At 46.6% G+C, this 57,671-nt stretch carries 47 protein-coding genes, 4 tRNA genes and 1 pseudogene (2 of these 52 cut by a window edge); 34 read left to right on the forward strand and 18 right to left on the reverse strand.

Features of this window, described 5'->3' with window-relative positions; all coding sequences use genetic code 11:
• The 3 genes from FTU69_RS03195 to FTU69_RS03205 form a co-directional block, all read right to left on the reverse strand.
• Positions 1-319: the 5' portion of an RsiV family protein gene (locus FTU69_RS03195; protein WP_045795893.1), read on the reverse strand. Its footprint begins 656 nt before the window's first position; 319 of the gene's 975 nt are visible here — the first part of the coding sequence; its start codon is at positions 317-319; the stop codon falls past the left edge of the window.
• A gap of 56 nt (positions 320-375) precedes the next feature.
• On the reverse strand, positions 376-1,200 hold the full coding sequence (locus FTU69_RS03200) for a hypothetical protein (RefSeq protein WP_180103479.1): 825 nt from the start codon (positions 1,198-1,200) through the stop codon (positions 376-378).
• Positions 1,201-1,279: 79 nt separating this feature from the next.
• Positions 1,280-2,869 carry a peptide chain release factor 3 gene (locus FTU69_RS03205; RefSeq protein WP_005180132.1) on the reverse strand — a complete coding sequence of 530 codons (1,590 nt, stop codon included), beginning with the start codon at positions 2,867-2,869 and terminating at the stop codon, positions 1,280-1,282.
• 453 nt (positions 2,870-3,322) lie between these two features.
• Between FTU69_RS03205 and FTU69_RS03210 the strand changes: the two are divergent.
• Positions 3,323-5,126 (forward strand): annotated as a pseudogene (locus FTU69_RS03210) (TonB-dependent receptor).
• Positions 5,127-5,253: 127 nt separating this feature from the next.
• Here FTU69_RS03210 and FTU69_RS03215 read toward each other — a convergent pair.
• Both FTU69_RS03215 and FTU69_RS03220 read right to left on the reverse strand, forming a co-directional pair.
• Positions 5,254-7,314 carry a bifunctional diguanylate cyclase/phosphodiesterase gene (locus FTU69_RS03215; protein WP_180103480.1) on the reverse strand — a complete coding sequence of 687 codons (2,061 nt, stop codon included), beginning with the start codon at positions 7,312-7,314 and terminating at the stop codon, positions 5,254-5,256.
• 279 nt (positions 7,315-7,593) lie between these two features.
• Entirely contained in the window at positions 7,594-9,786 is a 2,193-nt protein-coding gene (locus FTU69_RS03220) for a carboxy terminal-processing peptidase (RefSeq protein ID WP_180048546.1), read from the reverse strand.
• Between the two features lie 195 nt (positions 9,787-9,981).
• On the opposite strand from FTU69_RS03220, the gene nagZ reads away from it, so the two are divergent.
• Positions 9,982-11,004, forward strand: a complete 1,023-nt coding sequence (gene nagZ, locus FTU69_RS03225) for a beta-N-acetylhexosaminidase (RefSeq protein WP_180103481.1) — start codon at positions 9,982-9,984, stop codon at positions 11,002-11,004.
• Positions 11,005-11,101: 97 nt separating this feature from the next.
• On the forward strand, positions 11,102-11,956 hold the full coding sequence (locus tag FTU69_RS03230; protein WP_087662421.1) for a class I SAM-dependent methyltransferase: 855 nt from the start codon (positions 11,102-11,104) through the stop codon (positions 11,954-11,956).
• A 68-nt stretch (positions 11,957-12,024) separates the two neighbouring features.
• On the opposite strand, the gene FTU69_RS03235 is transcribed toward FTU69_RS03230, so the two are convergent.
• On the reverse strand, positions 12,025-13,347 hold the full coding sequence (locus FTU69_RS03235) for an alpha/beta fold hydrolase (protein ID WP_180103482.1): 1,323 nt from the start codon (positions 13,345-13,347) through the stop codon (positions 12,025-12,027).
• Between the two features lie 307 nt (positions 13,348-13,654).
• Here FTU69_RS03235 and FTU69_RS03240 point away from each other — a divergent pair, with 307 nt between their 5' ends.
• The 6 genes from FTU69_RS03240 to FTU69_RS03265 all read left to right on the forward strand — a co-directional run bounded on the left by FTU69_RS03240 (position 13,655) and on the right by FTU69_RS03265 (position 21,915).
• Positions 13,655-14,920, forward strand: coding sequence for a glutamate-5-semialdehyde dehydrogenase (locus FTU69_RS03240; protein ID WP_180103483.1), 1,266 nt, complete (start codon positions 13,655-13,657; stop codon positions 14,918-14,920).
• A 115-nt stretch (positions 14,921-15,035) separates the two neighbouring features.
• A complete protein-coding gene (locus FTU69_RS03245; RefSeq protein ID WP_005180148.1) occupies positions 15,036-15,440 on the forward strand; it encodes a hypothetical protein in 405 nt (134 codons plus the stop codon).
• A 314-nt stretch (positions 15,441-15,754) separates the two neighbouring features.
• The gene (locus tag FTU69_RS03250) at positions 15,755-16,975 is read left to right on the forward strand and encodes an acetate/propionate family kinase (protein WP_075167436.1); all 1,221 of its coding nucleotides are present in this window, start codon (positions 15,755-15,757) and stop codon (positions 16,973-16,975) included.
• Positions 16,976-17,025: 50 nt separating this feature from the next.
• Entirely contained in the window at positions 17,026-19,164 is a 2,139-nt protein-coding gene (gene pta / locus FTU69_RS03255) for a phosphate acetyltransferase (RefSeq protein WP_180103484.1), read from the forward strand.
• 118 nt (positions 19,165-19,282) lie between these two features.
• Complete coding sequence (locus FTU69_RS03260; RefSeq protein WP_005180155.1) at positions 19,283-19,864, forward strand: hypothetical protein; 582 nt, start codon at positions 19,283-19,285, stop codon at positions 19,862-19,864.
• A gap of 524 nt (positions 19,865-20,388) precedes the next feature.
• Complete coding sequence (locus FTU69_RS03265; RefSeq protein WP_005180157.1) at positions 20,389-21,915, forward strand: fumarate hydratase; 1,527 nt, start codon at positions 20,389-20,391, stop codon at positions 21,913-21,915.
• A gap of 71 nt (positions 21,916-21,986) precedes the next feature.
• Here the strand turns inward: FTU69_RS03265 and FTU69_RS03270 are convergent, their stop codons facing one another.
• The 4 genes from FTU69_RS03270 to tig form a co-directional block, all read right to left on the reverse strand.
• On the reverse strand, positions 21,987-22,700 hold the full coding sequence (locus FTU69_RS03270; protein ID WP_005180158.1) for a DUF2846 domain-containing protein: 714 nt from the start codon (positions 22,698-22,700) through the stop codon (positions 21,987-21,989).
• Between the two features lie 168 nt (positions 22,701-22,868).
• Positions 22,869-24,179, reverse strand: a complete 1,311-nt coding sequence (gene clpX, locus FTU69_RS03275; protein ID WP_180103485.1) for an ATP-dependent protease ATP-binding subunit ClpX — start codon at positions 24,177-24,179, stop codon at positions 22,869-22,871.
• 27 nt (positions 24,180-24,206) lie between these two features.
• A complete protein-coding gene (clpP, locus tag FTU69_RS03280) occupies positions 24,207-24,812 on the reverse strand; it encodes an ATP-dependent Clp endopeptidase proteolytic subunit ClpP (protein ID WP_005180162.1) in 606 nt (201 codons plus the stop codon).
• Between the two features lie 191 nt (positions 24,813-25,003).
• Positions 25,004-26,335, reverse strand: coding sequence for a trigger factor (gene tig, locus FTU69_RS03285; RefSeq protein WP_075167430.1), 1,332 nt, complete (start codon positions 26,333-26,335; stop codon positions 25,004-25,006).
• Between the two features lie 245 nt (positions 26,336-26,580).
• Between tig and FTU69_RS03290 the strand changes: the two genes are divergently transcribed.
• From FTU69_RS03290 to rdgB, 9 genes are all read left to right on the forward strand, one after another.
• Complete coding sequence (locus FTU69_RS03290) at positions 26,581-28,860, forward strand: TonB-dependent receptor domain-containing protein (protein ID WP_180103486.1); 2,280 nt, start codon at positions 26,581-26,583, stop codon at positions 28,858-28,860.
• A gap of 321 nt (positions 28,861-29,181) precedes the next feature.
• A complete protein-coding gene (locus tag FTU69_RS03295) occupies positions 29,182-31,434 on the forward strand; it encodes a catecholate siderophore receptor Fiu (protein ID WP_180103487.1) in 2,253 nt (750 codons plus the stop codon).
• A gap of 107 nt (positions 31,435-31,541) precedes the next feature.
• On the forward strand, positions 31,542-32,225 hold the full coding sequence (locus FTU69_RS03300; RefSeq protein ID WP_180103488.1) for a Fe2+-dependent dioxygenase: 684 nt from the start codon (positions 31,542-31,544) through the stop codon (positions 32,223-32,225).
• A complete protein-coding gene (locus FTU69_RS03305; protein ID WP_180103489.1) occupies positions 32,222-33,334 on the forward strand; it encodes an alpha-hydroxy acid oxidase in 1,113 nt (370 codons plus the stop codon). Before FTU69_RS03300 ends, FTU69_RS03305 begins: the two co-directional genes overlap by 4 nt.
• A 255-nt stretch (positions 33,335-33,589) precedes the next feature.
• Entirely contained in the window at positions 33,590-35,287 is a 1,698-nt protein-coding gene (gene leuA, locus FTU69_RS03310; protein WP_005180175.1) for a 2-isopropylmalate synthase, read from the forward strand.
• Positions 35,288-35,371: 84 nt separating this feature from the next.
• Positions 35,372-36,532 (forward strand): homoserine O-acetyltransferase, encoded by a 1,161-nt coding sequence (locus tag FTU69_RS03315; protein WP_005180176.1) that lies wholly within the window; start codon positions 35,372-35,374, stop codon positions 36,530-36,532.
• Entirely contained in the window at positions 36,532-37,125 is a 594-nt protein-coding gene (gene metW / locus FTU69_RS03320) for a methionine biosynthesis protein MetW (RefSeq protein WP_005180178.1), read from the forward strand. Before FTU69_RS03315 ends, metW begins: the two co-directional genes overlap by 1 nt.
• Positions 37,122-37,712 carry a tetratricopeptide repeat protein gene (locus tag FTU69_RS03325; protein ID WP_005180179.1) on the forward strand — a complete coding sequence of 197 codons (591 nt, stop codon included), beginning with the start codon at positions 37,122-37,124 and terminating at the stop codon, positions 37,710-37,712. Before metW ends, FTU69_RS03325 begins: the two co-directional genes overlap by 4 nt.
• 105 nt (positions 37,713-37,817) lie before the next feature.
• Positions 37,818-38,444 (forward strand): RdgB/HAM1 family non-canonical purine NTP pyrophosphatase, encoded by a 627-nt coding sequence (gene rdgB, locus FTU69_RS03330; protein ID WP_180103490.1) that lies wholly within the window; start codon positions 37,818-37,820, stop codon positions 38,442-38,444.
• A 233-nt stretch (positions 38,445-38,677) separates the two neighbouring features.
• On the opposite strand, the gene FTU69_RS03335 is transcribed toward rdgB, so the two are convergent.
• Positions 38,678-39,559 carry a permease gene (locus tag FTU69_RS03335; protein WP_180103491.1) on the reverse strand — a complete coding sequence of 294 codons (882 nt, stop codon included), beginning with the start codon at positions 39,557-39,559 and terminating at the stop codon, positions 38,678-38,680.
• Positions 39,560-39,720: 161 nt separating this feature from the next.
• Here FTU69_RS03335 and tatA point away from each other — a divergent pair, with 161 nt between their 5' ends.
• From tatA to FTU69_RS03355, 4 genes are all read left to right on the forward strand, one after another.
• The gene (tatA, locus tag FTU69_RS03340) at positions 39,721-39,945 is read left to right on the forward strand and encodes a Sec-independent protein translocase subunit TatA (protein WP_005180185.1); all 225 of its coding nucleotides are present in this window, start codon (positions 39,721-39,723) and stop codon (positions 39,943-39,945) included.
• 19 nt (positions 39,946-39,964) lie between these two features.
• Positions 39,965-40,411 carry a Sec-independent protein translocase protein TatB gene (tatB, locus tag FTU69_RS03345; protein WP_180103492.1) on the forward strand — a complete coding sequence of 149 codons (447 nt, stop codon included), beginning with the start codon at positions 39,965-39,967 and terminating at the stop codon, positions 40,409-40,411.
• A complete protein-coding gene (gene tatC / locus FTU69_RS03350) occupies positions 40,408-41,190 on the forward strand; it encodes a twin-arginine translocase subunit TatC (RefSeq protein ID WP_005180188.1) in 783 nt (260 codons plus the stop codon). Before tatB ends, tatC begins: the two co-directional genes overlap by 4 nt.
• A 179-nt stretch (positions 41,191-41,369) precedes the next feature.
• Positions 41,370-43,616 carry a PhoX family phosphatase gene (locus FTU69_RS03355; protein ID WP_180103493.1) on the forward strand — a complete coding sequence of 749 codons (2,247 nt, stop codon included), beginning with the start codon at positions 41,370-41,372 and terminating at the stop codon, positions 43,614-43,616.
• Positions 43,617-43,673: 57 nt separating this feature from the next.
• On the opposite strand, the gene FTU69_RS03360 is transcribed toward FTU69_RS03355, so the two are convergent.
• Positions 43,674-44,456, reverse strand: coding sequence for an NRDE family protein (locus FTU69_RS03360; protein ID WP_180103528.1), 783 nt, complete (start codon positions 44,454-44,456; stop codon positions 43,674-43,676).
• Between the two features lie 94 nt (positions 44,457-44,550).
• Between FTU69_RS03360 and lgt the strand changes: the two genes are divergently transcribed.
• The 9 genes from lgt (at position 44,551) to msrA (ending at position 50,753) form a co-directional block, all read left to right on the forward strand.
• Positions 44,551-45,360, forward strand: coding sequence for a prolipoprotein diacylglyceryl transferase (gene lgt / locus FTU69_RS03365; RefSeq protein WP_016658551.1), 810 nt, complete (start codon positions 44,551-44,553; stop codon positions 45,358-45,360).
• 83 nt (positions 45,361-45,443) lie between these two features.
• Positions 45,444-45,821: a hypothetical protein gene (locus FTU69_RS03370; RefSeq protein ID WP_180103494.1), complete on the forward strand. Its 378-nt coding sequence runs from the start codon at positions 45,444-45,446 to the stop codon at positions 45,819-45,821.
• Positions 45,822-46,196 (forward strand): hypothetical protein, encoded by a 375-nt coding sequence (locus FTU69_RS03375; RefSeq protein ID WP_180103495.1) that lies wholly within the window; start codon positions 45,822-45,824, stop codon positions 46,194-46,196. It begins immediately after the preceding gene.
• 184 nt (positions 46,197-46,380) lie between these two features.
• Positions 46,381-46,872: a lipocalin family protein gene (locus FTU69_RS03380; protein ID WP_075167417.1), complete on the forward strand. Its 492-nt coding sequence runs from the start codon at positions 46,381-46,383 to the stop codon at positions 46,870-46,872.
• Positions 46,873-47,073: 201 nt separating this feature from the next.
• Positions 47,074-47,916 (forward strand): thymidylate synthase, encoded by an 843-nt coding sequence (gene thyA, locus FTU69_RS03385; protein WP_005180203.1) that lies wholly within the window; start codon positions 47,074-47,076, stop codon positions 47,914-47,916.
• A gap of 100 nt (positions 47,917-48,016) precedes the next feature.
• Positions 48,017-48,529 (forward strand): dihydrofolate reductase, encoded by a 513-nt coding sequence (locus tag FTU69_RS03390; protein ID WP_016658548.1) that lies wholly within the window; start codon positions 48,017-48,019, stop codon positions 48,527-48,529.
• Positions 48,530-48,558: 29 nt separating this feature from the next.
• The gene (locus FTU69_RS03395; protein WP_180103496.1) at positions 48,559-49,629 is read left to right on the forward strand and encodes a DUF4105 domain-containing protein; all 1,071 of its coding nucleotides are present in this window, start codon (positions 48,559-48,561) and stop codon (positions 49,627-49,629) included.
• A gap of 75 nt (positions 49,630-49,704) precedes the next feature.
• A complete protein-coding gene (locus tag FTU69_RS03400; RefSeq protein WP_005180208.1) occupies positions 49,705-50,166 on the forward strand; it encodes an META domain-containing protein in 462 nt (153 codons plus the stop codon).
• 65 nt (positions 50,167-50,231) lie between these two features.
• Positions 50,232-50,753, forward strand: a complete 522-nt coding sequence (msrA, locus tag FTU69_RS03405; RefSeq protein WP_180103497.1) for a peptide-methionine (S)-S-oxide reductase MsrA — start codon at positions 50,232-50,234, stop codon at positions 50,751-50,753.
• A gap of 69 nt (positions 50,754-50,822) precedes the next feature.
• On the opposite strand, the gene FTU69_RS03410 is transcribed toward msrA, so the two are convergent.
• Together FTU69_RS03410 and FTU69_RS03415 are read right to left on the reverse strand one after the other, a co-directional pair.
• Positions 50,823-51,464: a fumarylacetoacetate hydrolase family protein gene (locus tag FTU69_RS03410; RefSeq protein ID WP_180103498.1), complete on the reverse strand. Its 642-nt coding sequence runs from the start codon at positions 51,462-51,464 to the stop codon at positions 50,823-50,825.
• 36 nt (positions 51,465-51,500) lie between these two features.
• Positions 51,501-51,998 carry a YcxB family protein gene (locus FTU69_RS03415; RefSeq protein WP_005180217.1) on the reverse strand — a complete coding sequence of 166 codons (498 nt, stop codon included), beginning with the start codon at positions 51,996-51,998 and terminating at the stop codon, positions 51,501-51,503.
• Between the two features lie 172 nt (positions 51,999-52,170).
• Between FTU69_RS03415 and FTU69_RS03420 the strand changes: the two genes are divergently transcribed.
• Positions 52,171-53,469, forward strand: coding sequence for an SRPBCC family protein (locus FTU69_RS03420; protein WP_180103499.1), 1,299 nt, complete (start codon positions 52,171-52,173; stop codon positions 53,467-53,469).
• Positions 53,470-53,546: 77 nt separating this feature from the next.
• Here FTU69_RS03420 and FTU69_RS03425 read toward each other — a convergent pair.
• The 4 genes from FTU69_RS03425 to FTU69_RS03440 all read right to left on the reverse strand — a co-directional run bounded on the left by FTU69_RS03425 (position 53,547) and on the right by FTU69_RS03440 (position 54,160).
• Positions 53,547-53,623, reverse strand: a tRNA-Arg gene (locus tag FTU69_RS03425).
• A 231-nt stretch (positions 53,624-53,854) separates the two neighbouring features.
• Positions 53,855-53,931 (reverse strand) — tRNA-Arg (locus FTU69_RS03430).
• 49 nt (positions 53,932-53,980) lie between these two features.
• Positions 53,981-54,057: transfer RNA gene (locus tag FTU69_RS03435), tRNA-Arg, on the reverse strand.
• Between the two features lie 13 nt (positions 54,058-54,070).
• Positions 54,071-54,160: transfer RNA gene (locus FTU69_RS03440), tRNA-Ser, on the reverse strand.
• A 265-nt stretch (positions 54,161-54,425) separates the two neighbouring features.
• On the opposite strand from FTU69_RS03440, the gene rnr reads away from it, so the two are divergent.
• Positions 54,426-56,858: a ribonuclease R gene (rnr, locus tag FTU69_RS03445; protein WP_104483961.1), complete on the forward strand. Its 2,433-nt coding sequence runs from the start codon at positions 54,426-54,428 to the stop codon at positions 56,856-56,858.
• A gap of 135 nt (positions 56,859-56,993) precedes the next feature.
• Positions 56,994-57,671, forward strand: partial view of a M3 family metallopeptidase gene (locus FTU69_RS03450; protein ID WP_180103529.1) — the start only. The gene runs 1,362 nt beyond the window's last position; only the first 678 of its 2,040 coding nucleotides appear in the window; the start codon lies at positions 56,994-56,996; the stop codon falls past the right edge of the window.

Consider the following 57,671-nt stretch of genomic DNA (forward strand, 5'->3'; position numbering starts at 1 on the left):
TCAGAGGTTTATCTGCCGGGGCAATTTCCAGGGTCTGGTTCAGTTCTTTAAGAATGTACTGATCAATCTGCTCATCGACAAAAGGCTGGTTACTCTGCAAGCGCTCAACAGAAAGCTCGGGGCAGTTCTTGCCTTCACATTCCGGCAAGTTCAGCTGCAGCTTTTCCGGCTCGCCAATCAGTTTTAGCGCCTGCTGTTCAACTTCTGCGGCCTGCGCCTGCTGTTCCTGTTTCGGTTCATTATTTTTGGGCTGACATGCGGTCAATGCCATGGACACGGCCAAGACACTCATCACCCATGCTGTTTTTTGCTTTAACATTGAATAACCTTTATTGCCTTTTGTGCATCCCAGATTCAAAGCGGATGTTCTAATTATTAAAACATGCGCGAATAAATTTCAGCTTTTACAACTTGTTGAGTTTGTGCTTTCGTTAAGTAAATATCAAGCTGTGTTCCATCTTTCACAATTTCATGGGTGCGATAATGCAGCCCCATGCCTTCATGATCAAAGAACCAGTCGGCCTGTCCCCAATATAAGGTTTTCGGTGCCGTGTTTTGCACCTCTGCACTTTGTTCTTTCAGCCATTGCCGATAGGCCTGCTGCACGATTGCATGCATCGCAGTTTGCTGCTCGGGCTGAATAATATCCAGTGCGGTTAAAGCCTGCTGCTGTTGACGATCAGCCACGAAAAAATAATAACGCTCTTTGACTTTTACTGTTTCCTGATGGCTATCCACCCCTATCTGCAATAACACATACTGGTTGCGCTGATAGGCTAGCCGGGTATACAGCGCCAGTTCATAGGCCGGATTTTTGGCAAACTCGGCCTGCCAGGCATCAGATTTTTTCACATAGGCATTCACCGCCTGCTGCAGGCTCATGTCCTGTTTCAGCCCGATCTGATCCTGAATCACCTTGGCCTGACTTTTGGCAATCCACTGGTTCAGCCATGAATCCTGTGTCTGAATGGTTTGAATATCCAGATCAATACAGTTTTTCTTTTCACAAAATGGCAAAGCAATCTCTGCCGGCTGCTGCTTAATCTGCAGGAATGGCAGCACCTCAGCCTTTTCCTGCTGGAAGATATTTTTTTCAGGACGTGCATCTTCAGCCGATTCATTGTTCTGGGAAGATGAGTCGCAGCCACCCAAAGACAGTGCCAGCACGGCACAAGCGATAAAACTGATTTTTGTTTGCATTGTTGATCTCTCTTCCTGAAATTTTCCCCATCCTAGAAAAACAGCTTCACGAAGAAGCTGTTTTAACGGCGATAACCCTTTAGTGTTCGCGGGTGTTACGGAACACGATGTCCGGATAACGCTCCTGCATCAACTGCAAATTAACCCGGCTTGGCGCCAGATAGGTCAGGTGACCGCCACCATCCACCGATAACTGGTCATGGGCTTTTTTCTTGAACTCGTTGAATTTCTTCTCATCTTCACAAGACACCCAACGTACCGTGTTGATGCTGACCGGCTCGTAAATACAATCGACCTTGTATTCTTCTTTCAGACGATAGGCCACCACTTCAAACTGCAGCACACCGACCGCACCCACGATCAGGTCATTGCTGTTTTGCGGCATAAATACCTGGGTCGCACCTTCTTCCGACAGCTCTTTTAAGCCTTTTTGCAGCTGCTTCGATTTTAGCGGATCTTTTAAACGTACACGGCGGAACATTTCCGGTGCGAAGTGCGGAATACCGGTAAACTGCAGGTTTTCACCTGAGGTGAAGGTATCACCAATCTGGATGGTACCGTGGTTGTGCAGACCAATAATATCGCCCGGCCATGCTTCTTCCAGATGCTGACGGTCACCGGCCAGGAAGGTTAAAGCATCTGAAATACGCACGTCTTTACCAATACGCACATGCTTCATCTTCAGGCCTTTTTCATATTTGCCTGAGCAGATCCGCATAAAGGCAATCCGGTCACGGTGTTTCGGGTCCATATTGGCTTGGATTTTAAAGACAAAGCCCGTGAAACCTTCTTCAGTCGCTTCGACCACACGGTCCTGAGTTGGATGCGCTTTTGGTGGTGGTGCATAGTCGCTAAAAGCATTCAGGACATGGTCAACACCAAAGTTACCCAGTGCAGTTCCGAACAGTACCGGCGTTTGACGACCCGCCAGGAATTCTGCACGATCTAACGGTTCATTGGCCATTTGCACCAGTTCTAAAGATTCTTCAAATGCCGCCCAGGCCAGTTCACCGACTTTTTCACGCAGGTCAGCATGGTCATAGCCATCACGCACTTCAATCTCGGGAATGGTCGAACCAAAACCGGCTTTATACACGTAAAATTTTTCTTCCAGCAGGTTAAACACGCCGGCAAAATCACGCCCGGTGCCCAGCGGCCAGGTAATCGGTACACATTTAATTTTCAGGACGTTTTCAATTTCATCCAGCAGCTCTAAAGGCTCACGGATTTCACGGTCCATTTTGTTGACGAAAGAGATAATTGGCGTGTCACGCATACGACACACCTCCATCAGTTTGATGGTCCGGTCTTCGACACCTTTGGCCCCGTCAATTACCATGAGTGCCGAGTCTACCGCGGTTAAGGTTCGGTAGGTATCTTCCGAGAAGTCTTCGTGCCCCGGGGTATCGAGCAGGTTGATCATCTTGTCTTTATACGGGAACTGCATGACCGAGGTGGTAATCGAAATCCCACGCTCTTTCTCCATTTCCATCCAGTCCGAGGTCGCCGCCCGATCCGATTTACGGCTTTTCACCATTCCCGCCACCTGAATCGCCTGCCCCCATAACAGCAGTTTTTCTGTCATGGTGGTTTTACCGGCATCGGGGTGGGAAATAATCGCAAAGGTCCTGCGCGCCGCGACTTCTTTCGCGAGTTGATCTTTAAACATAAGGGAAATCTTCAATATATACACAGTTTGCGACACACATTTTCATGTGAATCCAAGCCGTGAAGGGATAACTTAAAATTGGCGCAATTGTAGCAGATTTCAGCCAACAATCATTAGAGCACTTGGGCCGGAATCGGTTTAAATTTTAAGTGGAAAATAAAAGTATCTGGAGATCGCGACTTTGCGATAAAAGTTTTCAAAATCACCATCTATTTAGTTTTAAAAGACTTAGGCTTTTCACCGCAGAACAGAACTCCCCATATTTCTTTATCATTTGGAAAAATCAGGGAAAATCAGCATCCTCTCTGCGGATATTTTTGATTTAAATATCTCATTAAAGCCAATTAAATAATAATTATTATCAATAGAGAGTGATATTCAATATCATTTACAGCAGGCTATTTATTCCCCACACTGCATGCACTTTTTTTCGGGGTCCATCCAGAGCGTGTTATGAAATCTTCTCTTTTTTTGCTGTCTTCAATCGGCTTGATGACAGCGCAAGCCTATGCCAACGAAACAGCCAGTACTGTGACTTTACCTACACTCAACTCTTCGGCACAGGCAAGCCTTAGCCTGAAAACGCAAGTAGAGCAAGCCTCCACCGCCAGCAAAGGTATGGCACAACTGAAAGATATTCCTCAAATTGTGAATGTGGTTCCGCAACAAGTCTTAAAAGAACAGAATGCGACCTCCCTGCAAGGCGCATTGCAGAATGTGACCGGTTTAAGTTTTAGTGTCGGAGATGGCCAGCGTGATCAGGTCATGATTCGCGGCTTTTCGGCTATTTCCGATCAGTATGTCGATGGAGTACGCGATGATGCGCTGTATTATCGTGATCTGTCGAATGTAGAACGGGTGGAAGTGCTAAAAGGGCCGGGTTCGGTGTTATATAGCCGGGGTTCAGCAGGTGGCCTGATCAACCGGATCAATAAGAAACCCCTGGATGAAGCACTGCATGAAATCAGCCTGATCGGCAGCAGCTTGGGGCAAAAACGTGCCGAACTTGATTTTGCCGATGCTCTCAATGACCAGCTCAAAGTCCGTCTGACCGGTGCGCTTGAACACTCAGATGGCTATCGCAATCAGAGTTTCGTGAACCGGGAAACTGTAGCACCGTCTGTGCAATGGGATATTTCAGATCGAACCACTCTGCTCTTGCAAGCCGATCATTTGCACGATGACCGTTTGGCCGATCAGGGCTTTCCCATGGACCCGCTGACCGGTAAACCGGTACGTACCAATCCAAAAACATTCTATGGCGCATCCAACGCAAAAGATGTAGGCAATGTCGATACTGAAGTGTCCAGCCAGACGGTTACGCTAGAACATCAGTTCAATGATCAGCTGAAATATCGCGGTGTCGCCCGGCATTATAATTATGCCTTGGACCGGGAATACAGCAACGCCAGTCCAGCAGCAGATCAGGTCACGCTCAGCCAGATTAAACGCATGCGCGATGAAGATGGCATCTTCTTGCAGAATGAATTATCTGGCGTCTTTCATACTGGTCAAATCAAACACGACACCTTAATCGGCACGGAATACAGCCAGCAGCACAAAGATGAAATATTCTGGTTAGGGTCAAAAGCCACGACCGATTTGTATGATCCGGTCTTGCCGCACTGGTCACCGGTCGATACCTCTGCCACTCCAAGAGTCAATACCGCCAGCAAATTTGAAAATTATGCTGTCTATGTACAAGACCTGATCATCCTGAATGAACAGCTCAAGGTTTTGGCCGGGTACGTTCTTTCCCAGTACAGGCATGATAAGAAAAATACCAGCAGTATTGAGCGCGATGACCAGACCCTCTCCCCTCGCCTGGGCGTGGTCTATCAACCGACCAAAAATTTATCTTTATATGCCGCCTATAATCAGTCCTTCCAGCCGCTTGCAGATTCATTCGTGTTTTATAGCAACAGTGCCGACCTGAAACCGACCAAAACCAGAAACCTGGAAGTCGGGACCAAGTATGACATCAATGATCGGCTGAATATAACCCTGGCCGTATTTGAAATGACCCAGAGCAATATCCAAAATAAAATTACGGACAGTAATCCACAAAAATGTCTTGCCGGGCTATGCGGTTTTCAATGCCGCGCTGGGTTATCAGACCGCGCAGTATGATGTAGCGCTGAATCTGAACAGCCTGTTTGACCGTGATTATTTTATCTCAGGACATGGTGAAGGAAACGATTCCAATATGATGGGCGACCCACTGAATGCACAGCTCGCGCTTCGTTATCGTTTTTAATATGTGGGGTAAATGGATGTCATCTGGCATCCATTTTCAAACCATTTTTTCTTGCAACATCGACCGTGATTTTTGAAACATCTGGCTATCTAAAAACAGTACCTTAATCAGACCCGATAATTTCATTTTATACTTGCGGCAAGTCTTCCAAATGCTTGACCTCAACCGGCATCGACAGCAAATAACCTTGTAATTGCTGACAACCCAAACGCGCCAGAATTTCGGCCTGTAATGGCGTTTCCACCCCTTCTGCGGTAACCGTCAATCCCAGTTTGGTCGCCAGCTGGATAATACTTTCCAGAATCATTTCTTCTTTGGAATCGCGATACAGGTCTTTAATAAACGCACGGTCAATTTTTAGCTCATCCACCGGCAGATCTTTTAAATACAGGAAACTGGAATGGCCCGTGCCAAAATCATCAATCGCCAGTTTTACGCCCATTTCTCTTAAGCGTCTAAAACTACGAATACTCGATTCCACATGATGCATGGCAGTGGTTTCGGTAATTTCAATCATGAGATGACTCGGGTCAATCGCATAACGGCGGAATAAGTTTTCTAAGGTGCTAAACAGATGTTTATGTTCGAACTGTACCGCCGACAGATTGACTGCTAATGGAAACAGTTTCAGTCCCTGCTGTTCCCATTGCTGAATCTGTTTGCAGGCCTGCTCGAGGGCCCAATAGCCCATCTGGATAATCAGGCCGGACTTCTCCGCACCTTTAATAAACATATTCGGGGTCAACAGACCATGCACCGGATGCATCCAGCGAATTAATGCTTCGACGCCACAAATCCGCCGGGTGCTGGTGGTAAATTTGGGCTGGTAAAATAGAATAAACTGCTGTTCATCGACAGCTTTATATAAATCATTTAGCAGCTTGGTCTGGCTTTTGGTTTCCTGCTGGTCAATGCTGTAATTAAACACCGAATAAGTGTTACGGCCCTGATATTTTGAAGTCAGCATGGCGGCATCGGCATTCATCAGTACATCTTGCAGGTTGTTGCCGTGCTCCGGGTACATGGCAATACCAATACTGGCCGAAATATTAATACTCTTGCCGGCAATCAGGAAACTCTCCTGTACACTGTGCAGCACATTTTCTGCCGCCTGAATCGCATCCTCAACCGTGGCCTGCTCCAACACCAGCAAGAACTCATCACCGCCAATTCTTAATAATTTTTCCTGCGATTTCAGCTGCTGATGCAGTCGTGTGGTCAGCTGAATCAGCAACTGATCACCAACATGATGGCCAAATACATCATTCACCGCCTTAAAACGGTCCAGATCAATATATAAAAACGCGACATTCTGCTGATTGATGCGCTGGGCGCTAAACAGCAAATGCGCATATTCAGCCAGATATAAACGGTTGGGTAATTTGGTCAGATTGTCCTGCACCGCCTGATTGGCCAGCTCGCGGTTGACCAGCGACAACTGGCGGTTACGCTCTTCCAGACGCTGCTCCAGCACGGCCACACTAAAGGCGGCAACGATCACCAGACTGGTCACAAAAATCACGGTAAACAGCAAGATGCCATTGCCGGTTTTATAGATCGCACCCAGACGTTCCGTATCAATCGGATAGTAAGACACCGAGGCCATGCCGGTATAATGCATCCCGACAATAGCCAGCGACATCATAATGGCAATCATCACCTTATAGTGACGATGGTAAAGCAAGGCATTTTTAAAGCGAAACGCCAGCCAGAAGGTCAGGCCGGAACCACTAATGGCAATGAGCACCGAAAACACCACCAGTAGCGGATCATAGTAGGTCCGGTGATTCTCTACGACCATGCCTAGCATACCAGTATAGTGCATGCCGGAAATTCCGAGCCCCATTAACACTGCCCCAATCACCAGACGGGCAAAAGGCAGGGTGGGTTTGGTGGTCAGCCAGATGGCAAAGGTGGAAGCAATAAAGGCAATAACGCCAGAAAAAATGCTTAGCGGCAGATTAAACGCGTAATTGGCTGGTAACTGGCAAGCCAGCATCCCGACAAAATGCATGCCCCAAATAGCAACGCCAAAGCATAGGCCACTGAGCAAGAGCATGGCTTTTTCAGATTTCTGGCGGATTCCCCCGAGCAGGAACTGCTGGGTTGAGATAGCCAGATAACTGGCCAGAATTGCAACCGCAATTGAACCTACCACCAGGCTAAAGTCATAGTGAATATGAACCATAAAAAGCTTCCGTATAGGTTATTTTTTTGTTGTTACTATACTCAACGCTAAATACTCATGAATTTGCCGCTTTAAAAGATAAAAATAAAACAAGGAATTAAAACTCAAACTAGAATCTTATACTATCGCATTGAGGTCAAGCCTAAATGCGGTTTTTCCGCCCCGAAAGCCATCATTTTTCACGTTGATTTACCAGCTCATCTGCCTTTTGAGTCATTCAACTCAAAAGCATCAAAAAAGGCCAGTACATCTACCGGCCTTTTTCTCACATCCAAGGTCTTATTTGGCTGTACCTGATTGTAACTGACTATAATCCAGTAACACGTTGGCCGCCTCGCTCACAAAGACTTCTTCTTCCGGCAGCGGTGGACGCTGGTTGGCTTTCATTTTGGCCCGTGACTCGGCTTGCGCTTCCAGTGAGGCCTGATAGCTTTCCCAGTTTGGATACGGCGCCAAACCGGTCGCCTGACGACGTACGTTTTCAGCGGCTAAGGTTTTACGCTCCAGCTCAATCAGCTCGGCACGGCGCTGATCTAAATCCAGCACCGCCGTTTTGCCCTCTTCTGCCTGTTTGGCAATATTTTTACGCTCAGTCAGATACTTGAACTGCGGATCAATACTGACCCGGGTCTGCGAAGATTTGGCCAGTTGCGGCACATAAGACTGCACCACACCCTCACGTTTAAATGGTGCGGTGGCAATGGTGTCCCACTTCAGCGCATTCTTGGCCTTACGCTCACCAAATTCTTCATTGTAGATATCTACCAGTTTAATGTCCGGAATCACCCCTTTGTTCTGGGTACTGCCGCCGGTAATCCGGTAGAACTTACGCTGGGTGAGCGTGGCCTGACCATAGGCCAAGGTATCCAGCTGCACCTGTGCTGTCCCTTTACCGGTGGTTGTGCTACCAATCACAATACCGCGCTCATAATCCTGAATCGCGGCTGAATAAATCTCGCTGGCAGAAGCCGAAGCCAGGTTAATCAGGACTGCTAGCGGGCCAGCATAGGTCTGTTCACCGCCATCATTGTCTTCAAACACGCTCACGTTGCCATTGCCATCACGGATTTGTACTACCGGACCCGATTTAATCACCTGACCCAGCATACGTGCCACCTCTTCAAGTGAGCCGCCCGGGTTATTGCGTAAATCGACAATAATCCCGTCGACATTTTTGGCAGCCAGCGTTTTCAAGGCATTGTTGGTATCTTCCGATACCGAACGGTATTCCACCCCGGCACGGCGCGCCCGATAGTTCAGATAAAATGATGGAATTTCAATCACGCCATAGGTATAGGTTTTGCCATCACGTTGAATTTGCACGGTTCGGTTACGCACCCCGGCATCTTCTTCCTGAATAATGTCACGTACCAACGTCACGGTACGTGCCTGACTCATCGAGGCACCCGGACCGAGTAAACGCAAGGTCACTTTGGTGCCACGTTTACCGCGAATCAGACCGACCACTTCATTGCTTGGCCAGCCAATCACATCCACAATTTTCTCGCCATCCTGACCGACACCAATAATCCGGTCGCCAGATTTGACCTGACCAGATTTACTCGCCGGTCCGCCTTCAACAATGGTTTCAATCTTGGTGTAATCTTCATTGCTGCGATCCGGACGAATCGACACCCCAATCCCTTCCAGCTGCAAGGTGGTCTGACGGTTCAGCTCCATTGCATCAACAGGCGGGAAATAGTTGCTGTGCGGATCATAGGTCAGCATCATCGCATTTAAGGTTTTGTCCAGCACATCGTCGCTTTTCAGACGGCTCATGCGTTCCAGCTGACGAGTATAACGCTTGGTCAGGGTTTCCACCGGCGTCATATCTTCCGGGCCGGATAAATCTTGCCCATTGGCCAGTTCTGGATTTTCCTTGAGGGCTTTTTGTTTGGCCTGCTCTTCTTCTTTGCTGATGGTCAGGTTAATCAGCTGGGACACTAGCATTTTTTGCCAGTGGGCTCGCTGCTCGGCCTGAGTCTTAAAGAACGGTGCTTTTTCACGGTCCAGCTCAATGGTGACATTCGGCTGTTTTAAATTCTGCGGTTTTTTCAGCTCGGCCAGCATAAACTGATAAAAGGCCTGCATGCGCTCACGATAGTGCGCATGAATCTGATACGGGCCCGATAAATCGCCAGCTTTTAAGGCGGCTCCAAAATTGGCGCCATATTTTTTCTTGTACTGTTCGACTTCATTGGCCAGGAACAAGGTGTGCTCCGGGTCCAGACTATCGATGTAAAAATCAAAAATGCGATTGGAGGTGTTGCTGTCTAAACGCTGGTTCAGGTAATGCTGACGGTCAACCAAGGTCGCTAACTGGCGTGACACCAAGGCCTGTTCCCGGGTTGGAACAATGGTATTGGAAACAGCAGCAGTATTATTGGCAGCAATGGCTTCGTTGATTGCGTGACTAAAGAAGAATCCCCCAGTTGCCACGGCAACTGCACAAGCTATCGTTTGAAGTTTCATAAATAATGTGTATTTCCTTGGTTTTCGACCAGTAGTACAAGGTTGCTTAGCGACGAATCAAGCAGATTCAAAATCTTAAACAACTTAATCTGTTTATGTCGTGTAGTTTTATCATATTCTGTGCTGACAAAATGTAGCAAATCATTGCAGAATTCAGGTATTGTTTTTCGATAAAAATTTGAATCCGGAACCGATATGATTGGCGCATTGATGCTCGACATCGCTGGCACAGCACTTACTCAAGAAGATATTCAACTCTTACAAGCTCCGCAAGTCGGTGGCGTCATTTTATTTGGTCGAAATATTGAATCACCGCGGCAGGTACGCGCCCTGACCGATCATATGCGTCAGGTACGTCCGGATATTTTAATTGCAGTCGATCAGGAAGGCGGCCGGGTGCAGCGTTTAAAACAGGGTTTCACCCTACTGCCGGCCATGGGCCGTTTTGGCGAGCTGTATCAGCAGCAGCCGGAACTGGCGGTCGAGCTGGCTGAACAGTGCGGCTGGCTGATGGCCACCGAAGTATTAGCGGTCGGTATTGATTTCAGTTTTGCCCCGGTGCTGGATTTAAACGACATCAGCGATGTCATTGGCGACCGCAGTTTTGCCCGCAATATGGACGATATTATTGTGCTGGCACGTGCCTTCTTAAGCGGCATGCAGCGCGCTGGTATGGCCACCACCGGCAAGCATTTCCCCGGTCATGGCTCGGTCAAGGCCGATTCGCATGTGGCCGCTGCGATTGATTCACGTTCTTATGCAGAGATTCAGCAAAAAGACATGCAAAGCTTTATCCAGCTGCAAGCCCAACTGGATGCCCTAATGCCTGCGCATGTAATTTATGATCAGGTCGATCCGAACCCGGCCGGTTTCTCTCCGTACTGGATTCAGACCGTGCTACGTCAACAGCTGAATTTTGATGGCGTGCTGTTCTCGGATGATTTAAGCATGCAGGCCGCCTGTGTGGCAGGTGGTGCCGATGCCCGCATTCAAGCCGCCTTAAACGCCGGTTGTGACATGGGACTGGTCTGTAATGACCGTGCTGCCGCCTGTCTGGCACTGGAAGGCATTCAGGATGTACCGTTACCGAATCAGACCCGTTTAGCGCGTATGCGTGGCCAGATTCCAGAAATTCAGATTGGTGATGTACTGGAGCTCGGCCCGGAATGGCAAGCGGTACGCGACCGTATTGTCCGCTTTAAAGACAGCGGTCAGTAATACCGACAAAGGAACAGGACAAGCTGTTCCTTTTTCTTTATGATGCAAATACATAAATCCAATCCCCCGAATAAATAAAAAGAATAGAGGACCTTGCATGAGCCAACCGCTTTCCGAACATCGCCATATTTCCTTTACCGCCCACTATACCGGCTATATCTGGTTTCAAATGGGCATCTCGCATCCGGTGTTTGCCACCTCAAAAGGCAAGTTTCTGGCTAAACTGGTCCATCCGCTGGAAAGCTGGGCCGAAAAATATGTCGGTGGCAGTATGCGTACCACTCTGAAAGAACGTCACACCATTATTGACCAGCAACTGACCGAGCTGATTGCCCGCAATCCTCGCATCCAGGTGCTGGAAATTGCCTGTGGCCTGTCCCCACGGAGCTGGAATTTCCGCCAGAAATACCCGGAACTGAATTACCGCGAGCTGGATTTACCAGATATGGCCAAGGTGAAAACCGCCGCCTTGCAACAGCTGGACCAGCAGGCACCGGAAGTCTTGAGTGCCGATATTTTCAGTGAAGAATTTGCCCAGATTTTTCAGCATTTTGACCCGCAGCAACCGCTGGTGATTATTAGTGAAGGCTTAATCAATTATTTCGACAAGCCGATGCTCAGCAAACTGCTGCATGGGATTTATCAATATGGACAACATTTTCAGGAACTGCATTACTTGAGTGATATTTACCCTGAACCGGTAAAAAACAAGCTGGCCAGCTTTATGTGGACCAGCAGTAAATTACTGAAAGTCATGTCACGCAGCGCCTTTAGTTTTCATTTTCAAAGTCCGGGCGAAGTCCGAGATTTTGTCAAAGCCAGCGGTTTCGAGCGGGTCGATATTCTGCAACCACAGCACTATTTCCACACTCCAGACCTACCCGCCCCTGAAGAACATTTGGGTGATATTGTCTGGGTGCTGCACGCCTGCCATAAACAGCCCAGTGCCTAAAAGAGAGTTCTGAGCATCGTCAGCCCATAAAAAACAGCGCCTTTGCGCTGTTTTTTAGACACCTCAATTTAGGCAATTGCTGCCAGACAACCTTTTTGACGCTGGATATAACGCAGCAAACGTTCGGCAATATCAAAGCTGCCATGTTTTAACAAGGCGCGAATCTGTTGATCCTGCACTTCAAAAATCAGGCACTCAATCTGGAAACTGCCCTCTTCATCTTGGAGTGTCAGGGCTAAATCACGCTCATATTGCGCAGCCCGTTCTGCCTGTCCGTCTTCAAAACGTAGCAATACGCCAAAAAAGTTCAGATCGACAATTTCCGTGGCAAAGCTTAAATCGGAATGACGGTGTGTTAACTGACTAAATGGCTGCTGCACGGCAATGCGTTCTTCTCCGCGGCGCTCCATGGTCAAGAGCTGGGCACGAGTCATGGGGATAATGCCTTCTAGCGACTGGATCGGCTCATCTCTTAAGAAGGTGGCAAACAGGCGCATGGTTTCTTTACGGCGCTGCAACTGTGGCACATGGTCGGCATTCGCAATCATGGCAAATTCCATGTCCGGACATTGCAGGGCAAAATTGGCATTTTCATGTGGCAAGGTAAAACTGTCATACTGGCCACAGGCCACCAGCACCTTGCACTGCGGAATAGGAACGTGGGTCAGACGCAGCAGACGATTACAATTAATATCATAGCGTTCCTGTTCGGTGGCGGTGAATTCGGCCATTTGCCGGAAGAACAGCCGCTTGGCGGTTGGCGACATGCGGGTCGCTTCCAGCTTGGCATGATTGACCAGATATAAAATTACCGCCTGACCAAACTCATCCATGCGCTGCTCTTTCATTAAATGCAGCGATTCTTCCAGCAGCATACGCCAGCTTTTCCGGGTCTTTTGCATGACACCCATCAGAACCATGCGGTCTATCAGTTCCGGACGCTGATGCGCCAGGCAAGATGCCACCACCGAACCAAGGGACATGCCCAATACCGCGACCTGACTCAAGCCAACAATATCCAGCCAGCGACCGAGCATGGCCGCCAGATCTTCCAGCTCCAGCGTACCGGCAGATACGCCAGTATCGACATTGCTGATTTGCTGGTTGGCGCCCATGGAGGGTAAATCAATCAGGATAATCGGGCCGGCATCAAACAGTTGTTCAACACAGTATTTATAGGAGTTAAAATTCTGAAAAGCACCCCCGATAATCACCATCGGCGTCATGTGCAAGGTGTCTGGGCGAGCAATCGCCATGTATTCAATCTTCCAACCGTCAATCCAGGTTGTACGCGCTGGCTGTTTGAAACTGTGCTTATCGTAAAGATCAAAAAAACCAAAGTGAGCACTTGACTGCCCGACTTCCGAGTCCATTTGGATAATGGAATTCATATTCCTTTCCTCCATTCTCGCGCTTATTTTTATTGTGCAAGAGATGATTTCTAAAATTGAGCAAAAATCGCATCCTGCTCTTTCATTGTTATTTGTATGACTTCAATGTCCATCGTGTTTCATTCTATACAGGTGTCGTTTTGACACGCAACCTCTTCTGCAACCACTTGTCTGCTTTTAAACAGGAAACAATTTCAAAATGTTTAGCGCTTTTCCGGCTTTCCTGCGGAAAATTCCATCAAACTGCTTCATTGTCCCGACCTAGACTGTTAATATCGAGGAGAAATTTCTAAGTGATCAAACCGCTATGCACGAGTCTATTGAACAATATATGCAAACGGTAGGACAACAAGCGCGCCAAGCTTCCGCAATTCTGGCAAGTGCTTCTACCCAAACAAAAAACCATGCTTTATCTGCTATTTACACTGCGCTTGAAAACAGTGAAACAGCAATTTTAGCTGCCAACCAGATTGATATGACCAAAGGTCGCAACAACAATCTGGATAGCGCCCTGCTTGATCGCTTAGAACTGACTCCCCCGCGCTTTAAAGGTATGTTACAGGGCCTGAAAGATGTGATTGGCCTGCTTGACCCGATTGGTGAAATTACCGATATGGCTTATCGTCCGTCGGGCATCCAGATTGGCAAAATGCGAGTACCTTTGGGCGTGGTCGGCATGATTTATGAATCCCGTCCGAACGTAACCTTAGAAGCGGCCTCGCTGGCGCTAAAATCAGGCAATGCCATTATTTTACGTGGCGGTTCAGAAGCGTTGGAATCGAATAAAGCCATTGCCGAAGCCATTCAGCATGGTCTGAAAACCGCAGGCTTGCCAGAAACGGCGGTACAGGTCATCAATACACCAGATCGCGCTGCTGTAGGCCAGTTAATTACCATGTCGGAATATGTCGATGTGATTGTGCCACGTGGCGGTAAAGGCTTAATCGAGCGCATCACCAATGAAGCCCGTATTCCGGTAATTAAGCATCTGGATGGTAACTGTCATGTCTTTGTCGAAGCACAGGCTGACTTACAAAAAGCCCTACCGATTGCCCTGAATGCCAAAACCCATCGTTATGGCGTCTGTAATGCCATGGAAACCCTGTTGGTGGATGAAGCCATTGCAGATGAGTTTTTACCGCGCATTGCCGAGCTGTATGCAGAAAAACAGGTCGAGCTCCGTGGCTGCGCCGAAACCCAGCGCATTTTAGGCGATAGCGTTAAAACGGCTACCGAAGACGACTGGTATACCGAATATCTTGGTCCGGTTCTGGCCATTAAAGTGGTATCGGGTCTGGATGAAGCGATTACCCATATCAATAAATATGGCTCGCATCATACCGATGCCATTATTACTGAAAACTTCAGTCTGGCGCGTCAGTTCCTGGCCCGTGTTGATTCCAGTTCAGTGATGATTAACGCCTCTACCCGCTTTGCCGATGGCTTTGAATATGGTTTAGGGGCGGAAATTGGTATTTCTACCGATAAAATCCACACCCGCGGCCCGGTCGGTCTGGAAGGTCTGACCTCGCAAAAATGGGTGGTGTTTGGAGATGGCCAGATTCGCCAATAACTCACTTTTCTAAATATATGGATGTTCAGCCTTTGCGGAGGCTGAACATTTTTATGCTGTTTTCCCAGCCTATTCCACCGTACACTGTCTTAAGAATGAGAATAAGAGGTGGACAATGTTCTATTATTTAATTGTGACCACATTTGTTCTGGCGCTGCTGGTGTCATTTGTGGTGATGCGTATTTTTTCCAGTTCCATTAACCGTATTCTGGCACGTATTATTCATGATCCGATTCATGAAGCTTGGGCCAGATATACCAAATTTGCCGGCATGGTGGTTGGAACATCCTCCGGAATCCGGATTTATGACATGGAAAAATACATTACCCCGCTCACCTATAGCGAAAACGACCAGAAAATTATTATTGAACTGACGCAGGAACGCTGGTTTCTGGAAATTTACCGCACCTTAATTGAAACCCTGCAAGGATTGGCCTGGATGATGCTGGTATTTTTTATGGTGGCGCTATTTGCCTATGTGATTGTGCGCTGGTCGGAAATGAAGTATCAGAAACCTTGAATATGAAGGAATAAGAAATATTTTCAAACAGTTCTGTCAGATGCTTTGATTCAAGGCGTGTTATGGTAAAGAGAAGAACAACGCGACTGGACATGACTACTATTTTATTAATAAATGAAATCTATCAACCGATAAATTTTAGTTATTATTCCCGAAAGGGTCGATAGTGCTTAAGTCTAATCTCCTAAAGTCTATCTAGAAGCGATACCCATCCCATGATAAAAATTAGTTATTGATCAAGATTGCACCGTGTTGGAACAGGTGCAGATCAATACGGGATACAAATATTTCAATTAGAATTCGGGTAAAACAACGTGTCTACAACTGTATTAGTAATTAACTGCGGATCTTCTTCAATTAAATACGCGCTTGTTTCTGAACGTCGCGAAGACCGTATTTTTGGTTTGGCTGAAAATTTAGGATCTGCCGAGGCACGTATTAAAGGGATCACTGTCGGAGGTGAACCGCTCGAACTTTCTATTCCGCATGCAGATCATGAAAAAGCCTTAGAAACCATTTTATCGCGCTTGTCACAATACAATCCTCAAGCGATTGGCCACCGTGTGGTACATGGCGGTAGCTTGACCAAAGCCGAGCGCTTAACCCCAGAAATTATTCAACGCATTCGTGAAGCAACCCCACTGGCACCGTTACATAACCCGGCGCACCTGGTAGGCATTGAAGCGACCATGCGTTTATTCCCTGAATTACCTCAAGTTGCTGTATTTGATACCGCATTCCACCAAACTATGCCTGCGCACGCTTATCGTTATGCCGTGCCAAAATTCCTGTACACCGATCATAACGTACGTCGTTACGGCTTCCACGGCACCAGCCATGCCTATGTTTCTGAACGTGGTTCAGAACTGGCCGGCAGCCTGAAACAAGGCGGCTGGTTAACAGCGCACCTCGGCAATGGTAGCTCGACCTGTGCCATCTGGAACGGTGAAAGTGTAGATACCTCTATGGGCCTTACCCCACTTGAAGGTCTGGTGATGGGTACCCGTAGTGGTGATGTAGATCCATCTTTACACACTTTCCTGGCCAGCAACCTGGGTTGGGATATCTACAAAATTGACAAGATGCTGAACAGCCAAAGCGGTCTACTCGGTTTATCTGGCCTCTCTAACGATATGCGTACCCTGATTGAAGCTTCTGAACAAGGCAATGAAGATGCAACCCTGGCCATTGAAGTGTTCTGCTACCGTTTAGCGAAATCTTTAGCAGCCTTAAGCTGTGGCTTACCGCGTCTAGATGGCCTGTTCTTCACAGGTGGTATTGGTGAAAACTCGGCTTATATCCGTGAAAAAACCCTGTCTTACTTACCACACTTCGGCTTTAACTTTAGCAAAGAGAAGAATGACAGCCTGAAACGTGGCACCGAAGGTCGGATCGATAACGGTACTGGTCCACAAATCTGGGTGGTTCCAACCGATGAAGAAGGCCGTATCGCCAAAGAAACCAGCGCGGTGGTGGAGTCTGAGTTGGGAGCAACTCCGGCAAAAAAGTCTGAATTAGAAACTGCGATTGCTTAAGCAATCGCAGTTTTACCCTGTTTACTTTTGGCTGATTTGAATAATACCTTATGAAAACAATTCTACTTGTCCCGACTGGAGAAGGTGTTGGTCTAACATCTGCATGTTTAGGTCTGGTGTATGCTTTGGAATGCCAGGGCATTAAACCCGGTTTCGTCAAACCTTTCTCTCAAGAATTACAGCCTGAAAACGAACGGACGACAGCGCTGTTTGAGCATGTATCTAAAACCAAAACGGTTCAACCCATTCCTTATGCACAGGTGGTGCATCAACTGAGCCATGACCAGCAAGATGAATTACTGGAAGAAGCGGTTCGTTTACACCGTGAAGTGGCCAAACAACATGACCTGATTATTGTCGAAGGTCTGTTACCGAATTTCCGTGACAGCTTCGCAGATGACCTGAATGCCCTGCTGGCTCAAGCCCTAGATGCACAGGTAGTGATTGTTAGCGGTGCCGACATCAACAATCCGCTTCGGTCTGCTGAACGAATTGAACACCAGATTCGTAACTTCGGTGGTGCAGAATCAAATCGTTTACGCGGTGTGCTGTTTATGCGTACCAAAGGTTTGCCAGAAGATTCTGCGCAAATTCCTGTGACGATTGATCCAAACCTGCGTTTACTGTCAGATACCAGCAAGTTTGTGGCCAGCATTCAGCAAACTTATAGCTACATTGGCACAGAAAAACTGCCAGTGATTGGTTTGGTACCATTTAGTAATACCCTGAGCGTGCCGCGCCTGTCTGATCTGGCGGCGCATATTTCTGCCCAGTGGATTCATGAAGGCGAAGCCAATACACGCCGTGTGTTACATAGCAGCCTGATTACTTCGAATATCAAGCATGAACTGCACAAGTTTGTGGCCGGTGAACTGATTATTACCGCAGCTGACCGTACCGATGTACTACTGGCCAGCAGTCTGGCAAACAGCAATGGCATTCCTTTAGCAGGCTTAGTCTTAACCGAGCAGCATCAACCGAATGAACAGGCCTTAAATTTCTGTCAAACTGCCATCAAGCAAGGTTTACCAGTATTACATACCCCTTTAACCACCTTTGAAACGGCGCAACAACTCTCGACTTTCGGTAATGAAATTCCGGTCGATGATATTGAACGCGCTGAACAGGTAACCCGTTTTGTGTCCAGCCATATTGATCCGGAATGGTTAAACTCGCTGATTAGCGGTGCGCATAGCCCACGTTTATCGCCTTCTGCCTTCCGTCATGAGTTGGTACAAAAATCAATTGCGGCGAAAAAACGCATTGTTTTACCTGAGGGTGATGAGCCACGTACAGTTCAGGCTGCGGCCATCTGCCAATCGCGTGGTATTGCGCACTGTATCTTGCTGGCCAAACCTGAAGCCGTAGTTGAAGTGGCCAAAGCCCGTGGTATTGAATTGCCGCATGACTTAGAAATTATTGATCCAGACCTGATTCGCGAAAACTATGTCGAGAAAATGGTTGAGCTGCGTAAAGGCAAACTTAACGAATTACAGGCTCGTGAACAGCTTCAGGATACGGTAGTTTTAGGTACCATGATGCTGGCGCTGGATCAGGTTGATGGCTTAGTTTCAGGTGCAGTACACACCACGGCCAATACCGTACGTCCGGCCTTCCAGCTGATTAAAACCGCACCTGAATATTCACTGGTATCTTCAGTGTTCTTTATGCTGCTGCCAGATGAAGTTTATGTATACGGTGACTGTGCAATTAACCCGGACCCGGATGCAGAACAACTGGCTGAAATTGCCATTCAATCTGCTGACTCGGCCAAAGCCTTTGGTATTGACCCGCGTATTGCCATGATCTCTTACTCAACCGGAACTTCAGGTGCCGGTGCCGATGTAGAAAAAGTAGCGCAAGCGACTGAAATTGCCAGACAGCGCCGTCCAGACCTGCTGATTGATGGCCCGCTGCAATACGATGCTGCATCGGTTGAAAGCGTTGGTCGTTCTAAAGCGCCAAACTCTCAGGTGGCTGGTCGTGCCAATGTGTTTATTTTCCCTGATCTGAACACGGGTAATACCACTTATAAAGCAGTACAACGCTCTGCCAATGTGGTGAGTGTTGGCCCAATGTTGCAAGGTTTGAACAAGCCGGTAAATGACCTGTCACGCGGTGCATTGGTCGATGATATTGTGTTTACCATTGCTCTAACTGCAATTCAGGCTGAACAGCAGTCTGCTTAAACAACTGTTTTTAACAAGCTCCGCTTCACCCACCCTGTCGAAAGATAGGGTGGTTTTTTAATTTAGACCAGACGTATCAAATACATCTCATTTTCTGTATAGGTTAGGTGGTAATCACATGCCTTTAACATTAAAAAATAACAACGAAGTTTTTAAACAGATCTTTGAAATCGCCAATCAATTTGACAAAGAGCAAGAAAATTATCTCATTGCGTATTCCCATTTTTTAAATTATTTCAAAAAAACAGATGTACTCACCCTGGATGACATTGTTATCGGCATCAGCTTTACCTATTCGTGGATGCCGACTATTTTGAAAAAAATTGATTTAACTGCAGCAGATGATCTGATCAAAATATTTAACAAAGCAAAACAAGGTCATCAATTAACAGTACCAGAACTTCAAACACTCAAAAGTGCATTCAATAACTCTCTTGTCGGTGTATCTAAATTGTTGCACTTTATTCATCCTGAACACTATGCGATTTGGGATAGCCGTGTATTTAGATTCTTAAGCGGCAACGAACCCCATAACTTCGCATTTAAACGTCCTGAAACTTATCTGGAATATCTAACGCTTCTGGACGAATTAAAAAATGAGGCGGTTTTTGAAAGTTTTTATCGTTTAATGCAAGACAAAGTGGGGTATCAGATTTCAGCATATCGAGCTTTAGAACTTGCCTTCTTTAAAGGAGGATAAAGCAAAGCTATAAACAAATTTTGAGAATTGAGAATTGAGAATTGAGAATTGAGAATTGAGAATTGAGAAAAATATTATTTTTATCAGGCTAAAATGAAAAAAGAAGATAAAGCTTAGGCTTGATCTTCTTTCTGACCATACATCCAAGTTGCAGCGATATATACACAAAAGCCCGCAACCATCAAAATACCTGTTGTCATCTTTAAAGTCTCATTTTTGGATGTGACAATTATGCGAAATTTTTATGACAGTTATATGACAAAACCGAAATATTTAAATTTTATTAAATAATTAAAATTCAACAACTTAATAAAATTTCATCTAAACTTAAGCTGTAATATGACATTAATTTCAGCTCAAATATAACAAAACCACCCGCCAAATACAGTAAAAATCACCCAAAATCCCGCGTAAAAGCATCACTATAAACTTTCGGCCAATCCGCTTCTAAAACGCCCACAATGCCGTCATTTTGTCTTATAATTTAGCCCGCTAGCTATCAGCCCGCTCAAGAGAATTTTGATATGACAACTATTATCAAGCAAGATGACTTGATCACATCGGTTAAAGATGCGCTTCAGTTCATTTCTTACTATCACCCACAAGATTTCATCCAAGCGATGAGCCGTGCGTATGACCGTGAAGAAAACAAAGCTGCAAAAGATGCGATTGCACAAATCTTAATTAACTCTCGTATGTGTGCAGAGGGTCACCGCCCAATCTGTCAAGATACCGGTATCGTCAACGTATTCGTTGAAGTGGGCATGGATGTTAAATTTGATTTAACAATGAGCTTAGACGACGCGATTAATGAAGGTGTGCGTCAAGGTTACCTAGAAAACTCAAACGTCCTTCGTGCATCTGTACTTGCTGACCCTGCATTTGGTCGTAAGAACACCAAAGACAACACCCCTGCGGTGATCTACCACAAACTGGTTCCAGGCAACAAAGTCGACATTACTGTTGCAGCCAAAGGTGGCGGTTCAGAAAACAAATCTAAACTGGCAATGCTTAACCCATCTGACTCAATTGTAGATTGGGTACTGAAAACTGTTCCAACCATGGGTGCAGGCTGGTGTCCACCAGGTATGCTCGGTATCGGGATCGGTGGTACTGCTGAAAAAGCCATGATGCTTGCCAAAGAAGCACTCATGGAAGAGATCAACATGGACGAACTGCTTCGTCGTGGTCCACAAAATAAACTTGAAGAACTTCGTATTGAAATCTTCGAAAAAGTAAACGCACTCGGTATTGGTGCACAAGGTCTGGGCGGTTTAACCACTGTACTTGACATCAAGATTAAAGATTACCCTTGTCACGCTGCGGGCAAACCAGTCGGTATGATTCCGAACTGTGCTGCAACACGTCACGCACACTTCACTTTAGATGGTTCAGGCGTTGCCCATATTCAGGCACCACGTCTTGAAGATTATCCTGAAGTCACTTGGGACTCATCTTCGTCTAAACGTGTTGACCTCGACAACATCACCCAAGAAGAAATGAACTCTTGGCAGCCAGGCGACACACTGCTGCTGAACGGGACCATCTATACCGGCCGTGATGCTGCACACAAACGTATGGTTGACATGCTCAACAACGGTGAAGAATTACCGGTTGATTTGAAAGGCAAGTTCATCTATTACGTAGGCCCTGTTGATCCAGTCGGTGATGAAGTGGTTGGCCCTGCAGGTCCGACAACAGCGACTCGTATGGACAAATTCACACGTCAAGTACTAGAAGCGACTGGCCTTTACGGCATGATTGGTAAAGCAGACCGTGGTCCTGCAGCCATTGAAGCGATTAAAGACAACAAAGCAACTTACCTAATGGCTGTGGGCGGTGCTGCGTACCTGGTATCTAAAGCAATCCGTGAAGCTGAAGTGGTTGCTTTTGAAGACTTGGGTATGGAAGCGATCTACAAGTTTGTAGTAAAAGACATGCCGGTATCTGTCGCAGTTGACGTAAACGGTACTTCTGTACACGCGACTGCGCCAAAAATCTGGCAAGCTAAAATTGGCAAGATTCCAGTGGTTGATGCCGCTGCTGGCTAATTAACGCTGTTGAAGCGATTAAAAAAGCACCCAAATCTGGGTGCTTTTTTATTTCTCAATATCAAGCATTTTTACCAGGTGCGTGGGTCCCACAATTTAAATGGCTTGGTCAACTGCACATCGCTGGCCGGGTCATAATCAGCATGTTTGATTTTTTGTGCCTTGGAGCGAATTTTACCGGTGCTCTGGTCTTCAGCCACAAAATTATAACTGTGCGATTTCAATTGAGTAAAAGCAATTTCATTGAGACCTACCGTTTCCGGCATCATGATTAAGGGACCAGAAACCGTGCGGCGGGTACTGCTATTTTCTTCATCATATTTAATAAAATAGGACTTGCCTGCTTCAACGGAAAAATCCAGATACTTCGGCTTTTGGAAATGCTGCACGCCTAAAGGACGACTGGTAGATAAACGGTAATCTCCGGCTGGCAATTCAATCCAGTAATAATGATTATGCAGCAGGCTTGGAATGCGTTCGCTATTGATAAATAGGCTGGAGGCTACAATTTCCTGACGGTTCCAGCGTGAATCCGGACGATATAAATACACCACGGCGGCCTGATCATGCTGCGGCTGAATGGCTTGAAAGCGCTGACCCAGTTTCTGATTGACCCAACCGCCAATGGTAAACATGCCAAAGCGGTACTGTTCCAGCAAACTTGGCTTTTCATTCTGGTCAATAGCTTTTAACGTAGAGGTGGGCGGCAGCTGCGCCTCGGTTGACGACTTCCCATGACAGCCAGCCAATGCGACAGCCAGAAATACGATTGATATAGCACGCATGAACATCCCTCATTCCTTCGTTTTTATTTTTACACTTAACACTTTTTCAATATTTTTATTGGGTTTGGCATCCAGGCCCTGATGCAGAGATTAGCACTCTGTCTTGTTTTTTCAAATAAAAAACGTGCGAAAACCGTTGATTTCCGCACGTTTCTGACGAATAGCGTCTTAAGCCGTTTTTGAATTCACGACTTTTAAATCGGCTTTCGGCTGTTCTACCGCAGCTTCTTTGCTTTGACGTTCCGGTTTTAATTCTGGCTTGGCCTGACCATTAATCACTGCCTCCGTGATAATAACCGTGCCTACATCACTACGACTTGGCAAGTCATACATGATTTCAAGCAAGGCATTTTCCAGAATTGAACGCAGACCACGCGCACCTGTATTACGTTCCAAGGCTTTTTTCGCCACCGCACTTAATGCAGCGTCATCAAAGATCAGGTCGACATTTTCCATCTCGAACAGATATTCGTATTGACGCGTCAAGGCATTCTTCGGCTCGGTCAGAATCTGCATTAATGCATCTTCATCCAGCTCATCCAGCGTTGCAATAACTGGCAAACGGCCAATAAATTCCGGAATTAAACCGAATTTCACCAAATCTGTTGCTTCAACCTGACGGAACAGTTCAGACAGTTTTTTGCTTTCATCCTTGTTACGTACTTCAGCGGTAAAGCCAATACCACCTTTTTCCTGACGTTGCTGCACAATTTTCTCTAGACCCGAGAATGCACCACCACAGATAAACAGGATGTTGGAAGTATCAATCTGGATAAATTCCTGCTGCGGATGCTTGCGGCCACCCTGCGGCGGAATAGAAGCCACTGTGCCTTCAATCATTTTCAGCAAGGCCTGCTGCACACCCTCGCCCGATACATCACGGGTAATCGACGGGTTTTCAGACTTACGGGTAATCTTGTCGATTTCATCGATATAGATAATGCCTTTTTGCGCCTTTTCGACATCGTAATCGGCTTTTTGCAGCAGCTTCTGCACGATGTTTTCTACATCTTCCCCCACATAACCGGCTTCGGTTAAGGTGGTGGCATCAGCCATGGCAAACGGAACATCCAGCAAACGCGCTAAGGTCTGTGCCAATAAGGTTTTACCCGAACCGGTTGGACCCACCAGCAGGATATTACTTTTGGCAATTTCGACTGCATCATTGGTTTTCTGACCGTTATGCGTGACTTTCAAACGCTTATAGTGGTTATAAACTGCCACCGATAAAGTCTTTTTCGCCAGGTCCTGACCAATCACATACTGATCCAGTGCAGCGCGAATTTCATGCGGTTTTGGCAACGGACGGGCGGCCCAGTCACTCGACTCAACTTGTTGACTGGTCTGAACCAGATCCAGGCATACGTCCACACATTCATTACAGATATATGCGTCCTCGCCTGCAATCAGCTTCCCGACTTCAGACTGCGTTTTACCGCAAAATGAACAATGTTTTTGTCCTTGAGGATGTTCGGACATATTCTCTCCAATTTAAATCTTTAAAACTTATGGACGCTTAGATAACACTTCGTCCACTAAACCGTATTCTTTGGCCTGCTGTGCAGTCATAAAGTTATCACGGTCGGTATCTTTGGCCACTTTTTCATAGTCCTGGCCACTGTGCTCTGCCATTAAACGGTTCAAGCGCTCTTTAATGAACAGGATCTCACGCGCATGAATTTCAATATCAGAAGCCTGACCACGGAAACCGCCTAAAGGTTGGTGAATCATGACCCGGGCATTTTCCAGGCAGTAACGTTTGCCTTTGGCACCGGCATTCAGCAGGAATGCACCCATGGACGCTGCCTGACCCATACAGTAAGTCACCACATCTGGCTTGATAAACTGCATGGTGTCATAAATCGCCATACCGGCAGTAACTGAGCCGCCTGGCGAGTTAATGTATAAATGAATATCCTTATCTGGGTTCTCTGCTTCTAAAAACAACATTTGCGCCACAATCAAGTTGGCCATGTTGTCTTCAACCTCACCCGTTAAAAAAATCACCCGTTCACGCAAAAGACGTGAATAAATATCAAAAGAACGCTCACCACGAGATGATTGCTCAACGACTACTGGAACCAATGCGTTATCAATTGATGGAACATACATACGTTTATTTATTCCTAAATTCTTGTGAGTTCACCCATGATCACAATATGAGGGATAATCATCTAAATTGCAAAATATTCACTCACAATTCATGGATATTTTTTGCATAAGCTTTGTAAACTTTAAAACCATCCAAGTTTTTATATTATATAAAAAAGGCGCCTTAGGCGCCTTTTTTACTTCAGCTGAAATTAGCCTTGTTGACGAGCTTGTTGCTCTTTCAATAAGTCTTCGTAGCTGACTTGTTTGTCAGTCACTTTTGCAGCTGCAAGAATGTGATCAACCACCTGGTCTTCTAACACAACTGCTTCAATTTGAGCACGTTGCTGTTTGTCATTTTTGAAGTATTCAATTACTTCGTTTGGATCTTCATAAGAAGATGCCATGTCTTCGATGTAAGCATCAACACGTGCAGCATCCACTTCAAGTTTCGCGTCTGCTAAAACTTTGCTCACCAATACGCCAAGTTTTACAGATTTTTCAGCTTGTTCTTTGAACAGTTCGTCTGGAAGCATGCTTGAGTCAAATGCTTTCGCACCTTGCGCACCAAACTGCTGCGTGAACTGTTGGATCATTTGTTGACGTTGACGGTCAATTTCTTGCTTAACCATAGATTCTGGAACTTCGATTTCGTTCGCAGCAACCAGCGCATCAAACGTTGCACCTTTCACCTGGTTACGAAGACCGTTTTTCACTTCACGTTCCATGTTTTTACGAACGTCAGCTTTTAACTTTTCAACGCCTTCTTCTTCAGTTAAACCGAAGATTTTTAAGAATTCAGCATCAACTTCTGGAAGTTTTTGTTTTTCAACCAGTTTTACATTGATTTTGAACTGAGCTGCTTTACCTGCCAGCTGTTCAGCTTGGTAGTCTTCCGGGAAAGTTACATCAATAACTTTCTCTTCGCCTTTTTTCATGCCCACGATGCCATCTTCAAAGCCCGGGATCATACGGCCAGAACCTAATACCAGTTTGAAGTCTTCAGCAGAGCCGCCTTCAAATTTCTCGCCATCTACTGTGCCTTCGAAATCAAAAGTGACTTGCATGTCTTTTTTCGCCATGCCTTTGGTTTCAGCCCAAGTTGCGCGCTGCTTTTGCAGGTTTTCGATCATTTGATCTACATCTTTGTCGCTAACTTCAGATGCTTTACGCTCAACTTCCAGACCTTCGAATTTCACTTCAACTTCTGGATAAACTTCAACAGTCGCTTCATATACTAAAGCGTCGTCTTTCATTTCAGTTTTTTCAATATTTGGCATACCAACAGCATTGATTTTTTCTTGTTGGATTGCTTCAAATACGGTGTCACGAATGATGTCGTTTACAACTTCTTGATAGATACCCGCGCCATATTCACGACGTACAACGTTTACAGGCACTTTACCTGGACGGAAGCCGTTAATCTTCGCAGTTTTAGCTGTGCGTTTTAAGCGAGCTTCGAACTGCTCGTTAATACGGCTCGTCGGTACAGATACATTTAAACGACGGGCAACGCCCGAAACCGCTTCAGAAGTTACTTGCATGGCTTCCTCGATATTTAGTAATAACAGTTTTTAAAAAAGTGCCATATTATATGACAACATTTAAAGATATACAAAATAACAAGCGATCAGAACAATTTTTCGGCTTAAATTCTCCACATTCCCTTCGCTATTTTTATCTATTGTCTAATATTTGTTGCAAATGATAAGTACTATCATTAATATTCAATGGTTTTTAACTCATATTTTTAACTATTCTTCTTATATCCCAATACTGGAATTCGGTTATGCGCACCTTTAACCTTCGCCCGCTTTCGCTCGCGATTCTTGGAATTTCTGCTAGTTCCGCATTTGCAAATACAACCACTGAAACAACAGCTGACCCGACACATCAATTATCCACGATTGTGGTTTCTGCGGCAGGTTTTGAACAAAAAATTAAAGACGCGCCGGCTTCTATTACAGTTCTTACCGAAGAAGATTTTAAAACGAAACGCATTACCTCATTGGCAGATGCATTAAAAGGTGTAGAAGGTGTAGATATTAGTCCTGCAGCAGGGAAAACAGGAACATTAAATATCCGTATGCGCGGTATGCCTTCGGAATACACCCTTATTCTTATTGATGGTAAACGTCAAAATAGTGTTGGCAGTATTACACCCAATGGTTTTACAGAGTCTAACAATAATTTTATTCCCCCAATTTCTGCAATTGAGCGGATTGAAGTGATCCGTGGCCCAATGTCTACCCTATATGGTTCAGATGCAATGGGCGGTGTAATTAATATTATTACTAAAAAGGTTGCAGACACATGGACAGGTTCGGTCAGCCTTAATGGAACCCTGTTACCTAATAGCTCAGAATTTGGTAATCAATATGCAGCTGAAATCTTTACATCAGGTCCTTTAGTTCAAGACCTATTAGGCTTACAATTACGCGGACGTAAAGCAGAAAGACAACAATCTTATATTACAGTACCTGGTACAGACGGTACTGAACAGTTAGCACAAGGTAACAGCCCAACTAAATCGGATATTGAAACATTTGGTGGACGATTAACTTTTACTCCTCACCCAGATCATACATTTGCTCTTGACTTTGAGAATACACAACAGTGGTTTGATAACAGCCGTGGTCAATTAGGAACCTATCTAAATGATAATGGGGAGGTACTCACTCCAGATGCCACCCAAGGTTATGGCCCAAGTCAAGAATATGAACGTAACAAAGGCTATATTTCACATGAATGGCAAACCGATTTTGGTCGCTTAGAGAGCAGCATTTCTCATGTTGAAACAGAAACTGTGGGGCGTTATTTACCAGCTGGAATGCTCAGCACTGCAGAAAAACAAAACTTTATCAACCGTGAGCTAAAAAGCGAAGATACGTATTACGATACTAAATTTACAACCCAATACTTTGCCAACCATAATATTACTGTTGGTGGGCAATGGTGGGATGCAAGCCAAAAAGATGGTATTCGTCGTCAGAACCCTGAGCTAAGTTTTGAGCAATATGGTCTTTTTATTGAAGATACATGGTCAATTTTACCTAATCTTAATTTAACTTTAGGAGGACGTTTTGATGACCATAGCTCATTTGGTGATTTCTTTACACCACGTGCTTATTTAGTATGGAATATGAATGACCAGTGGACTGCTAAAGGTGGTTACGCTGAAGGCTATAAAGTTCCACGTTTAGAACAATTAACTCAAGGTTTATCAAATGTAGCTAGCCAAGGTCGCTCGCCTGTTTTAGGAAATATTAACCTACAGCCTGAAACTAGTGAAAATATGGAGCTTGGCATTTATTTTGACAACCTACAGGGCTTTAACGCGAACGTAACTTTATTCCAGAATAAAACAAAGGATAAGATCACCACTACAGGTGCAGACTATGCCTTAGTTCATATTCGTCAAAGTGATGTTGATAAATTAATTAGCGATGGTACTTATGTTCCAGGCGTAAGTTACAATGGCCGTCCAATCGGATTCGATTGTACAGGTAATCAAGCTGCATGTGATGCTCAATTCAATGAATGGGGTATTGACTGGACTACAGCAGCCAATCGCAATTTAACTCTAGCACGTCCTTATAATGCTGAAGAAGCTGAAAGTCATGGTGTAGAAGTGGCTGCAAGCTATCAGGTTAATGATCAGTGGAAAGTTTCAGGTAACTACACCTGGACCGAAGGTGAGTTAACTGATTCTTCTGGAAAAACTATTGACGACACAGACAACGCTAAACATGTAGCAAACGTACTTGTAAATTATCAGCCTGCAAGCAATGCCTCACTTTGGTTACGTGGAGAATATCGTAGTAGCCAAGTGCGTAAAGAAGGAAACGTAAAAAATACCCTTGGTGATTATAAGGGGTATACTCAATGGCACTTAGGTACTAATTACTCAGTAAATGACAATATTGATATTGGTGTAGCCTTATATAATATCTTTGATGTTGATTTTGTTGATTATCAATACGTGACCTTAGAAGATGCTTATTATAACCGCTATCTCAACACCCAAGAAGGTCGTCGTGTTCAGTTAAGCACTACCTTTAAGTTCTAAAAATTACTCTTCCCCAAAACCCTGCCCCGGCAGGGTTTTTTAATTCTAAAAACCGATCAAATTAAATCAAAAATACGATTATTCAAATATTCTTATTGATTTATTTCATTAAATGCGAGCAATCCATAAATATTTTCTTGATTGTTTAGCTTGTTTTAACCAATTTCCATATTGTTACTGAGAATTATTATCACTAAAATTCGCATTACTTATTGAGCGTATACAACATACAATAAGTCCATCATTACTCTGCATTTGAACTGCGCACTCAAATCATTGTGGTAAGGGAATTTTGTCATTCATATCAGGAAATACACCACCATGGCACAGATTAAGAGCCGTAAACATCAACGCACTGCATCATTCGTTGCCCTTGCAGCCACCCTGCCGCTCATGGCACATGCAACCCCAGCGACCGAAGAAGTCACCCAGCTTCCTGAAATCACGGTGAAATCTCAGGCTGAAAATAAATATAAAACCAATCAGCTCAGCTCCGCGAAACAGACCCAGCCACTGGTCGATACCCCACAAACAGTTTCTGTTATTAATCAAACCTTATTAAAAGAACAAGGCGCGACATCACTGGTCGAAGCGCTACGCAATACCCCGGGCATTACCTTACAAATGGGTGAAAACGGCAATACCAGCGCTGGCGATACCTTCCAGATGCGTGGTTTCTCTACCCAAACCTCTACCTATGTCGATGGTATCCGTGATTTGGGCGCAGTCAGCCGCGATATATTTAACCTGGAACAGGTTGAAGTCGTGAAAGGCCCGGCCGGTGCCGAAGCCGGTCGTGGTTCAGCATCCGGTTATATCAACTTGGTCAGCAAACTGCCACACCTGCAAAACAGCAGCGAAGTCTCTGCCAGCTATAACACCGCAGAAAATGCCCGCCTCTCGGCCGATATCAACCAAGCTATCAATGACAATACCGCTTTTCGTCTCAATGTCATGGGACAAGAAGGCGGCATAGAAGGACGCGACTATATTGAAAACAATAGTTATGCCATTGCCCCATCTGTTGCCTTTGGTCTGAACACCCCGACCCGCCTGTATTTATATTCACAACACGTCCGTCAGCGCAATATTCCAGATGGTGGCATTCCAACTGTGGGCATGCAAGGCTTTTACAATACCGATTCACTGTTAGCCACTGCGCCTAAAGTCAATCGGGAGAATTTTTATGGTCATGTCAATGACTATGAAGATGTTGATGCTGATATGTTCACCGCGAAAATTGAAAGTGATTTAACCGATCAACTCAAACTGACCAATATCACCCGTGTAGCGAAAACCCACATGAATCGGGTTTTAACAGGCATCAATACAGGTGCAAATGGTCTTCGAACCAATGGTTCATCAAACCCTGCCGAATGGGAAGTGAATCGCTCCCGCCAAGGCATCGATCAAGAAAATAAAATTCTGGCCAATCAAAGCACTTTAAACTGGAATGTCAAAACGGGCGCAGTACAGCATGATGTTGTTGCAGGCATGGAGTTTTTAAAAGAACAGCAATCTAGCAAACTCATGGCAACCCAGATGCCTGGCGAAGCCACTGCCGATACACCTTGGGCCAATCTTTATCGTCCAGACCGAAATCAAGCCATGCCACCACTAATTTACAATGGTGGTTATACTGATGGTGAAACCCAAACGGCAGCCGCTTATGTATTTGACACCTTAAAATTTGGTGAACGTTTCCAACTTAACGGTGGCGTACGGGTCGATTATTATGAAACCGATTATCAAGGGCTTACTCTGCCACGCGGGGGGAATGCTTTGGTGGCCACAGATCTGAGCACCCACGATACGCTGTTTAGCTGGAAACTTGGCGCTGTGTATAAGCCTACGTTAAATAGCAGCATTTACGCTGCGTATGCAAAATCGCTGACTCCGCCCGGCAGCGCCAACTTTAGTCTCTCAGCAGACGGAATTAATAGTGCTGCAGCAAAACCTCAAGAAACCCATCATTATGAACTGGGAACCAAATGGGACTTGCTAGAAGGTAAATTGGCACTAACCGCAGCTGCATACCGCACTGAAAATGAAAACCAGTTTACTCAAGATGCCATTACCAGAGAATCTATTCAGGAAGGTAAAACAATGGTTAAAGGCGTTGAACTCAGCGCTGTAGGACAGATTACCGATGCATGGAATGTGTCTGCTGGCATCGCACACATGAAAACTGAGCAAGAAAATCAGCAAAGCGTTAATGCGACGACAGGTGAAGTGACCAAAACTAATAATGTTCGCTGGTCACCTGAATGGACTGCAAGTTTATGGTCAACCTACGACTGGGCGGGCTTTAAATTAGGTTTGGGCGCACGTTATGTCGACGAACAAAAGCGTGTTGTGACTGACAGCAACGCACCAGCCAACATGCCGAATATTCCAGGCTATGTCGTGTTTGATGCATTGGTAGGCTACAACTTCAATAAAAATGCCTCATTAAATTTAAACCTTTATAACCTTGCCGATAAAGAATACATCAGCACGCTAAACAATGGTGGTGGTCGCGTCGTGCTTGGACAGCCACGCTCGGCAGCACTCAGCTTGAATTATAAGTTCTAAGCTTTATTTTGTTCTGTTGAAGCAGCATTTATCTGAAATGCTGCTTCATTTTTTATTTGGCTTTATGATGACAGACAGCGCTCTGTCTGAAGGATGATTCAAGTCTCATGATGCTGCATGTTCCTCAAGTTCTCAGTAAAGCGGCCGTGGCTGATATCCGTCAGCAGCTCGACCAGCATACCGCCTGGATTGATGGCCAGCACAGTGCCGGGCCACAGGCAAAAAAAAGCAAACACAATCTGCAATTTGACCCGCAGCATCCGGTGTATTTAGCCCTAGCTGAACAGATTGAACAGGCACTGAGACAGCATCCGCTGGTACAATCTGCGACCTTAGCCAAACATATTCTGCGGCCAATGTTTAACTGCTATCAGCAGCAAGGGTCGTATGGCAATCATGTCGACAGCGCGGTGCATTATTCGGCTGCACATCAGCAGCTGATTCGTACCGATGTTTCAATGACCTTATTTTTGTCTGAACCGGAAGAATATCAGGGCGGCGAACTGGTGATTGAAGACACCTATGGCGCACATGAAGTTAAACTGGATGCCGGTGATGTGATTCTCTATCCTGCCACCAGCCTGCACCGGGTAGAACCGGTCACTGCCGGCCGGCGCATTGCCGCCTTTACCTGGGCACAAAGCATGATTCGCGATGACTGGCAGCGCAGCATGCTGTTTAATTTAGATATGACCATTGGCCAACTACGTCAGCAACTTGGCGATAATGAACAAATGCTGAAACTGACCGCGCATTATCATAATCTGCTGCGTCAATGGGGCGAACTATGATGCCTGCCCAGCCACTGCCGCCGCTTACCCAGATTCCAGCCTATCTGCAAACCATTGCCGACTATGAAGCTCAAGCCAGCAAACATTTAACGCCGGCCACTTGGCACTATTTACAGGGTGGCGCCATGGATGAGCGCAGCCTGCAACAGAATCTGGACCAGTTTCAGCAGCTGCAACTGCTGCCCAGAATGCTGCGTGACCTGAGCCAAGGCCATACCCGCTGCGAACTGTTCGGGCAGGAATTTCCCCATCCAATTTTTCTAGCTCCGGTTGGCCATCAACAACTGTTTCATCCACAGGGCGAACTGGCCACTGCCTTAGCGGCAGAAGCGATGGGCAGTAATCTGGTGCTAAGTCATTTAAGCACCACCGATCTGCGTGAACTTGCGCCAACAACCTCTCTTAAATGGTTTCAGCTGTACTGGCAAGGCAATCACGAACAATCGCTGGCACTAGTGCAGCTGGCCGAGCAACAGCAGTTTAAAGCTATTGTCGTGACCGTCGATTCACCGCATAGCGGTGTTCGTGACCGTGAACGTCGGGCCGGTTTTCAAGTGCCGGCGCATCTGCCTCATCCGCATCTATCTTGCTTTACCTCCCCTGCCCTCACACCCGAGCAACATCCCCTGTTTGATGGTCTGATGCAACAGGCACCGACCTGGGAGGATATTGCCTGGCTGGTACAGCAAACGCCTTTACCGGTGCTGCTTAAAGGTATTGTGCATCCTGAAGATGCTCAACAGGCATTGCAATACGGCGTACAGGGATTGGTGATTTCTAATCATGGTGGCCGGGTGCTGGATGATTGCATTAGTCCACTGACAGCTCTAAAGATGATACGCGCACAGCTGCCGGCAAATTTTCCCTTATTGCTGGATGGCGGTATCCGCCGCGGCTCCGATATTTTTAAGGCGCTGGCCCTGGGTGCATCCGCCGTGCTGATTGGCCGGCCGTATATTTATGGTCTGGCAGTAGCCGGCGCGTTAGGCGTGGCGCATGTGATTAAAATTTTGCGGGAAGAACTGGAAGTGACCATGGCTTTAATGGGAACAGCACGCCTGAATGAGATCAATAACCGCTATATTTTTCACAAAAACCAAATCCAGTGAAATTTTTTATCTTCACAAGCTTTAATGATGCAAATTAAGAGAATAATTTCCACTTCAGTTGGCTTATATTTATCTTAGGAATTTGCAAGACCGCGAACGGTACCAGCCAGGTAGCAACTCTTTCTGAAAATGTGGACTGATCCTAATATTTTCCGGAAATACGCTTGTAAATTGATACCATAGATACCATCTATATAAGTAGTACGTTGCTTTTTTATAAGCTTAAGCAACCCATGCTTCACAAGGAGTTACCTCATGATGTTGGCTGATCCAAGTAAAAAATATCGTCGCATGTATCAACGTGTTGACTTGCCAGACCGTCAATGGCCGAACAACGAAATTACAAAAGCGCCTATCTGGATGAGCACCGACCTGCGTGATGGTAACCAGGCAATTTTCGAACCAATGAGCATTGAACAGAAGTTCAAAATGTTCCAGATGTTGGTGAAAATTGGCTTTAAGCATATTGAAATTGGCTTCCCGTCTGCTTCACAAATTGACTTCGATTTCACCCGTAAATTGATTGAAGAAAACCACATTCCAGATGATGTGTATATCGAGGTTTTGGTTCAGGCACGTGACCATTTGATTCAGCGTACCTTTGAAGCATTGGAGGGTGCAAAACGCGCGATTGTACATATCTATAACTCCAACTCGCCAACCTTCCGTCAAAAAGTCTTGAATGTTGATGTCGCGGGTGCCAAACAGTTGGCCATTAACGCCGCTGAAAAAGTGAAAGAATACGCAGCGCAATATCCTGAAACCGACTGGATTTTCCAGTACAGCCCAGAATGTTTCACCGCAACCGAATTGGAAGTCGCTAAAGACGTCTGTGACGCCGTGACTGAAATCTGGGAAGCTTCTCCTGAAAACAAAGTCATCTTAAACTTGCCTGCAACTGTAGAAGTCTCAACTCCAAACGTCTATGCCGACCAGGTCGAGTGGATGCACCGCAACATCAAACGTCGTGACGGGGTGATCATCTCTGTTCACTGTCATAACGACCGTGGCTGTGGTATTGCTGCCTCTGAATTGGCGATTATGGCTGGTGCAGACCGTGTAGAAGGCTGTGTATTTGGTAATGGTGAACGTACCGGTAACGTAGACGTTGCTGCAATTGCCTTGAACATGTACACCCAAGGTGTTGCACCAGAATTGGATTTCTCGAACATCAACGAAATTATTGCGACCGTAGAAGAATGTACCGGTTTACCTGTGCATCCACGTCATCCGTATGCAGGTGATTTGGTGTTCACGGCGTTCTCGGGTTCACACCAGGATGCGATTAAAAAAGGCTTTGAATACCAGAAAAACGAAGAAATCTGGGATATGCCTTACTTGCCAATCGATCCGAAAGACTTGGGCCGTGACTATGATGCCGTGATTCGGGTGAACTCGCAGTCAGGTAAAGGCGGGATTGCTTACTTGTTAGAATCGAACTACAACGTGGTGTTGCCGCGTCGTGTACAAATCGAGTTCTCGCAAGTGGTGCAGCAAGTGACCGATGAAGAAGGCACTGAAATTTCAGCACAGCAAATCTGGTCATTGTTCCAGCAAACCTATGTCGATGCCAAAGATTCACATTATTCTGCCAAGAGCTATAAATTGTCTGATGACAATGGCAAACAGGTAATTGAACTTGAAGTGGTGGTGAATGGCTCGACACAGCAGTTGCGCGGTGAAGGTAACGGTCCGATCTCGGCCATTTTGGATGCCTTGCAGTTACCAATTGATGTCTTGAACTATGAAGAACGCGGCATCAGCTCGGGTGCCAATGCCAAAGCCTTGGCCTTGGTTGAGTTGCAGGTGAAAGGTACCGGTAAATCTGCCTTTGGTGCCGGGGTGCATGACAACATTGTGACTTCATCCATTGAAGCCATTATTGCTAGCACTAACCGTCTGATTGATCAGGGCGTATTAAGCAAAGAACAATTGGTTGCTGCTGCCGTTTAAGCACATAAAGTACTTTAGAAAGGATACCCCAAGTGGTATCCTTTTTATTTATTCATTCTAAAGATTCTAAGGCGAATTATTCCTGTGTCTTTCCCTGCTAACTCTGTGGGTGTCGTAACGCCACAACAGTTTCAATTTGAAGAGCCGTTAGAGCTGGAATGTGGACGCATTCTGCCACGTTTTGAACTGATGGTTGAAACTTACGGAAGCTTGAATGCCGACAAATCCAATGCCATTTTAATCTGCCATGCCCTGTCCGGGCATCATCATGCGGCAGGCTATCATCATGAAGATGATAAAAAGTCTGGCTGGTGGGACAGCTGTATTGGTCCGGGCAAAGCCATTGATACCTCTAAATTCTTTGTGGTGGCACTGAACAATATTGGCGGCTGTCATGGTTCGACCGGCCCGACCTCACCCAACCCGGAAAATGAAAACCGCCCTTATGGTCCGGATTTCCCGCTGGTGACGGTGCGTGACTGGGTCAAAACCCAGGCCATGCTATCAGACCGCTTAGGCATTCAAAAATGGTATGCAGTAATTGGCGGTTCTTTGGGGGGCATGCAGGCCTTGCAATGGTCGGTTGATTATCCGGACCGTCTGGAAAAATGTGTGATTATTGCCAGTGCGCCAAAACTCTCGGCACAGAATATTGCCTTTAACGAAGTCGCGCGTCAGTCGATTCTTTCTGATCCTGATTTTCATCATGGCCGTTATCTGGAACATGACAGCTATCCAAAACGTGGCCTGATTCTGGCGCGGATGGTCGGACACATCACCTATCTGTCTGAAGAAGCCATGAAGCAGAAATTTGGCCGTGACCTGAAACTGGGCAAATTCATGTACGGTTTCGATGTCGAGTTTCAGGTGGAAAGCTATTTGCGCTATCAAGGTGAACAGTTCAGCCGTAACTTTGATGCCAACACCTATTTAATTATGACCAAGGCGCTAGATTATTTTGATCCGTCGCGTGAATACGAACAGTCGCTGGTACAGGCTATGGCCCATACCCAATGTCAGTTCCTGGTGATTTCATTTACCACCGACTGGCGTTTCTCGCCTTCGCGTTCGCAGGAAATTGTCGATGCGCTGATTAGCAACCATAAACCGGTCAGCTATTTAGACATTGATGCCGAACAGGGCCATGACTCCTTCCTGTTCCCGATTCCGTTATATGTCAAATCTTTAAGAGCATTTTTGGGAGGTGCTGAACACCTCAAGGCGACCCCGCAGGAGGCTGTGTAATGCGTATTGATCAGCAACTTGCCGAAAAGTGGATTAAACCCGGTTCCCGCGTTTTAGACCTTGGTTGTGGTGATGGTGAACTGCTGGCCCACATGAGTAAAAAGCACAATATTCGTGCTTACGGCCTGGAAATTGACCAAGAAAAGATTGCAATTGCCGTCAGTCGGGGGTTAAATATCATCCAACAAGACTTAAACCTCGGTTTAAGCCGCTTTGCCGACCAGTCTTTTGACTATGTGGTCATGGCACAAGCCTTGCAAGCTGTAGATGCACCTGACGTATTATTGCGTGATATGGTGCGTGTCGGAAAGCAGGCGATTATTACCTTTCCGAACTTTGCCCACTGGAGGACCCGTTCTTTCCTGGCACTGAAAGGAAAAATGCCGGTTTCAGAAGCTTTGCCGTATATGTGGTACAACACCCCGAACATCCACCTCTGTACTTTCCGTGATTTCGAAGCACTCTGTGCTGAAAACAATATCCGTATTATTAATCGACTCGCTGTGAATGGGGATCAACAAGTTAGTTTACTCAGTAAACATATCCCGAATCTGTTTGGTGAAGTCGCAATTTATCGAGTGAGCGCTCTATGAAAAAATTATTATTAAGCACGACGCTACTGGTTGGACTTTTTAGCCTGCAGGCGCATGCAGATTACGTGGCGCCAGGCAGCTCGGTGTCGAGCCAGGCCGCCCAGTATTCGGTGATGGACATTCAGGGTCTGATTAAAGCCGCCAAAGCCGGACAGGCCGGTGCGCAGTTCTATCTGGCAACCAAATATCTGCATGGTCAGGATGTCGCCAAAGATGAACGTCAGGCCTTTGCCTGGTATAAAGCCGCTGCCGATCAGGGACTGTCTTCAGCCCAATTGAACGTAGGCCGTATGCTGGCTGATGGCATTGGCACCAAAAAAGATGAAGTCCTGGCCCGCCAGTATTTTGAAAAAGCGGCCAGCCGCGGCGATAACCGTGCCAGCTTTAACCTGGCGATGATGGAAGAGAAAAAGAAAAACTATATGGGCGCTTATCAGTGGTATGAACTGTCTACCCGTGATGGCATGCTCGACAATAAAGTAATTTCTTTATCTGAAGGCAAAAAAACGGCCTTGGCCGCCAACCTGACCCAAGAACAGATTCGTCAGGCACGTGACCGTGCCGACAAATGGATTCAGGCACAATAAGCCAGGTTCAAAAACACTAGCACCTTCGGGTGCTTTTTTCATGCCTGCTGTCTGGTGGTTTTCGGTTAAACTAGCCCGCATATTTTCAATCATGAGTAATTCGAGATGACTGCACCTGCTTGGCTCTCTCAAGGCACCCTGGTTCTGGCCAGCAATAACAAAGGCAAAATTGCGGAATTTGAAAAACTATTTGCAGAACTGAATTTACCGGTTGATGTCATCCCGCAAGGCCAGCTCAATATTGAAGATGCCATTGAAGATGGTCTGAGCTTTGTTGAAAATGCGATTATTAAAGCGCGTCATGCCTCTAAAATTTCTGGCAAGCCTGCGATTGCTGATGATTCCGGGATTTGCGTACCGGCACTGGGCGGCGCACCGGGAATTTACTCTGCCCGTTATGCTGGCGCACATGGCAATGATGCCGCCAATAATGAAAAACTGCTGGCAGACTTACAGCCTTTACGCAAAGATGGAACAGCGATTGAAGGCATGTTTGTTTGTATGCTGGCCCTGGTGCAGCATGCCGAAGATCCTTTACCACAAATTTTCCAGGGCATCTGGCAAGGTGAAATTCTGGATGCTCCACGTGGTGAAAATGGTTTTGGTTATGATCCACTGTTCTGGTTACCGGAACTGGGGATTTCCAGCGCAGAGATGAGCAAAGAAGAAAAAAATAAGATCAGCCATCGAGGTCAGGCGATGCAGCTGTTTAAAGCGAGTTTGGAGAAGTAAAACTCGCGTTTGAAAAACGTCCTCCCTCCTCTTAGGAGGGAGTTAGAGGGAAGTTATTAAAACACCCCTCACCCCGGCCCTCTCCCTATGGGAGAGGGAGATTTGAATGGCACAAATCTCCCCAATTCGTTCTTAGCTTTCCCTAGCCTTCTCCTGAAAGAAGAGAGAATTTTCCCCTTTTATGAATTTATACTTCGACTTCAATATTTAAAGTTTATATTAGAAAAAGCTTTTTATAAACCCGGTACCAATATATGCACCACCACGCCATATACGCCAATCAAAATCGCACTGGCAATCGTTCCTGAGGCAATATATTTGGCCGAATCACCGGTGCCCTGATAATGGGTTTCTAGTGCCACAATATTGGCAGCCGGTGGCAGCAGGAAAAACATCAGCATGACGGCATAAATCAAGGTCTGCTGCGGAATGGGTAAACACCAGTATGCGATGGCACATAGCAACAAGGCCAGCGGAATACGTGCGACCAGTAAACCCAGGCTGCGCTTTAAGTCAGCCCAGCCAATCCGAACTTTACTCAGCCACATCCCCAGCACGCACATGCCGGCAAAGGTCACCAGTACTTTATTGCTTTGGTAAATCACTTGTACCCAGGTCTGATGTTCAAACTGGCTCACATCCCAAAAAGACAGAATCCCCGCCAGACTCAGGGCAACCACCGGTGGTGAAAGTAGTACATTTTTAACAATAAACTTTAATTCTTGCCGGGTCTGGCTCACCGCCATTACCGCACAAACATTACCAAACAAGGATCCGCCAATATACAGCGCCACAATAATACTGCTGGCCGCAGGTCCAAACAGGGCCAAGGCAAAGGGAAAACCCAGCCAGGCCCCATTTAAATAACTGAAGCACAGTGCGATCAGTTTATCTTTTTGCAAGACATAAAAGACTGCAAAGAAAAGGATGGAACTGATCAGACTAAAACCAATCAGCCACAAGCTGCCGTCCTGATAAAACACCATGTTGTAGATAATCAGTAACGGAATAAACAGCCGGGCCAGTAACATCGCTAGCACCGGACGCAACGGCTTTAAATACGCGACCCCGAAGTATCCAATCAGAAATGAAATTAGCGGAAGCAGCAGCGCCATGCGGGTACACAGGAAGGCAGAAAAGTGGTGATTATCCTAACATAATTGATGGCACAACATGCTTTTAGCCCATCTGCTGTCTTTGAATCGCAATATTCCTGTCACCTCGCTGTCATCTAGACCTGTTGAGATATGTCTTGAATTAAAAAGAGGTAAATATTATGGCTGGTTTATCCATCTGGCACGTTCTGATTTTTGCAATCGTGGTGATTCTTCTGTTTGGTACATCTAAACTGAAAAACCTGGGTAAAGATGTGGGCGGTGCGGTTAAAGACTTTAAAAAATCAATTAAAGATGATGAAACGACCACTGCGGCCCTAAATGAGCCACGTACCATTGAACATCAAGCAACATCATCTGATGTTAACACGACTGTAAAACAATAATTTTTCAGGTAATTTTGTTATGCTCAATATTGGAATGGCGGAGCTGCTGTTTTTCGGCATCATTGCATTATTGGTGCTGGGTCCAGAAAAGCTGCCTGAAGCTGCACGTTTTGTTGGAAAGTGGTACGGCAAAATTAAACGTACCATCAGCAATGTGCAAAATGATATTGATCGGGAACTTCGACTTTCTGAACTGCGTGAACAGATGCAACAGGAAATGGCACGTATTCAGGAACTTGAACAAAAAATGCAGTCTCAAATGTATGAGCTAAAACAACAAAAAATATTCGCGGAAGAACAACCGAACCAGACCGCTGCAACGGATAATAAAAATTTGCCGATGCGCTATACCTTTATTGCCCCGCAACCTTCGCTGTTGCTGCGTCCTCAGCATCAACCGCTAAATTCGGCTGAAGCTATTCCTCCGACCACATCACAATTTACCGATTATAAGGTGGCTGTATGAGTCAAAGTTCTCCTTCTCAATTGCCAGCGGCGACAGTGGGCGAGCAGGCTGCTTTAGAAGAAATGCCGATCACCAAACATCTGGTGATTCTACGCAAGCATCTATTTAAAATTGTGGGTTTGGTTATTGCACTGTTTTTCTGCTTATTGCCTTTTGCCAATCGCACCTATCAGATTTTATCTGAGCCGCTGCGTGCGCAGTTGCCGACCTCATCGACCATGATTGCCACCGATGTCACGGCCACCTTTATGGCACCGTTTAAGCTGAACTTTTTTGTGGCGTTGATGATTGCGATGCCATTTATTATTTATCAGCTGTGGGCTTTCGTAAAACCGGCATTATATGAAAAAGAGAAAAGTCTGGCGCTGCCATTGCTCATAAGCAGTATTGCCCTGTTCTATATTGGGATTTCATTTGCTTACTTTATTGCACTGCCGTCAATTCTGCACTTTTTCATCAGTGTGTCACCGGAAACAGTTGCCCCGATGACCGATATTAATAGTTATCTGACTTTTTGTTTGAAGCTATTTTTGGTGTTCGGATTTACCTTTGAAATTCCGATTATTACCCTATTGCTGATTTTAATTGGTGTGGTTAGTACCCAGCAGCTGGTCGAAAAACGTCGCTTTATTATTGTCGGCTGTTTCTTTGTTTCGATGTTTGTTACCCCACCGGATGCGCTGTCGATGATTATGCTGGCCATTCCAATGTGGATGCTATTCGAATTGGGCTTATTTGCTGGCAAGCTGATTGAGAAGCGTCGGCTGACTGCAGAATAAGTTTTACAAACCCGATTAAAAAAGAGCAGCTCCGGCTGCTCTTTTTTATTTTAGTAAACCATTGTTCTTATTTAACTTTTTTGAAATATTTTCTTCAAGGTACTGTCATATTCAGCGGGTAGTTTATTTCTAGCTTTTAAGCAGCAACCAAGCCATTAAAGAAAAGCTAGGACTTTTAAATGAACAACGATGAAATGATTCCGTGTCAGGATCTGACCGAAGATAGTAACACTTCAAATAATACGCATTTTCAAACGATTCTTGATCAACATATGAATCGTCGTGGTTTTATTGCAAAAACTACAAGTGGGGCAATGGCATTAGCATTTGCAGCAAGCGTGAGCGGCTGTTCAGATGATGATAATGATTCTGCTAATCCAGGTGAAAATCCAACCACTCCTCCAGACACAACCTCTCCTGATCAACATGAGTGGAGCGATCTGAACGCCCGCCCGAATAAATTAACCTTTGAACCTGTGAGAAAAAATACAGCGAACTTCTTCAGTGTTCCTGCAGGTTACCAGCTAAAAGTGTTATATGCAGTAGGCGATCCAATTAACCCTACTTATCCAGAAAAAACCGATGCTGAACTACCATCAGGTGCATCTTATCAATTCCGTGCCGGCGATAACCATGATGGTATGAGCTTCTTCGGTATGCATCCAACCAACAAAAACTATGCTGCCAAAGAATCAAAACAAGGCTTGCTGGTATTAAACCATGAGTATCTGCAGCAATCTCAGTTACATACCCCTGTGGGCACGATTTCAGTAGATGGCATCCGCCCTGAAGATCAGGTTTTACGTGAAGTAAATGCTCACGGTGTATCTGTTGTTGAAATTAGCAAAGATGAAAATACCCAAGACGTTAAAATTAATTTAAATTCTGAATTTAACCGTCGTATTACTGCCGCAACTGAAATGGAAATCCGTGGTCCAGCGCGCGGTTCTGATCTGGTTAAAACCCGATTCTCTCAAGACGGTACTTTAACACGTGGTACATTTGCAAACTGCGGTAACGGTTATACACCTTGGGGGACATATCTGACTGCAGAAGAAAACTGGAGCGGTTATTTCGCTCGTCAAGCCAATGACACACGTGCCATTGCAAAAGAAGAAATTGCCTTATCACGTTATGGTCGTGGTGGTGCTAATGCCCGTTCTTCGCAATATTTATGGAATACTCCAGTTGCCGAGTTAACTGGTGACAAAGATCTGTATGATCGTTGGGATATTTCAGTTAAAGGTGAAAACGCGCTAGCAGACTACCGTAATGTCATGAACACTTGTGGCTTTATTGTTGAAATTGACCCGTTTAGCGCAACTGAACGTCCAGTAAAACGTACTGCACTCGGCCGTTTTGCACATGAAGATTGTCGTTGTAGTAACCCGATCCCTGGTCAGCCATTAGCGTTCTATATGGGTGATGATGCGACAGGTGAATATATCTATAAGTTCGTATCAGATGCAGTGTGGGACCCTAAAGATATAAACGGCGGCTATGCTGCTGGCGACAAATATATGAATAACGGTACATTATATGTTGCCAAGTTCAATGATGATGGTACCGGTGAATGGTTAGAACTGTCGCATAACCAGAATGGCCTCACCTCTGCGAATGCAATCTATCCTTTCTCCGGTCAGGATGATGTCGTTGTTCATGCCCGTCTTGCTGCAGACCACGTTGGTGCAACCAAAATGGACCGCCCAGAATGGGTTGCAGTGAACCCTGAAAATGGCGAAGTTTATGTCACCTTAACCAATAACAGCAGCCGTGGTCGTTCGTATCCAACTGATGCCGCTAACCCACGTAGCTATATTGACTTCAAGGGCACAAGCGCAAGTAGTTCCGGAAACATGAATGGCCATATTATTCGCTTCCGTGAAGAAGGCGACACGGTAGCCGCTACAGCATTTAAATGGGATATCTTCTTATTTGGTGCTGAAGCACGCGCTGAGTCAAACATCAACCTGTCTGGTCTAGACGATATGAACGACTTCTCTAGCCCGGATGGTATGTGGTTTGACCCACGTGGTATCCTTTGGATTCAAACCGATGATGGTCAATATACAGATGAAACCAACTGTATGATGCTTGCAGCACTTCCAGGTTCAGTCGGTGATGGCGGTACCGCGATTGCAGCAAGTACCAAAGCAGGTGGTCAAGAAACAATTGTGGGCGCCCAGCTTTCTAATGACCGTGTCCGCCGCTTCCTGGTTGGTCCATCTGGCTGTGAAATTACCGGGGTAACCATTACACCTGACTATAAAGCGATCTTTGTCAATGTTCAGCATCCAGGTGGTGCTTGGCCAGCGAACCAAAGTACCCGCTACAGTGCGTTAGGTAAAGTTCCTCGTTCAGCTACTGTAGTCATCACCCGTAAAGACGGTGGTCCGATTGCAGGTGAGGCACTAGAGCAAGCATAAAACGCTTTCTCTTAAGCATCCTTAAACTTAAAAATACCGGCTTGATGCCGGTATTTTTTATTTCTGTAATGGAATATTCAGCTCCACGATCTGCCCGGCGGTTTCACCCTGCTGGCTTTTCTCTAACCAGTGCCATTGCTGGGCATTCAATCTTAAAATATTGGAACAGCGTGTACCATACGCCGGACTCTGAATAAAGGTCGACGACAATAACTCTTCCAGCTCGACAGGAATGCCGGTTTCTGGCAATAAATCTGCAATCACCTTGCGTTCATCTTCCAGAATATCCCAGGCAGCATGCTGCAGATCTGCTTCTGGCATCCGGGCTTGCTGTAACATCGGTAAAAATTCCTGGGTAAAGCGTTTACGCAAATGGCCAGTTTTTTCCCAGTGCTCGCCCATTAAGCCATTGGACACTACATATACCCCTTTGGCCAGCACTTGCGGGGCCTCCCCTCGGTTGCTCATATACACCGCCTGTTCCCGGTCGCCGACAAATAAATTAAAGCCGGCATAATCGCACTGGCGCGGCTCCAATGCTTGTGCAAAGCGAATTGGACTTAATTCAGATTCCAGAAAATCCTGAATCAGATGGCCGCGTGAGGTCGGATAATTGTGCTGATCCTGTCCATTACGAAAATTGGTAACAATGGCCCAGCGGCCTCTGGCGGTCACGCCCATCCAGGTGCCACCCGACTGCAAGTCCTGTCCGGCATAAATCGGGCTATTTTCCCAGGCATGCAACGCCGCAGTCGGACGCTGATAAAACTCATCACGGTTTGAAATTAAACATAAAGGCAGCTCATCCAGAACCTGCCAGGCAAAGGCCACAATACACATAATTTCCTGCTCGCTATCTTTACACATTGAATGTACAACATTTTTCATCTTATTCAGCTAAAATCTGTGCAAAACAGAATGACAAGGAACAGGAATGCTGACCTATCCAAATATTGATCCGGTGGCGATATCGCTGGGTCCCTTACAAGTCCACTGGTATGGACTGATGTATTTACTGGCCTTTTTATTTGCCTGGGGTCTGGCCACCTATCGCGCCAAGCAGCGTGGCTGGACGCCGGACATGGTTTCGGACCTGATCTTTTACGGCGCGCTGGGTGTAGTCATTGGCGGCCGTGTCGGTTATGTGTTCTTTTATGGCTTTGAGCAGTTTCTGGCTAACCCGGTGTGGCTGTTTCAAGTCTGGACCGGGGGCATGAGTTTCCACGGTGGTTTCCTGGGGGTCATGCTGGCCATGCTGTTCTGGTGCAAAAAATACCAGATGACCTGGTTCCAAACCCTGGACTTTATTGCACCTTGTGTCCCGACCGGGCTGATGTTTGGACGCATCGGCAACTTTATTGGTGGCGAGTTATATGGCCGTCCGGTCACTGATCCAAACTTTGCACTGGGCATGATTTTCCCGACCGATCCACTACAGCTGGTACGTCATCCATCACAGTTGTATCAGGCGCTGTTTGAAGGGCTGCTGTTATTTATTCTGCTGTGGTGGTTCAGTTCCAAACCGCGTCCACGTATGGCGGTTTCGGCACTGTTCCTGATTGGTTATGGTCTGGCGCGTTTTGTGGTGGAATTCTTCCGCGAACCGGACAATGGTCAGCTATTTATTGCCTGGATGAGTAAAGGCCAATTCCTGAGTCTGCCAATGATTCTGGTCGGTCTCTGGATGATGTGGTACGCCTACCAGAAAAAAATCTATGACTGGGGCCCACAGAAAAATAGTTAAACCGGAGCGAGGCATTGGCCTCGCTTTTTTTATGCCATTTTTGCTAAAGTGCATGCACCCTTGCACAATTCATCTGGTGGGCTATGCTCGAATTCTGGTTTAATCCCAACGTATCCGTACTGCAAAAACTCATGCTGTTTATTCTGATTGCAGTGGTCACCGGCGTTTTATACTGGATGCAACCGCTGGACTATGATGCCATCCTGATGTTTAAGGGCACCGGAATTATTTTTCTGATTTGCCGTTACTGCAAAATTCATTTTGCGGCACAACGTCCCACCGGTTTACTGTATCGCCTGCTGACCTGGATTCCGATTGCCCTGCTGTTGGCACTAATTTTCATGAATATGCAACAGGGTGAAATTTTATTACCGGGCGCACAAGGACTTGGCTTTATGGCTCTGGCAATTTGTCTGTTCTCGCCACTGTCATTGCTGCATCAACATCAGGATCAGGCATAAATGCTCAGTTTCTGGTATTCCGCGCGTTGTCATCGTCAGCTCAAACTGATGATCTGTATTGGTACCTGTCTGCTGATTTATCTGGCCTCGACGCAGGCACAGCTGCCACCGTTTTGGGTCATCCTCAGTCTGATTCTGGGCATGGGCTTACATCTGCTGTATCAATGGAGCAATCGTCGTTCCTGGCCGGAACATCAGCGCAGATTGATGTACTGGGGATTAAATCTGGCACCGCTGCTCCTGCTGGCTATGTTGGTGCTATTTCTACCGAAAATGCAGCTTTGGGCCATGGCCTTGCAAGCACTCGGCTTTATCTTTGTAGGCCTGTTTATGGTGTCGATCTACCAGCAACGCGCCAAACGTTTTGACTCCTAAGCTTTATTTTCCTGTCCTCTCTTTTGCATTTTCATAACCTGTGTAGCAGTTGCTGCACAGAAAACTGGGCTGAATTTACACTGCATACACGCCGAAACAGGAGCGCTAACAACAATAACCCGAATCCAGTTCAGCCTGCTTAGAATAACTGCAGTCTTTATGAAAATAATTCAGGAAGTTGTTTATGAATTCAGAACTCAACACCATTTCCGGTTTTAACCTGCAACGTTATTTAGGCACCTGGTATGAAATTGCCCGTTTGCCAATGCGCCATGAACCCGAAGACAGTACCGATATTTCCGCCACCTACAACCTGAATGAAGATGGTAAAGTGCGCGTACAAAACCGCCGTCTGGATGGTCAAGGTCAACTAGATGAATCGATTGGTGAAGCCACCCCAGTCGATGCTGAACATGGCAAACTGGAAGTCAGCTTCTTGCCAGAAGGCCTGCGCTGGATTCCGTTTACCAAAGGCGATTACTGGATTTTAAAACTTGATCCGGAGTATCAGACCGCGCTGGTCGGTGACCCGAGCCGCAAATATTTATGGTTGCTGCATCGTCATCCACAGCTGGATGAAGCCACACAAAATGAATATCTGGCGCAGGCCAAAAGTCTGGGTTATGACCTGAGTGATCTGATTTACACCCCGCACACCGGTCGGCCAACCGCATAAGCTGCCGCTATTTTGCTGAGGCATCTTTTTTAAGATGCCTTTTTTAATGATGATGAATATTCATCTCAGCCCGGCATCAATGTTATGATGGCTGCAATTTTATGTGCTCATTTAAAGCCAAGATCTTCAATACAGCCAGCCTTTTGCGCTGCAATGAGGGTCGACACAGGAGCCACATCACTATTTGATTGAGAGAATTTCATGCGCCAATATCTTGACCTGTTACAACATATCCTTGACCACGGCGGCGACAAAGGCGACCGTACCGGCACGGGAACCCGTTCTGTATTCGGTCATCAGATGCGCTTTGATCTGTCTCAGGGTTTTCCGCTGTTAACCACCAAAAAAGTACATTTCCGTTCAATTGTGATTGAACTGTTATGGTTCCTGAAAGGTGATACCAACGTCCAGTATCTGCAGGACAACAAAGTTACGATTTGGGATGAATGGTCAACGGCAGAACAGACGGCGCGTTTCGGCCGTCCTGAAGGCGAGCTTGGTCCGGTGTATGGCCATCAATGGCGCAACTTTGGCGCCAGCAAAAATGCCGATAACAGCTACAATCAGGATGGTTTTGACCAGATTTCCTGGCTAATCAACGAGATTAAAACCAACCCGAATTCACGCCGTTTAATTGTATCGGGCTGGAATCCGCAGGAAGCCGGTCAGGTGGCGTTACCGCCTTGTCATACCCTGTTCCAGTTTTTTGTTCATAACGGCAAACTCTCTTGCCAGCTGTATCAACGTAGTGCTGATGTATTTCTTGGCGTGCCGTTCAATATTGCCAGCTATGCTCTGCTGACCCATATGATTGCCCAGGTATGTGATCTAGAGGTTGGTGATTTTGTCTGGACCGGCGGCGATACCCATTTATATGCCAACCATTTTGAACAGGCACAACTGCAACTCAGTCGTGAACCGCTGGGGCTGTGCCAGCTGAAACTGAACCCGGACGTCAAAGATCTGTTCGCGTTTAAATTTGAAGATATTGAAATTGTCGGTTATGAGTCACATCCGGCAATTAAGGCCCCGGTAGCGGTTTAAAGCCAATTAATTCCGGACAAATGCCCCATCCCCCTTTCATCGAGGGGGGTTTTACATTTTAATAGGGTTAATTTTTCGCATGAGATATGGATGAAACAGCATGGCATTTCAAGGTTTAGAAGTTGTACACGTGGTGGCCATGGATCAGCAGCGCTGTATTGGAAAAGCCAATGATTTGCCATGGCATATTTCTGCTGACTTAAAACATTTTAAGGAAATTACCCAGGGCGGCGTGGTAGTGATGGGCCGTAAAACCCTGGAATCAATGGGTCGTGCCTTACCGAAACGTGTCAATTGGGTGATTACTCGAGATCCAAATTGGGCCTTTGAGGGCACCAAAGTCGCCTATTCAATTGAAGAAGCTTTAACTCAGGCCGTGGCTGATGTGCAGGCTTCAGAAAAGCCGGACAGTATTTTTATTATTGGCGGTGGTGAAATCTTTAAACAGACCATGGATATTGCCGACCGTCTGGAACTGACCCATGTCGAGCTGGATGTGCAGGGCGATGCACATTATCCGGAAATTCCGGCAGCGTTCCAGAAAGTCAGTGCCGAGCAACATTTGGATGACAAAACTGGCATTGCATTTGAGTTTGCCAGCTACCGAAAATAAAGCTTATTTTTCTGAATGAATTCATCAGCATGCAGACACCCCAACAGCCCGAACTGGCACAGCGTTTGATTCAAGGCAGTTTGCATGGCCTGTTTAGCCTGTTTGTAATTGGCAGCTCGATCTGGCTGGTGCTGATCCTGTGGTTTCAGCAGCCGTTTGGACTGCTGTTTAGCCGGATCCTGATTGGCCTGTGGATTGCCTTTGCCATGAGCATTCTGGGCATCTATATCAGCCGGCATCTGATTAGCCGTAAACTGGATGTGCTGATTTATCTGCTGGTGTTTCTGTGCAGCCAGCTCTGGTATTTTGGCCTGCCACCTCGCCAGGACCGCGACTGGAATCCCGAAGTGGCGCAGCTGTTACATTCCGAGCGTCACGGCGATCAGGTCATTCTGCACAATGTGCGTAACTTTAACTGGCACAGCGATGGTTCCTACGAGCAGCGCTGGGAAAGTCGCCATTATGACCTGAACCAGATTCGGGGCGTCAACATCATCACTTCCTACTGGATGGGACCACAAATTGCCCACACCCTGGTCAGTTTCGATTTTGCCAATGCCGCACCGCTGACTTTTTCGATTGAAATCCGCAAAGAACGCTATGAAGAATTTTCTTCGCTGGGCGGATTCTTCCGCAAATATGAACTGAGTCTGGTGGCAGCGGATGAAAAAGATATTATCTATACCCGCAGTAATATTCGCGGCGAACAGGTCTATTTTTTCCCGCTGAAGATGCCACGGGACATGCAAAAAGCCCTGTTTCTAGAATATCTGGCCAAAGCCGATGAACTGGCACAACAGCCCAAATGGTATAACACCCTGACCAGTAACTGCACCACCCTGGTCTTTGACATGGTGCAGGCAGTATCCAACCAGACCTTGCCCACCGATTATCGCCTGCTAGCTTCGGGTTATTTACCCAATTATTTGTATGATTTACAGGCGCTTGATCAGAGCTTGAGCATTGAAAGCTGGTATCAGCACGCTTATATCAATCCGCGTGTGGAACAGCCAGGCCAGCTGGACAGTGCACAATTTTCAGCACTAATCCGGCAGGGTTTGCCCGCGCCATCCGCTACTGGTTCTCCGTCAAATCAATGATACAATTTTAACTGGCGATCAAATTTAAAATTTGTTTAGATACATCCATCAGCTTTAAAATAAAGAGAAATCCATATGCTTAAACATCTTGCTGCCGTTGCCCTTTTAGGTTCAGCCCTAGTTTTTAGCGGCTGTGAAACTTTACCAACCCCGGGTGCTACCGTTGAAACTGCCAATCTTGTCCAGCTGCAAAACCGCACTTGGATTGTGACCCAGATTGGCAATACCGCGGTTCGCACCGAACCGACTGCCCACAATATTCCAAGCCTGCAATTTGATAGCGCCACCCAACGCGTTAGCGGTGCCGATGGCTGTAACCGGATTATGGGCAGCTACAGCGCCGGCCGTGACACGCTAACGCTAAGCCAAATGGCTGGCACCCGTATGGCCTGCCTCAACAGCAATGGCATTGATCAGAAATTCAATGAAGCACTGGCCAAAGTGACCCATTATCAGGTCTTTGGTAAAACCCTGAAACTGCTGGATCGTTATGGCAATTTGCTGATTCAGCTGGAAAGTGCCGTACAACCGCGTTAATACTGCACCGGCCTGCACCTTTGCAGGCCTTTTTTATGAACGATTGAAAACAGAAGGCTGACCCTATGCAACAGGCAATTTTTGGTGGTGGATGTTTCTGGTGTACCGAAGCGGTATTTCTCCAACTGCGCGGTGTGGCCAAAGTGGTGAGTGGCTATGCCGGCGGCCAGATGGACAATCCAAATTATGAAGCGGTGTGCAATGGTGATACCGGCCATGCTGAAGTCATTCTGATTGATTTCGATGACAGTCAAATCAGCTATACCCAGCTGTTAAATGTGTTCTTTGCCACCCATGACCCGACCACGCTTAACCGTCAGGGCAATGATGTCGGCAGCCAGTATCGTTCGGTGATTTATTATTTAAATCCGGAGCAGCAGCAACAGGCCGAACAGATGATCCAGCAGCTCAAAGCCGAGGGCATTGCTGTGGTCACCGAAGTGACCGCTGCACCGCGTTTTTATCCGGCAGAGGCCTATCATCAGAACTTCTTTGCCAATAACCCGACGCAAGGCTATTGCAACTTTGTAATTCCACCCAAACTGATGAAGCTGCATAGCAAGTTTCAGGATTTACTCAAACACTGAAACCAGGAAGGCTCGAAAAGCGCCATAAAAAAGGACTGTAATTGCAGTCCTCGTCGTCTGGGGAGGCGGTTAAGCCTGAACAAAAGTGCTCCAGACAAATTCCCGGGTTTTGCCCTGCAAACGCATACTTAACTGGTCATTGGCCTTTAAGGCACCCACCCCGGCCGGAGTACCGGTCATTACCACATCGCCCGGCTCCAAACTAAAACTGTGGCTAATTTCAGCCAGTAGCGCACCAATTTCAAAAATCAGCAGCGCGGTATGCCCCTGCTGACGCAGTTCGTCATTAATATGCAGCGTATAGTGCACATCTTTCCAGTCATTAATTTCTGCAACATCGACCCAGTCTGCCAGTACACAAGCCCCATCAAAGGCTTTGGCTCGTTCCCATGGATGGCCTTTCTGTTTCAGTTCATCCTGCAAGTCACGCAAGGTGAGGTCCAGCCCCAAAGTCACTGCCCCCACGGCCTGCAAGGCTTTTTGCGGATCGGTTTCTGCCTTTAAGGGCTGGTCAATACGCAGGCTGAGTTCACATTCATAATGACAGCTGCCCCAGGCCGGATTCCAGGCAATCCCGGCAGATAACGGACGCAGGCTGCTCGGCGGTTTGATAAACAGCACCGGACGATCAGGAACCGCATTGCCCAGTTCTTTGGCATGATCCGCATAACTGCGACCCACACAGACAATTTTCGATGGACATGTATTCATGATCTTCCCTCTTATGATGTGATGGTTTTAACAGGCTTATTTTTTAAAGGTATTTTCAAACAGGGTCTGATCGGCTGTGCTTTCAAACACGCGTTTTGGCACAATAATCACCATGCGGTTTTTCAGCTCAATCATATAGGTCAGCTTGCCTGAAGCAAAATTCTGCACTTCGTTATAATGCACCACTTTGTCACGGCCATTGGCAGAAATCTCGGCATAATCTTGATACAGCGCAATGCCCTGTTCGCTTTTTCCAAACTGGTATTTGACAAACTGACGCTTAAACATCATCGGCAGGAACCAGTAGCGCATCAGCATCTGTAGCACCAGAAAAAATACCCCCAGCGCCAGATAGTAACGACCTACACCATCGAGGCCCAAATAAATGCCCCAGGCAATAATCCCGACACTAATTAACGGGGTAATAAAACGGGTAAACTGTTTTTTACCAAAGGTGGCCAGAGCAAAGCCATCCTGAGATTCTTCCAGATTTAAAAAATAACGTAGCGACAAGGCAGGCTTGAGTTCCGACATCGGCTCATCATCAAATCAGTTAAATTACGCTAAATATTACACCAGAATAGGTGATTTCCTTATTCTTTTTCTCGCCAGTGCTGTCATGATGATGCTGCAACCACCATTCAAAAAATAACCCGATTCAAAACGGGATGATTCGCTCACCTCCACAGCAAAAACAGGATGTTTTATGCCACAGACGCACACCCGATTGATCGCCCTGCTTTGCAGTCTGCTGCTGCCGGTTTCTGCCTGGGCCAGTTTAGTTCGCTGGACAGGAAAAATACCAGGCAGTTTACAAGGCTATGGCGGCAGTGCCGAACAGCTGGCCGCGCTGACCGGAGATGGAATTCTGATTTATGCGCATGCCGCGCAACCGATTCAGCTGCCAACTTTCGCATCTACAAAACGGGGCAAATTTTATAGCGCTGCGGTGGTGCTGCCAGTGCCCAGTCACACAGTTGCGGCGCTGCTGAGTGATTATTCAGACTATGCCCAGCTGTTTCCGACCTTAAAAAGCGCCAAGATACTGGAGCAGCGTCAGCACATCAGTCAGGTCAAATACCGGATTCATATTCCCACGCCCATTCCGGTGCTGAACTTTAAAGAGGATGTGATCCTGCAACATCAGCGCACCGACAACAGTATTGAAACCCTGGTGATTGACGCACCCATTCCGTATGGCGCCGGAAAAATAGAATGGTTTGCCTTGTCGGCCCATCAGACGCTGGTCACGGTCACGCACTGGGGAGATTTGGCGCAGCCCAAAGGCTTTTTATTTCGTACCATCCTGAATGCCCTGCCCGATGCCAAACTGGGCCTGCCGGCCGGCACCAATGCCTTTATTCTGGAAGCACTGCAACGTAAATTTAAAAACACCACACCCCGAGCCTTACCCGCCGGCGAGGTGCCAGCACCTGAATTAAGTGTCAGCCAGATGAACAAAATCCGGCAGATCAGCCAGAAATCACAAGAACCCGTATCCTTTATTTTACCGGCCTATCAGGTGTCCTATGGTGCAAAGCAGGAAATCATGCGTTTTAGCAGCAGCTATCAGTACTATGCCCAGCCGGCCAGCAAGCTAAAACCCTGGCTTGAACCGCAGGCCTACCAGCACCTGTTTCCACGGCAAATTAAAAAAGTTCATATTCAGCAGCCCTCTGCCCGGCAGCTGGATGCCGACTATAAAATTTCGGTCGGACTGGGCGTGATTCAGATTCCGTTTGATTTTAAACTGCGTTTTCAGGCACAAGGCGCTCTGGAGCAGCAGTTTCAGGCGGTGGGGGGAGATTTACGCTATGTGCAAGGTGGCATGCAGATTTTGCCGCAAGCCGAGGGCAGTTTACTGAATGTGACCAGCGCCATGAACATTGATGCGCAGGCACCGTTTTTATTACGCGCCATGCGCAGTATGCCGTATCACGAGCTGCTGCCGGCATTGGGTGGCAATACCGTGCTGACCTTAAAGATTCAACAGAAGATCAAATAATGCGGGAATGTTTTAGTAAATTATAGACACAAAAAAACCGCAAAATGTGCGGTTTTTTCAGAATTCTTTATCAAGATTGGTGCGCTCAGAGAGATTCGAACTCCCGACCCCTTAGTTCGTAGCCAAGTGCTCTATCCAGCTGAGCTATGAGCGCGACGTCTTGATGGGGTGCATTATACGGGCTTTTCGGTATTTGTTAAGTCTTATTTCATAAAAATGCAACCAAATGGATAGATATTGGACAAATCATGTATTTGTGCGCTGATTTTATACAGGTTTTAAATTGCAGTTGAAATTGTAACAAATAAGGAAGCCGGCTGATGCAGCTGAGTAGCCAAATTGCAGGCACAAAAAAACCGCAACATGTGCGGTTAATTGTTCAAGTTGGTGCGCTCAGAGAGATTCGAACTCCCGACCCCTTAGTTCGTAGCCAAGTGCTCTATCCAGCTGAGCTATGAGCGCGTCACTTGTGTCGTCTATATTAGACTGCGTTATTTCCTGGTTTACTTATTGGTGCGCTCAGAGAGATTCGAACTCCCGACCCCTTAGTTCGTAGCCAAGTGCTCTATCCAGCTGAGCTATGAGCGCGACATAAGTAAAGTGGCGGTGAGAGAGGGATTCGAACCCTCGATACAGTTGCCCGTATGCGTCCTTAGCAGGGACGTGGTTTCAGCCACTCACCCATCTCACCGTAACGTGCCGCCATAATACAAATTTAACTGTAGCACTGCAAGCGCAGTCACTCTATTTTTTGCAGTTTTTTGCTCAATTAAATATTTTTTAAACAATTTATTGCTTCTAGCCTGGCATTTTCTGCAAATTTATGGGGAATGTGATTTTATCTACTCGCAATCATCTTAAAATAAAGACTTAAAACACATTATTGCAATCATTTACGTGCAGTCTGACGCTGCATGACTTATGCTAAACCTATCTTCTGACTTGAAGCCAAAGACATGATGAAAAACTGGGTCGATCCTGAAGCAAAAGCTGAAGCCGAACGTTACGATAATCCGATTCCAAGTCGCACACTGATTCTTGAAAGTATTGAAAAACTGCAACAGGCCCAGTCGCATGCCGACTTGGTTGAATATTTTGAAATTGCCGATCAGAAAAGTATTGATGCCCTGAGCCACCGCTTAATTGCTATGGTGCGTGATGGCCAGCTCATGAAAGACGGATTCAAGTTCCAGCTTGCCGCCGAGCAGCCTACCCATGAAGCCACGGTCTACATTAATAGCAAGGGTCTGGGTTCTGCCCATATTGACGGACAAAATGACATCCTGCTACCCGAGCGTGAATTGCGTCTGGTGTTTAATGGCGACCGCGTTAAAGTGCGCCAGACCTCGGTCGATCGCAAAGGCAAAGCCTGGGGCTTTATTACCGAAGTCCAGCAGCGCCGTGTGAAACAGATCATTGGCAAACTGTCGATGTATGACGGTGAATATTTTATTCAGCCGGGCAATCCGAACAGCCATCAGCCGGTGACTTTAGAAAAAGAGCTGGTTGAACACGCCAAACTGAATCTGGGCGATTCAGTTCGCGTTGCCATTGATGACTATCCAAGCCGTGAAGAATTTGCCACCGGCCATGTGGTGCAGTCGATGGCTGATAAAGCCGATACCGAAATCATCATTCCCCAAACCATTTTAGAGTTTGGTTTGCCGTATGAATTTCCGGACAATGTCTTAAAAGATGCCGACAGTTTTAAAGAACCGTCAGCCAAAGACCGTGAGGGCCGGGTCGATTTACGTGATTTAGCTCTGGTCACCATTGATGGTGAAGATGCCCGCGACTTTGATGATGCGGTGTATGCAGAAAAACGTCCAGGGGGTGGTTACCGCGTAGTGGTCGCGATTGCCGATGTTAGCCACTATGTCCGCACGGGCAAACCACTGGATGATGAAGCCCAGGAACGCGGCACTTCGGTCTATTTCCCGCATTTTGTCTTGCCGATGTTGCCAGAAGCCTTATCGAATGGCTTATGTTCGCTGAATCCGCAGGTTGATCGTCTGTGTATGGTCTGTGACCTGAACCTGTCCCGTGCCGGCCGGGTAACCAAATTCGAGTTCTATCCTGCGGTAATGCATTCCAAAGCCCGTCTGACCTATACCCAGGTGGCGCAATATTTTGACGGCGACAGCGCTGCCATTCCGGAAGACCGGGATGTACGCAAATCGCTGAATACCCTGTTCCAGCTGTATCAGGTACTCAAAGGTTTACGTGCCCAGCGTCATGCCATGGAATTTGAAACCGTCGAAACCTATATGACCTTCGACGAACTCGGCGGGATTCAGGAAATCCTGCCACGAACCCGTAATGATGCGCATAAACTGATTGAAGAGTGTATGTTACTGGCCAACGTGGCGGCAGCAGAATTTGCGCTCAAAAATGATATTCCGATGCTGTACCGTGTGCATGAACCACCTGAGTTTTCACGGATTCAGAAAGTTCGTGAATTTGTAAAACTGCTGGGACTGAATTTCCCGGAACAGCCAACCCAGGCCGATTATCAGGCCGTGATTGATGCCACCAAAGACCGCATTGATGCGCCAAGTATTCATGCGGTGCTGTTACGCTCGATGATGCAGGCCTATTACGGCGCGGCCAATGCCGGCCACTATGGTCTGGCCTATGAAGCCTATACTCACTTCACCTCGCCAATTCGCCGTTATCCGGATCTGCTCTTGCACCGTGCCATTAAGGCGCATCTGGCCCAGAAACCTTATCCGATTTCGGGTGCCGCGCTGGATGATGCCGGTGAGCATTTCTCGCAAACTGAACGCCGTGCCGATGAAGCCTCCCGCTCTGTGACCATGTGGCTGAAATGTCATTATATGCAGCAGCATTTAGGCGAAGAATTTGTCGGGGTAATTTCTGCCGTGACCGAATTTGGTCTGTTTGTGACCCTGAAAGACCTGTATGTCGATGGCATGATTCACGTCAGCCAGCTGGGCGATGACTTCTTTATGTTTGATCAGGCCAGCCAGTCACTGGTCGGTCAGTCACGCGGTCAGACCTTTAGTCTGGGCGATGAAGTCAAAGTCAAGGTGGCCGGAGTCAACCTGGAAGAACGCAAGATTGATTTCGAGCTGGTCAAACAATTGACCCATGCCGGTCGTGCGATCCGCAGCCGTGCACCACGCGTGGCCAAAGCCGCGCCGCGTGCTGAAGCCACCGAAGAAATCTTTCATGATCGTCCAGTCAAGCTTGCCGTGAGTGAAGATGGCGAACAGCCGTTGAAGAAGAAAAAGGCCAAATCCAAGCCGAGTTCTTATGGCAAAAAGCCGGCGAAAAAAGTCACCGCCAAGGCTGAAAGCAAAGACAAGGTCAAGAAAAAAGCCAAAGTGAAAAAGAAAAAGTCCAATGCCAAGTCCAAGCTGGACTAAGCAGCCCGATCAGAAACAGAGCGCCACGGCGCTCTTTTTTATATGAAGTTGAGCAATTCTGTACACACCGCTTGATTTCCCACGCTGGAGGCCCTACATCTATTGCTAAGACAGGACTTCAACATGGAAAAAGAAATGACATTAGAACAGGCAACCCTGCCAGTACCCCAGTTTGACCAGATTACGCTGCCCCAATTAAAACAACAGGTTGAACAGACCATCACCCAAGGGCAGGCCTTTTTACAGCAACTCCAAGACATTCCGGCCAGTAGCGATGCACAGTTGCAGGTTCTGGCGCAGATCGATCATCTGGAAAACCAGATGAGCGAAAGCTGGGGCGTGCTCTCGCACCTGAATGCGGTGATGAACAATGCCGAAACCCGTGAAGTCTATCAAGCGCTGTTACCCGGCCTGAGCGAATACTATACCCAGCTCGGTCAGCACACGGTGCTGTATCAGACCTATCAGCAAGTTCATGATGCAGCGATGTTTAATGACTTGCCTGCAGCGCAACAAAGCGCAATTAAACTGGCGCTGCGTGACTTTAAATTGTCAGGTGTGGCCTTAGAAGGCGAAGCGAAAAAACGCTATGCAGAAATTTCAGCACGCCTGTCACAGTTATCTTCTGACTTTTCTAACCATGTGCTGGATGCGACACAGGCTTACTCTAAACCGCTCACCGAAGCGCAACTGGCCGGCCTACCTGCCAGCAGTGTGGAATTGCTCAAGCAGTATGGCCAGCAACGTGAGCTGGAGCAGCCGGTTGCGACGCTGGACTTCCCGTCCTATCTGGCCATTATGACCTATGCCGAA

Origin of the sequence: Acinetobacter sp. YH12134, from assembly GCF_013418555.1 — a bacterium.
Classification (GTDB): Bacteria; Pseudomonadota; Gammaproteobacteria; order Pseudomonadales; family Moraxellaceae; genus Acinetobacter; species Acinetobacter indicus.

Excerpts from the sequence above, each read along its gene's own strand:
- FTU69_RS03200 (WP_180103479.1), bottom strand. The coding sequence starts at position 1,200 with ATGCAAACAAAAATCAGTTTTATCGCTTGTGCCGTGCTGGCACTGTCT.
- FTU69_RS03205 (WP_005180132.1), bottom strand. The coding sequence starts at position 2,869 with ATGTTTAAAGATCAACTCGCGAAAGAAGTCGCGGCGCGCAGGACCTTT.
- FTU69_RS03215 (WP_180103480.1), bottom strand. The coding sequence starts at position 7,314 with ATGGTTCATATTCACTATGACTTTAGCCTGGTGGTAGGTTCAATTGCG.
- FTU69_RS03220 (WP_180048546.1), bottom strand. The coding sequence starts at position 9,786 with ATGAAACTTCAAACGATAGCTTGTGCAGTTGCCGTGGCAACTGGGGGA.
- nagZ (WP_180103481.1), top strand. The coding sequence starts at position 9,982 with ATGATTGGCGCATTGATGCTCGACATCGCTGGCACAGCACTTACTCAA.
- FTU69_RS03230 (WP_087662421.1), top strand. The coding sequence starts at position 11,102 with ATGAGCCAACCGCTTTCCGAACATCGCCATATTTCCTTTACCGCCCAC.
- FTU69_RS03235 (WP_180103482.1), bottom strand. The coding sequence starts at position 13,347 with ATGAATTCCATTATCCAAATGGACTCGGAAGTCGGGCAGTCAAGTGCT.
- FTU69_RS03240 (WP_180103483.1), top strand. The coding sequence starts at position 13,655 with ATGCACGAGTCTATTGAACAATATATGCAAACGGTAGGACAACAAGCG.
- FTU69_RS03245 (WP_005180148.1), top strand. The coding sequence starts at position 15,036 with ATGTTCTATTATTTAATTGTGACCACATTTGTTCTGGCGCTGCTGGTG.
- pta (WP_180103484.1), top strand. The coding sequence starts at position 17,026 with ATGAAAACAATTCTACTTGTCCCGACTGGAGAAGGTGTTGGTCTAACA.
- FTU69_RS03260 (WP_005180155.1), top strand. The coding sequence starts at position 19,283 with ATGCCTTTAACATTAAAAAATAACAACGAAGTTTTTAAACAGATCTTT.
- FTU69_RS03265 (WP_005180157.1), top strand. The coding sequence starts at position 20,389 with ATGACAACTATTATCAAGCAAGATGACTTGATCACATCGGTTAAAGAT.
- FTU69_RS03270 (WP_005180158.1), bottom strand. The coding sequence starts at position 22,700 with ATGCGTGCTATATCAATCGTATTTCTGGCTGTCGCATTGGCTGGCTGT.
- clpX (WP_180103485.1), bottom strand. The coding sequence starts at position 24,179 with ATGTCCGAACATCCTCAAGGACAAAAACATTGTTCATTTTGCGGTAAA.
- clpP (WP_005180162.1), bottom strand. The coding sequence starts at position 24,812 with ATGTATGTTCCATCAATTGATAACGCATTGGTTCCAGTAGTCGTTGAG.
- tig (WP_075167430.1), bottom strand. The coding sequence starts at position 26,335 with ATGCAAGTAACTTCTGAAGCGGTTTCGGGCGTTGCCCGTCGTTTAAAT.
- FTU69_RS03290 (WP_180103486.1), top strand. The coding sequence starts at position 26,581 with ATGCGCACCTTTAACCTTCGCCCGCTTTCGCTCGCGATTCTTGGAATT.
- FTU69_RS03295 (WP_180103487.1), top strand. The coding sequence starts at position 29,182 with ATGGCACAGATTAAGAGCCGTAAACATCAACGCACTGCATCATTCGTT.
- FTU69_RS03300 (WP_180103488.1), top strand. The coding sequence starts at position 31,542 with ATGATGCTGCATGTTCCTCAAGTTCTCAGTAAAGCGGCCGTGGCTGAT.
- FTU69_RS03305 (WP_180103489.1), top strand. The coding sequence starts at position 32,222 with ATGATGCCTGCCCAGCCACTGCCGCCGCTTACCCAGATTCCAGCCTAT.
- leuA (WP_005180175.1), top strand. The coding sequence starts at position 33,590 with ATGATGTTGGCTGATCCAAGTAAAAAATATCGTCGCATGTATCAACGT.
- metW (WP_005180178.1), top strand. The coding sequence starts at position 36,532 with ATGCGTATTGATCAGCAACTTGCCGAAAAGTGGATTAAACCCGGTTCC.
- FTU69_RS03325 (WP_005180179.1), top strand. The coding sequence starts at position 37,122 with ATGAAAAAATTATTATTAAGCACGACGCTACTGGTTGGACTTTTTAGC.
- rdgB (WP_180103490.1), top strand. The coding sequence starts at position 37,818 with ATGACTGCACCTGCTTGGCTCTCTCAAGGCACCCTGGTTCTGGCCAGC.
- FTU69_RS03335 (WP_180103491.1), bottom strand. The coding sequence starts at position 39,559 with ATGGCGCTGCTGCTTCCGCTAATTTCATTTCTGATTGGATACTTCGGG.
- tatA (WP_005180185.1), top strand. The coding sequence starts at position 39,721 with ATGGCTGGTTTATCCATCTGGCACGTTCTGATTTTTGCAATCGTGGTG.
- tatB (WP_180103492.1), top strand. The coding sequence starts at position 39,965 with ATGCTCAATATTGGAATGGCGGAGCTGCTGTTTTTCGGCATCATTGCA.
- tatC (WP_005180188.1), top strand. The coding sequence starts at position 40,408 with ATGAGTCAAAGTTCTCCTTCTCAATTGCCAGCGGCGACAGTGGGCGAG.
- FTU69_RS03355 (WP_180103493.1), top strand. The coding sequence starts at position 41,370 with ATGAACAACGATGAAATGATTCCGTGTCAGGATCTGACCGAAGATAGT.
- FTU69_RS03360 (WP_180103528.1), bottom strand. The coding sequence starts at position 44,456 with ATGTGTATTGTGGCCTTTGCCTGGCAGGTTCTGGATGAGCTGCCTTTA.
- lgt (WP_016658551.1), top strand. The coding sequence starts at position 44,551 with ATGCTGACCTATCCAAATATTGATCCGGTGGCGATATCGCTGGGTCCC.
- FTU69_RS03370 (WP_180103494.1), top strand. The coding sequence starts at position 45,444 with ATGCTCGAATTCTGGTTTAATCCCAACGTATCCGTACTGCAAAAACTC.
- FTU69_RS03375 (WP_180103495.1), top strand. The coding sequence starts at position 45,822 with ATGCTCAGTTTCTGGTATTCCGCGCGTTGTCATCGTCAGCTCAAACTG.
- FTU69_RS03380 (WP_075167417.1), top strand. The coding sequence starts at position 46,381 with ATGAATTCAGAACTCAACACCATTTCCGGTTTTAACCTGCAACGTTAT.
- thyA (WP_005180203.1), top strand. The coding sequence starts at position 47,074 with ATGCGCCAATATCTTGACCTGTTACAACATATCCTTGACCACGGCGGC.
- FTU69_RS03390 (WP_016658548.1), top strand. The coding sequence starts at position 48,017 with ATGGCATTTCAAGGTTTAGAAGTTGTACACGTGGTGGCCATGGATCAG.
- FTU69_RS03395 (WP_180103496.1), top strand. The coding sequence starts at position 48,559 with ATGCAGACACCCCAACAGCCCGAACTGGCACAGCGTTTGATTCAAGGC.
- FTU69_RS03400 (WP_005180208.1), top strand. The coding sequence starts at position 49,705 with ATGCTTAAACATCTTGCTGCCGTTGCCCTTTTAGGTTCAGCCCTAGTT.
- msrA (WP_180103497.1), top strand. The coding sequence starts at position 50,232 with ATGCAACAGGCAATTTTTGGTGGTGGATGTTTCTGGTGTACCGAAGCG.
- FTU69_RS03410 (WP_180103498.1), bottom strand. The coding sequence starts at position 51,464 with ATGAATACATGTCCATCGAAAATTGTCTGTGTGGGTCGCAGTTATGCG.
- FTU69_RS03415 (WP_005180217.1), bottom strand. The coding sequence starts at position 51,998 with ATGTCGGAACTCAAGCCTGCCTTGTCGCTACGTTATTTTTTAAATCTG.
- FTU69_RS03420 (WP_180103499.1), top strand. The coding sequence starts at position 52,171 with ATGCCACAGACGCACACCCGATTGATCGCCCTGCTTTGCAGTCTGCTG.
- rnr (WP_104483961.1), top strand. The coding sequence starts at position 54,426 with ATGATGAAAAACTGGGTCGATCCTGAAGCAAAAGCTGAAGCCGAACGT.